This window comes from Thioalkalivibrio sp. ALE31, assembly GCF_000377405.1.
GTDB lineage: Bacteria > Pseudomonadota > Gammaproteobacteria > Ectothiorhodospirales > Ectothiorhodospiraceae > Thioalkalivibrio.
Window position 1 is genome coordinate 1 of record NZ_KB905030.1, and the last position, 56,865, is coordinate 56,865.

The following is a 56,865-nucleotide window of genomic DNA, read 5'->3' on the forward strand; positions in this document are numbered from 1 at the left end:
ATTTGGCGTCCCAGGTGTCCGCAAAGCGGGTGAGCGCGGCCTCGGCCTCGGCGCGGGTGGCGGCGCCGTAGATGGCGCGCAGATCCCGGGCCACGGCCTTGCGCTCCTTCCAGGGCACGTACTTGAGGCTGCCGCGGACCTTGTGAACGATGCACAGTTGCACCTGGGTGTTCGGGAACACGCTCTCGATCGCCTCGGGCAGGCCCTTGAGGCCGTCCACGCAGGCGATGAAACAGTCCTGGACGCCGCGACTGTTGAGCTCGGTGAACACCGCGTGCCAGAACGAGGCACCCTCGGCCTGACCGACCCAGAGTCCCAGCAGCTCCTTCTCGCCTTCCAGGTTGATGCCCAGGGCCAGATAGACGGCCTGGTTCTTGACCGGCCCGTGCTCGCGCGACTTCACGTGCAGGGCGTCGAAGTAGAGGATGGGGTAGACCGCCGCCAGGGGCCGCTCCTGCCAGGCTTGCAGCTCTTCACGCACCGCCTCGGTGACGTTGGAGATCAGGGTCGGCGAGACCTCCACGCCGTAGAGCTCTTCCAGTTGCGCCTGGATCTCGCGGGTGGACTGGCCCCGCGCATAGAGCGCGATGACCTTGTCGTCAAAGCCTTCCAGGCGGCGCTGCCGCTTGGCAATCAGCTGCGGCTCGAAGCTGCTGTCGCGATCCCGCGGAACTTCGATCTCGAACGCGCCGGCTTCGCCCTGCACGCGCTTGCGCGTCTTGCCGTTGCGACTGTTGCCACTGCCGCGGCCCTCCAGGGCATGCGGCGGATAGCCCAGGTGGGTGGTCATCTCCGCCTCGAGCGCCCGCTCCGCCAGGCGCTGCGTCAGCTGCTGGAGCAGCCCACCCTGACCCAGCAGATCCTTCGGGTGCTGATAGTCCTTCAGCAGCTCATCCAGCAAAGCATCGGGAATCGTCTTCGAATCGGTCATCGCATACTCCTTGCTCAGGTCTGCTAAATGACCACTTACACAGTTCCTTGTACACCCTCCCCGGATCAGCCGTATCTTGCCTATCTTCCGATCTTCTCGCCTTCCTGTCCGCTCCAAGCCCTTGACCTTCTTCGTGCCTTCGTGCGCTTCGTGGTGGATACAGAAGCTCAGGCGTGGGCGCGGGTCCCGGCGGGCGGGTTGAAGTAGGCGGCCTTCCAGCTTTCGTAGTCGGCGACGAGTTGCTCGACGTCGGCGGCATCGAACGGGCGCAGGCCGCTCAGCACCAGGTGCTTGCTGCCGTCGGCGACTACGGACTGATCGATCACCAGCTCGTAGTCCAGGCGGATCTCGCCGCGCTTGCCGTTGACGGTCATCACCGCATCCTTCAGGCGCGGCTCCGGCACCCCGGCGCTGGCGGCCAGCGGCTCGGGCAGGCGGAAGCCCATGCGCTCGTACATCACCAGCGGGCGCTTCGGGTTCACCATCACGCCGTGCTCCTCCATCAGCGGCACCAGCACATGCGGGAAGTTCTGCCCGGAGAAGCTCACATAACTGCGGATCAGGGATTCAATCGCGTTGGGCTCGTCGATCACCGTGCCGGAGCGCTCGACCTCGATCACGCTCTTGCCATTGTCGTCGGTAATCGCAAAGGCCTCGCCCGGGGCCTCCGGGAAGATCAGCGGCACGTTGCCCCCCACCATTCCGGTAAAGCGGAAGTGCATGTTCGCGCTGGCGCCGTAGGTATCCAGCACCAGCGCGAACAGCAAATCGCCCGGCACGCAGAAGCGCCGGTTGTCGGCATCGTGGATCGGATTGAAATCGCCGGCGAGCGTCTTGGCAAAGTCACTGCCCTGCTCCGGGGTCACGACCAGTTGACCGTCGCGATGGCGGTAGAAATCCTCAAGGAAGCTTTTGTCGGTCACGCGGTCTCCCCGAAATCGTATTGCGGCGTGGTTTTTCGCACCACTATAGCCCGAAATGCCCCTCGATGGCCTTGATGAAGGCATCGCCATAGCGCTCCAGCTTGTGCTGGCCGACCCCGGAGATCCCGGCCATCTCGTCACGGCTGCACGGGGCGGCCGCAACCATCTCCAGCAGCGTGGCATCACTGAAGATCACGTAGGGCGGCACCCCCTGATCGCGCGCAAGGTCGGTGCGCAATGCGCGCAGGGCCTCCCACAGCGCGCGGTCCTCGCTGTCCATCGCCGCCACACTGCGGGCGGTGTCGCGGCGGGCCGGGCGGGCGGCGCGCGCCTCGCGTTCCGGGCGCGCCACCTCCTCGCGCAGGTGGATCGACTCCTCGCCGCGCAGCACCGGGCGACAGGCCGGGTCCAGCTTCAGCCCGCCGTAGCCCTCCTCGTCCAGACGCAGCAGACCGCGGGCGAGCAGCTGACGCACCACGCCGCGCCACTGCGCCTTGTCCAGTTCCTTGCCGATCCCGAAGGTGCTCAGGCGGTCGTGACCGAGGCGGCTCAGGCGTTCGCTCGCGGAGCCGCGCAGCACGTCGATCACGTGCCCCGCGCCGAAGCGCTCGCCGGTGCGGTAGATGCAGGACAGGAGCTTCTGCACCGGGACACTGGCATCCCAGGTGGCCGGCGGCTGCATGCAGTTGTCGCAGGTCCCGCAGGGCTCGGGCATGCGCTCGTCGAAGTAGGCAAGCAGGGCCTGGCGCCGGCAACTGGTGATCTCGCAGAACCCGAGCATCGCCTCCAGCTTTTGCTGCTCGATGCGCTGGCGCTCGGCGCCGGCCTGCGAGCCCTCCAGCATCTGGCGCAGGGTGACCACATCCTGCAGGCCATAGACCATCCAGGCATTCGCGGGCAGGCCGTCGCGCCCGGCGCGGCCGGTCTCCTGGTAGTAGCCCTCCAGGCTCTTGGGCAGGTTCAGGTGAGCCACGAAGCGCACGTTCGGCTTGTCGATACCCATACCGAAGGCGATGGTCGCCACCATCACCACGCCCTCCTCGCGCAGGAATCGGGTCTGGTTAGCCGCGCGGGTCGCCGCCGGCAGACCCGCGTGATAGGGCAGCGCGGTAATGCCCTGCTCCACCAGCCACTCGGCCTCGGCCTCGACCTTCTTGCGCGACAGGCAGTAGACGATACCGGCCTCGCCCGCGTGTTCCTCGCGGATGAAGCGCAGCAGCCGGTCGCGTGCGGAACCGCCGCGCCCCCCGTCGGCCTGGGCGATGCGGTAGCGGATATTGGGGCGATCGAAGGAGCTGACAAAGGCACGGGCCTGCTCCAGGCGCAGCCGCTCGCGGATCTCCTGGCGAGTGGGCCCGTCCGCCGTCGCCGTCAGGGCCAGACGCGGCACCTGCGGGAAGCGTTCGGCCAGCACCGCCAGCTGGCTGTACTCCGGGCGGAAGTCATGCCCCCATTGCGAGACGCAGTGGGCCTCGTCGATGGCGAACAGCGCCAGCTCGATACCCTCCAGGCGCTCCAGCATGCCCGCGGCGAACAGGCGCTCCGGCGACATGTACAGCAGATCCAGTTCGCCCGCATGCAGCGCGGCCAGCACGGAGCGGGCCTCGTCCGCCTTCTGGCCGGAATCCAGACTGGCGGCCGCCACGCCGTTCTGGCGCAGGGCCGCCACCTGATCCTGCATCAGCGCGATCAGCGGCGAGATCACGATGCCGCACCCGGGCCGCGCCAGCGCGGGGATCTGGTAGCACAGCGACTTGCCACCGCCGGTGGGCATCAGCACCACGGCGTCGCCACCCGCGGTCACATGCTCGACGATGGCCTGTTGCTGACCGCGAAATTCCGTGTAGCCGAAGGTCTCGCGCAGGATCTCCAGTGGCGCCGCCGCCGGAGCGCTTCCCTGCGCTTCTCCAGCTGCAAGACCCGAGGGTTCCAATGGACGTACTCCAGACGGGAAGACAAGCCACGAAGACTGCCGAATGCCCGCCACTGCTGCAAGCCACCAGCGCCACAACCGCCCCGCGCCGGCCGCAATCCCTCCCGGTGCGCAGTCGCCCGCCGTGACCCGCCGCGATAAACTCCCCGCCTGAATACCAAAATCCAGGACGCCCGATGCCGACAACCGCCCGCCTCCTGCCCGCCGCCTTGCTGGCCCTGTTCGCGTTGACCGCCTGTTCCGACGCCCCGGAACCGGACACCGCCGCCGAGCCGCCCGCGCAGGCATCCGGCGAAGACTCGAGCGCGGCCTCCGGCTCCACCGCGCAGCTCGACTACAGCCTGCCGCCAGAGGACTTCGCCGCCGACCCCGAGGCCGGGCGCTCGCTGTTCCGCGCCAACTGCATGCAGTGCCACGGCGAGGACGCCCGCGGCACCGACCAGGGCCCGCCGCTGATCCACCGCATCTACGAGCCTTCGCACCACCCGGACATCACCTTCCATCGCGCCGTGGCCCTGGGCGTGCACGCGCACCACTGGGACTTTGGCGACATGCCGCCGGTGGCCGGCGTCACCGGCGAGGGGACCGCCCATATCATCGCCTGGATCCGCCAGGAGCAGCGCGCCGTCGGCATCGACTGAACTCAACCCGTACATGACAGATCCACGCACGGAGGCGATCCGCGGCACGGTCCACGCCTACCTGGACGCCTGGCTGCGCCAGCGCGACCTCGCGGCCCTGCTGCGCCTTCACACCCCCGCGGTCAGCGGCTTTGGCACTGGTGCCGACGAGGCCGCCTTCACCCCGGAAGAGGTCGGGCGCATCGTCGGGCGCGACATCGAACAGGTACCGGAACCCTTCGATTACACCATTCATCGCGAGGACGTCCGACTGCTGACCGATGACGTGGCCTTGGTCATGCTGATCTTCGACATGATGCTGGACACCCGCGGGCAGCGGGTCCGACTGAACGGCCTGCGTGCCAGTCTGGTGCTGCACGCGACCGCCGACGGCTGGCGCCTGGAGCACCTGCATGGCTCCTTCCCCGCGAGCGTCCATGGAGACGACGAACCCTACCCGGTGAAGGAGCTGGAGGAGCGCGCACAGGTGCTCGAACGCCTGGTACGGGAACGCACGCACTCCCTGGAGGCCGCCCAGCAACACCTGGAACACCTCGCCACCACCGACCCGCTGACCGGATTGAACAACCGCATGAAGGCCAGTGAGGCCCTGGCCGAAGAGATCCTGAGGGCCGAGCGTCACGCGAGCCCGCTCAGCGTGATCCTGCTGGACCTTGATCACTTCAAGCCGATTAACGACACCCTGGGACATGGTCGCGGCGACGCGGTACTGACCGCGGTCGGGCGGCTGATCACGGGCCGTATCCGCGCCACCGATCGGGCCGCGCGCTGGGGTGGCGAGGAGTTCCTCATTCTCTGCCCGCAAGATGACATCGCCGCCACAGCCCGGCTGGCCGAGGACCTGCGCCACTGCCTGGAGATCCACGACTTCCAGACCGGACAGCCACTGACCGCCAGCTTCGGCGTCGCCCAGCTGGAGCCCGGCGAGAGCGCGGAATCCCTGGTGGACCGGGCCGACCGCGCCCTGTACGCGGCCAAGCACGCCGGGCGCAACCGGGTCCAGGGCGCGTGAAATCAATCCGGCCCTTGGGGCGTCCCGCCCGGTAACCGCAGGAACGCATTCACCCCGATCGGCAAAAGGAGCCTTGCCATGTGCACGAAGAGACTGACCCTCGCCACCCTTCTGGGCCTTCTGGCCCTGCCCGCTCAGGCAAACCCGGTCGACATCCTGGAGGCCCAGCTGCATGCCAGCGGCCCGAACCAGTGGCGGGTCGCCGTCACCGTGGAGCATCCCGATACCGGCTGGGATCACTATGCCGATGCCTGGCGTGTGCTGGACGCCGATGGGAACGTCCTCGGTGAACGCATCCTGCACCACCCGCATGTCAACGAGCAGCCGTTTACCCGCAGCCTGCGCCGGCTGTCGATCCCCGATGACACGCGCTTCCTGCAGATCGAGGCCCGCTGCTCGCAGGACGGCTGGAGTCACCAGCGCCTGCGGATCGACCTGGAACAGGACCGGGGCGAGGGCTTCCGCATCCACCGGTGAGATGCGCGGCCGGGCCGCACCGGGCCGGGGAGCCGCCACGGAACGCGCGCCCATGTGCGTACCCGGCAGGGACCTCCTAAAGTAGGCAGCCTACCCAGCCCCGGATTCCCTCATGCGCGGTCACTCCAGCGTGCACGATGCGCCCGACGACGCGATCAACTGGCGCATCGTTCGCTCCCTGTTTCCCTATCTCGCGGAGTTCCGCGGACGGCTGTTCCTCGCCCTCGGGCTGATGGGCCTGGCCAAGCTGGCGACCGTGCTGGTCCCGCTGGCACTGAAATACATCGTCGACCACTTCGAGGACGGCGGCACCGAGGCGCTGGTCGCGGTCCCGGTGGCACTGGTGATCGCCTACGGCCTGCTGCGCTTTGGCAGCACCCTGTTCGGCGAGCTGCGCGACGCGGTCTTCGTACGGGTGGCCGAGCGGGCCATGCGGCGCGCGGCCCTGCGCGTGTTCGAACATCTGCATCGGCTCGAACTGAGCTTCCATCTGGCGCGCGAGACCGGCGGCCTGGCCCGGGACATCGAGCGCGGCACCAGCGGCATCAGCTTCCTGCTGCGCTTCATGGTGTTCAACATCCTGCCGACGATCATCGAGATCGCGATGGTCGCGGTCATCCTGCTGGTGGCGGTGGGCCCGGTATTCACCCTGACGGTGATCATCGCGGTGGCGGCCTACATCGTCTGGTCGGTGTGGATTACCGAGTGGCGCACCCGCTTCGTGCGCGAGGCCAATCAGCGCGACAACGAGTCCAACACCCGCGCGATCGACTCGCTGCTGAACTACGAAACGGTGAAGTACTTCGGCAACGAGGGCTTCGAGGCCCGGCGCTACGACGAGGGCCTGGCCACCTGGGAACAGGCGCGCACCAAGAACGTACTGTCGCTGGTGCTGCTGAACTCCGGCCAGGCCCTGATCATCGCCGCCGCGATCACCGTGATGATGCTGCTGGCCGCCAGCCGGGTGGCCTCGGGGCAGATGTCGCTGGGCGATCTGGTGATGGTCAATGCCTACATGATCCAGCTGTTCATGCCGCTGAACTTCCTCGGCTTCGTCTACCGCGAGATCCGCCAGTCGCTGGCGAACATCGAGCGCCTGTTTGGCCTGCTGGAAAAACCGGTACAGGTCGAGGACCGGCCAGGCGCGCCGGATCTCGACGTCGCGGACGGGCATGTGCGCTTCGAGCAGGTCGCCTTCCACTACCAGCCGGAACGCCCGATCCTCGAGGACGTATCACTGGAAATCCCGGCCGGGCACAAGCTCGCGGTGGTCGGGCCCAGCGGGGCCGGCAAATCCACGCTCGCCCGACTGCTGTTCCGTTTCTTCGACGTAACCGACGGGCGCATCACCATCGATGGCCAGGACATCCGCGAGGTAACCCAGCAAAGCCTGCGCCGCGCGATCGGCGTGGTCCCGCAGGACACCGTGCTGTTCAACGCCAGCATTCGCTACAACATCGCCTACGGCGACCCGGAAGCGTCCGAAGAAACCATCCGGCGCGCGGTCCACCTGGCGCACCTGGACGATTTCATCCAGCGCCTGCCCGACGGCCTGGATACGGTCGTCGGCGAACGCGGCCTCAAGGTCTCCGGCGGCGAGAAGCAACGCATCGCCATCGCCCGCATGCTGCTGAAGGACCCGCCGATCCTGGTCTTCGACGAGGCTACCTCGTCGCTGGACTCGGGCTCGGAGAAGGCGATCCTGCAGGCGCTGAACGAGGTCTCGGCGCGGCGCACCACGCTGGTCATCGCGCATCGCCTGTCGACCGTGAAGGACGCCGAACAGATCGTCGTCCTCGACCAGGGACGCGTGGTCGAACGCGGCACCCACCGCGAACTCCTCGCGGCGGGCGGCGCCTACGCCCGCCTGTGGCAACACCAGCAGGAACACGAACCCGCGCCCGTCGATCCGAGCCCGAACGCCGGGGCCTGAACCCTTTTATTCACCACGAAGCACACGAAGGCACGAAGGAATTCAAGGGCGGTTAACAGGAAGGTACGAAGACGGGAAGATGAATAGGTGCGTCTCCCAGAGCCCCTGATGCCCGGGCGCGCGGATGTGGCCAGCCGGTGCCCGGCGCCCCAACCAGAAATCCTTCCGACCTTCCCGTCTTCCTGTCCGCTTTTATGCCATTGACCTGACCCTTCTTCGTGCCTTCGTGTGCTTCGTGGTGAACAAAAAGCTCTTGGCAGTTAGTCGGGGGCGACGCGGCCGCGCAGGGCCTTCTTGCGGCCGCGGTGGGTCTTGCCCTCCAGGCGGCGCAGCTTGGAGGCGCGCGTGGGGCGCGTCGGCTTGCGCGCCTTGATCGGGCGACCCACCTCGCGCAGCAGCTCCGCCAGGCGCTCCAGCGCATCCTCGCGGTTGGCCTCCTGGGTGCGGTACTGCTGCGCCTTGAGCACGATCACGCCATCCTTGGTGATGCGCTGGTCCCGGCGGCGCAGCAGGCGTTCCTTGTAGACGTCGGGCAGGCTGGAGGCGCGGATATCGAAGCGCAGATGAATGGCCGAGGCCACCTTGTTCACGTTCTGCCCGCCGGCCCCCTGGGCACGGATCGCGGTCAGCTCGATCTCGTGCTCGGGGACGCTCACGCTGTTGGAAATGCGCAGCATCGGGGAATCAGCGGAAATCGCCGCCATGGATGCGGCCATCCGCGTCCAGTTCGGCGAAGAAGCGGCTGTTATCCGTGCGGTATTCCTGGGTCACGATGTCGCCGGGCAGCACCAGCATCACGTCGGGGTAGACGCGCTCGAACTCCCCGGGCGTCGGCCGACTCTCGAGGAAGTGCAGGAACGGGTTCATCTGCTCGACCGTACCCGGTCGCGGCTCGGGTCCATCGCCCCGGGTCTCGGTCTTGTGCACCGCACAGCCGCCAACCATCAGCGCCACGACCACGCCAATCACAGACAAGAATCGAAACGCCATATTCTCCTCCTGCACCACACAACTGCACCGTCATTGCGAGGCGTCGCAGACACCGTGGCAATCGCCTCAAGCTGGCATGAAGCCCGGGGCCGCTGATTTCGGATGGAGTTCGCCACGTCGCTTCGCTCCTCCCGATGGCGGTTCCAGTGCACCCCGGAGCGGCGATCTACTCCGTCGGCTGGCCGTGCTCGCGGGTCGCCTCGAAGCGGATCTCCGGCCATTTTTCCATCGCCATCTGCAGGTTCACCCGAGTCGGGGCGATATAGACCAGATCGCCACCGTGATCGATCGCCAGGTTCGCCGCGGCCTTCTCCCTGAACTCCTCGAGTTTCTTCGGGTCGTCGCATTCGACCCAGCGCGCGGTCTGGACGTTCACGTTCTCGAACTGCGCCTCGACCTTGTACTCGGTACGCAGGCGCTCGGCGACCACGTCGAACTGCAGCACGCCGACCGCGCCCAGGATCAGGTCGTTGTTGGTCAGCGGGCGGTAGAGCTGGGTCGCACCCTCCTCGCACAACTCCTGCAGGCCCTTGGCGAGCTGCTTCATCTTCAGCGGGTCCTTCAGCTGCGCGCGCCGGAACAGCTCCGGGGCGAAGTTGGGCACGCCGGTAAAGGTCAGGTCCTCGCCCTGGGTGAAGGTATCCCCGATGCGGATGGTGCCGTGGTTGTGAATGCCGATGATGTCGCCCGGATACGCGGTCTCGACATGTTCGCGGTCGGAGGCCAGGAAGGTCAGCGCATCCGGGATCTTCACGTCGCGCCCGATCCGCACGTGACGCAGCTTCGCGCCCTTGTCGAAGGTGCCGGAACAGATGCGCATGAAGGCGATGCGGTCACGGTGATTCGGATCCATGTTCGCCTGGATCTTGAACACGAAGCCGGTGAACTTCTCCTCGGTCGGCTCGACCTTGCGCGAGTGCGTCGGGCGAGGCAGCGGGCCCGGGGCGTACTCGACGAAATCGTCCAGCAACTCCTCGATGCCGAAGTTGTTGATCGCGGAGCCGAAGAACACCGGGGTCTGCTCGCCGCGCAGGTAGGCGTCCGCGTCGAACGCGTGCGAGGCCCCCTGCACCAGCTCGAGCTCCTCGCGCAGCTCCTGCGCCTGATCGCCCAGCACCTCGTCCAGGCGCGGATTGTCCAGGCCCTCGATGATCTCGCCGGTGGACTTCTTCCCGCCCTGCTCGGGATCGTACAGGTGCACCGCATCGCGACGGATATGGTAGACGCCACGGAAGCGCTTGCCGGAGCCGATCGGCCAGGTGACCGGGGCGCACTCGATCTTCAGTACCTCCTCGACCTCGTCGAGCAGCTCGATCGGGTCGCGGCCCTCGCGGTCCATCTTGTTGACGAAGGTCATGATCGGCGTGTCGCGCAGCCGGCAGACCTCCATCAGCTTGATGGTGCGTTCTTCCACGCCCTTGGCCGCGTCGATCACCATCAACGCGGAGTCCACCGCGGTCAGCGTGCGGTAGGTGTCCTCGGAGAAGTCCGCGTGCCCGGGGGTGTCCAGCAGATTCACCATGCGCCCCTTGTACGGGTACTGCATCACGGACGAGGTGACCGAGATCCCGCGCGACTTCTCCATCTCCATCCAGTCGGAGGTGGCATGGCGCGACGACTTGCGCCCCTTGACCGTACCGGCGAGCTGGATCGCGCCGCCGTACAGCAGGAGCTTTTCGGTCATGGTGGTCTTGCCGGCGTCCGGGTGCGAGATGATCGCGAAGGTCCGGCGTCGGCGGGTTTCCTCGATAAAGGACATGCATTCGGGCCGCTGGGAACAGCCCGCAAGTTTAACGCGAAATCGGGGGTCCGGTTCAGCCGGATGCCCCCGAAACGCAAACGGCCCCGGAAGCCGGGGCCGTTGTGCAACCCCACACTGGCCGCTGCGGGCTCAGCGTGCGGCGGCCGCCTGGATCGCCGCGTTCTGCTCCTCCAGACGCCCGCGCGCGGTCACCAGGTCGCGGTTGTTCATGCGGGCCTCGAGCGTAGCAATGCGCTCTTCGTCCTGGGCCAGGCTGTACCAGACATGCGCCTGCACCAGGTCACGCTCGACCCCGCGGCCGTTCTGGTGCAGCCGGCCCAGCCCGATCTGGGCATGCCGGTAGCCCTGTTCCGCCGCGGCGGTGTACCAGCGGGCGGCGGCGGCCGCATCGCGCGTGGTGCCCTGGCCGTTCTCGTGCAGCAACCCGACGTAGTACTGGGCGGCAGGCAGCCCCTGATCCGCGGCCCGGGTCAGCCATTCGAGACCGGCGGCCGGGTCCTGTTCGCCATTGGCCAGGTGGCTCCCCAGCCAGTACTGGGCATCGGCATGTCCCAGTTCGGCGGCGCGGGTGTAGTGCTCGCGGCTGCGCTCGGGGTCCGCCGGGGCGCCCTTGCCGGCCGCCAGGAGATAGCCCAGGTAGTAGTGGGCCCCGGCGTGGTCGGCATCCGCTGCGCGGGCGAACCAGCGCACGGCCTGGTCGTGGTCCACTGGCGTACCCCGCCCGGAGTAGTTGGCCATACCCACGTCGAACATCGCCGCGGTATTGCCCTTCTGCGCGTTGCTTTCGCGGATCTCGTACCAGACCTCCAGCAGTTCCTGCTGGCGCTCGGCCTCGTCATAACCAAAGGACTGCTGGGCCTGAACGGCCCCGGCGGACAGCGCCAGTGGCAGGGCCAGAGGGAGCGAAACGAACAGTGCGCGCAGGGATCGGGACATGGGTTACCTCATCCGGTGTCGGGGCGAATACCGGTTTTGATCATAGTCCGGGCCGCGGGCCGTCACAACGCGGGGGTGGCAGGACGAGAACCGATGACGGCAAAACGGGCGCACATCACGCAAAGGTCACCCGGGACTGTGACCGGTTTCACGCCGCCAGCGGAACCCGTCAGGCCCCGGCCGGGGCGTTGCAGCGACGTGTCAGAACCCAGGCATCCTCACGGCCGCTGGGTAGCGGGTAGTAGCGCGGGCGGGTGCCGACATGCTCGAAGCCCTCGGAACGGTAGAGCTGGACCGCGGCCACGTTCGACGGACGGACCTCCAGAAAGAGCGCCTCGGCCTCCTGCTCACAGGCATAGTCGAACAAGCGCCGCACCATGAACCGGCCCAGCCCGTTGCCCTGCCAGCGCGGGTCCACCGTCAGGTTCAGCAGGTGGGCCTCGCCCGCGGCCACGCTCAGCACGCTGTGGCCCACCTGGCGGCCATCCACCTCGAGCACCCAGCAGTCATAGCCCACACGGATGCAGTCCTCGAAGATGCGGGCGGTCCACGGGTAGTCATAGGCCTCGCGTTCCACGCGCATCACCCCCTCCACATCCGCCGTCTGCATACGGCGCAACTCGGGCTGGACGCGGGGTTCGGCACTCATGACGCAGCTTCCTCCTGAACGCGGTGAACGAAGGGGATACGGGGCGCTTCCGGCAGTTCCGAGCCCGGGAATGCTCCCCGGGTTCCCATCTCCACAACGGGAATCGGGTTACTCCAGGAAGGCCCGGGCGCGCTGCAGGTCCTGCCAGGCCTTGCCCTTGTCTCCCGGCTTTCGCAGCAGGTAGGCCGGGTGATAGGTCACCACCAGCGGCACGCCCTGATAGCGGTGCTGCGCCCCGCGCAGGCGTCCCAGGGGCTCCTCCGATGCCAGCAGGCTCTGGGCCGCGATCCGTCCCAAGGCGACAATGACCTCGGGCTGGATCAGGGCGATCTGGCGATCGAGGTAGGCGCGGCAGGCCGCCGATTCCTCCGGTTTCGGGTCGCGGTTTCCGGGGGGCCGGCACTTCAGCACGTTGGCAATGAAGACATCGTGGCCCCGCTCCAGCCCCAGCGCCCGCAGCATGTTGTCCAGCAGCTGTCCGGCACGGCCGACGAAGGGTTCCCCGCGCCGGTCCTCCTCCGCGCCGGGGGCCTCGCCAATGAACAGCCAGCGGGCGCGCGGATCGCCCACCCCGAACACGGTCTGCGTACGTTCGCGCGCCAGCTCGGCACAGGCCTGGCAGTCACGCACGCGTGTCTGGAGGGCCTCCCAGTCCAGGGTCGCGACGGCGGCGTCCTGCCCCCCGCCACCCGCATCCGCCGCCCCGGACGGCATCTCGGCGGCTGGGGCCAGCGGTTCGCCCGGCGGCGCTTCGATCGCCGGGGCGGCCGCGACCCGCGACCGCCACACCGGGATACCCATATCCGCGAGGATGCGGCGCTGGCGCACCGACAGCGACACGCGACTACTCCCCCGAGGGCGCCCGGCGACGATGCCGGCGCCAGCGCTCCAGGGTCAGCAGCGGACCGGACAGGGCATAGATCACGAAGCCCGCGAGGAGGACCTTGGGCGGATCCAGGGCCAGCAGCATCAGCGCGACCACCACGCCGACGATCGCCAGGAAGGGCACCCGGTGCTTGAAGTCCATGTCCTTGAAGCTGAAGTAGGTCAGGTTACTGACCATTGCCGCCCCGGACAGCACGGTAACCACCAGGATGCCGACCACGTACGGATCGGCCAGCTCGGCGGGGATGCCCCAATCCTCCAGCACCCAGACCATACCGACCAGGATCGCGGCACTGGCGGGGCTTGGCAGGCCCTGGAAGAAGCGCTTGTCGCTGACCGCGAGGCGGCTGTTGAAGCGCGCCAGGCGCAGCGCGGCGGCGGTGGTAAAGAAGAACGCCGCCACCCAGCCGAAGTTGCCCAGGTCATGCAGTTGCCACAGGTAGACGATCAGCGCCGGCGCAACACCGAACGAGACGAGATCCGACAGCGAATCGTACTGCGCGCCGAACTCGCTCTGGGTGTCGGTCATGCGCGCGACGCGGCCGTCCAGGGTATCCAGCACCATGGCCACGAAGACCGCGATGGCGGCGGTGATGTATTCACCGTTGATCGCCGAGACGATGGCGAAGAAGCCGGAGAAGAGCACCCCCGTGGTGAACAGGTTGGGCAGCAGGAACACGCCGCGCCGGCGCCGACGATGCGGGGGCTGGTCGTCGGCGATGGTGTCCTCGCCCTCGATGTAGTCGGGCTCCGCGCGGCGGTCGCCTTCGTCGCCTGTACTCATTGCAGCATCTCCACGGCGCCCTCGGCGTCCCCGGTCGATTCGGACTCCGGCAGTCCGCCCAGCAGGGCGGAACCGGCCAGCACCCGCTGCCCCGGCTCGACCATCACCTGCGACCCGGCCGGCAACCACACCTCGAAGGTACCACCAAAGCCGGCGAATCCCATGCGCTTGCCACGCCCCAGACGATTGCCCGGGACGTTGTTCTGCATGCGGATCATCCGCGGCCAGTGATCGACACTGAGGGCCAGGGTCAGCCGCGTGCCCTCGTCGGTCTCCAGCGCGTAGGCCAGGCGGCCCTCCAGCTGCGCATCCGGGGCTTCGTCGGTTTCCTTGCCCGGCCAGACCCGTTCGCGGATCTCGGCCTCCTGCGGAGCATGCACGTTGTACTCGCCCAGCCGCCGCTGGCGCAGGCGGATGCAGACCGCCGGCTTCTTCGTGAACGGGTCGCGGGCCTCGGCGACCGATTCGATGGTGCCATCAGCCGGGGCGATCACGCCCAGGGCCGGCGCCGGGGCCTTGCGCCGCAGGTCACGGAACACCGCCATCAGGAACACGGTGAGGATCACCATGAACAGGCCCAGCTCCGCCTCCCCGACCAGCAACGTGATAACCGCCATCCACGCGGCGATGATCACGAACAGGCGGCCTTCAGGGGCTAGCGGAAACAGCATCGGACGCTCGGCAGGAAAGAAGGACCGCGGCGGGCCGGAATGCCCGCCGCGGGGAGCCGCATCAGTTGCGGGACTTGTCGACCAGCTGGTTGGCCTTGATCCACGGCATCATCGCACGCAGGCGTTCGCCCACCTGCTCGATCTCGTGGGCGGCGTTCAGGCGGCGGTTGGCGGTCATCGACGGGTAGTTCATCGCGCCTTCCAGGATGAACTGCTTGGCGTACTCGCCGTTCTGGATGTTCTTCAGCGCCTCGCGCATGGCCCAGCGCGACTCCTCGTTGATCACCTGCGGGCCGGTCACGTACTCGCCGTACTCGGCATTGTTGGAGATCGAGTAGTTCATGTTGGCGATGCCGCCTTCGTACATCAGGTCGACGATCAGCTTCAGCTCGTGCAGGCACTCGAAGTAGGCCATCTCCGGGGCGTAACCCGCCTCGGTCAGGGTCTCGAAGCCGGCCTTGACCAGCTCCACCGCACCGCCGCACAGCACGGCCTGTTCGCCGAACAGGTCGGTCTCGGTCTCGTCCTTGAAGGTGGTCTCGATGATGCCGGTGCGACCGCCGCCGATCGCGGAGGCATAGGACATCGCGATGTCACGGGCCTTGCCGGAGGCGTCCTGCTGGATGGCGATCAGGTCGGGGATACCGCCGCCACGCACGAACTCGGAGCGCACGGTGTGACCCGGGGCCTTGGGCGCGATCATGATCACGTCCAGGTCCTTGCGCGGCTCGATCTGGTTGTAGTGGATCGCGAAGCCGTGGGCGAAGGCCAGGGTCGCGCCCTGCTTCAGGTTCGGTTCCAGCACGTCGCGATACAGAGCAGCCTGGTACTCGTCCGGGGCCAGCACCATGATCAGGTCGGCGCCGGCGGTCGCGGCGTCGACGTCGGCGACCTTCAGGCCGGCCTCTTCGGCCTTGGCGCGGGAACCGGAGCCCTCGCGCAGGCCCACGGTCACGTCCACGCCGGAGTCCTTCAGGTTGTTCGCATGGGCGTGGCCCTGCGAACCGTAGCCGATGATGGCCACCTTCATGCCCTGGATGATGGAGAGATCGGCGTCTTTGTCGTAGTAGAGATTCATCACAATTTCCTTGATATCAACCCCGTACGGGGCCCATGGCAAACAAACGGGTCCGGCCCCGCCAGTGGGGGCCGGACCCGGGGATTCAGATCTGCAGGCTGACGTCGCCGCGTGCGATGCCCATGACGCCGGAACGCACGACCTCCAGCACCGGGAACGGCTGGAGCGCCTCGAGGAAAGCATCCAGCTTGGAGCCCTCGCCGGTGATCTCGACGACATAAGTGTCGTGGGTCACGTCGATGATGCGGCCGCGGAAGATATCCGCCAGGCGCTTCGCCTCCTCGCGATCGGCGGCCTCCGGCACGCGGACCTTGACCAGCGCCATCTCGCGCTCGATGTGCGGATAGGCGGTCATGTCCAGCAGCTTGATCACGTCGATCAGCTTGTTCAGCTGCTTGGTGATCTGCTCGACGATCTCGTCGGAACCACTGGTGACGATGGTCATGCGCGACAGCGACGGGTCGTCGGTCGGCGCGACGGTCAGCGACTCGATGTTGTAGCCACGCGCGGAGAACAGCCCGGCCACCCGCGAGAGGGCACCGGCTTCGTTTTCCAGCAGGACACTGATGATATGACGCATACGGCTCTTCCCTGTACCCGGCTCAGACCAGGATCATCTCGTTCTGGCCGGCACCGGCCGGGATCATTGGATACACGTTCTCGGACTGGTCGGTGATGAAGTCCAGGAACACCAGGCGCTCCTTCTGCGCCAGGGCCTCCTTGATCGCACCCTCGACGTCCCCGGGCTGGGTGACCTGGATGCCGACATGGCCATAGGCCTCGGCCAGCTTCACGAAGTCCGGCAGGGCATCCATGTAGGACATCGCGTAGCGGCCCTGGTAGAAGAACTCCTGCCACTGCCGGACCATGCCCAGGTAGCGGTTGTTCAGGTTCAGGATCTTCAGCGGCAGCTGGTACTGGAAGCAGGTGGAGAGCTCCTGGATGCACATCTGGATGCTGGCCTCGCCGGTGATGCAGCCCACCGTCGCGTCCGGGTGCGCGAACTGCACGCCCATTGCGAACGGCAGGCCCACGCCCATCGTGCCCAGGCCGCCGGAGTTGATCCAGCGGTTCGGCTTGTCGAAGCGGTAGAACTGCGCGGCCCACATCTGGTGCTGGCCGACATCCGAGGTCACGAAGGCCTCGCCCTGGGTGAGCTCCCAGAACTTCTGCACCACGTACTGCGGCTTGATCAGCTCGGAATTCTGGTCGTACTTCAGGCAGTCCTGCGCCTGCCATTCCTCGATCTGCTTCCACCAGGTGGCCAGAGCCTCGGCATCCGGCTTGCCGCCGTTCTCGTCCAGCCCCTTGATCAGCTCGCGCAGCACCGGCTCCACCTCGCCCACGATCGGCACGTCCACCTTCACGTTCTTGGAGATGGAGGACGGGTCGACATCGACGTGCACGATCTTCGCATGCGGGCAGAACTTCTCGATGTTGCCGGTCACACGGTCGTCGAAGCGCGCACCGATCGCGATCAGCACGTCCGCGTGATGCATGGCCATGTTGGCCTCGTAGGTCCCGTGCATGCCGAGCATGCCGAGGTACTGCTTGTCCGACGCCGGGTAGCCGCCCAGCCCCATCAGGGTGTTGGTGATCGGATAGCCCAGCTTGCGGGTGAACTCCGTCAGCGCCTCGGAACCCTTGCCCAGGATCACGCCACCGCCGGTGTAGATCATCGGCTGTTTCGCCGACAGAATCAGTTCGACCGCCTTGCGGATCTGCCCGGTGTGCCCCTTCGAGACCGGGTTGTAGGAGCGCATGTGGATGCTCTCCGGATACTCGAACTCGCAGCTGTCGGCGGTTACGTCCTTCGGGATATCCACCACCACCGGGCCCGGACGACCGGTGGTCGCCACGTAAAAGGCCTTCTTGATGGTGGTGGCCAGGTCCTTCACGTCCTTGACCAGGAAGTTGTGCTTCACGCAGGGACGCGTGATCCCCACGGTGTCGACCTCCTGAAAGGCATCATTGCCGATCAGGCTGGTCGGCACCTGGCCGGTGAACACCACCAGCGGCACAGAATCCATGTACGCATCGGCGATCCCGGTGATCGCGTTGGTCGCGCCGGGGCCGGAGGTGACCAGCGCCACGCCGGGCTTGTCGGAGGACTTGGCATAGCCCTCGGCCGCATGTACCGCGCCCTGCTCGTGGCGCACCAGTACGTGGGAGACCTTGTCCTGCCGGTACAGCGCATCGTAGATGTGCAGTACCGCGCCACCGGGATAGCCGAATACGACCTCGACGCCCTCGGCCTGCAGGCTGCGGCAGAAGATTTCGGCGCCGGTGATGGCGGTGGAGGAACTTGCGGTCTCGGACATGATGGTCGACTTCCTTACCGGGGGCTTGTGCACGATCGTCGAGCGATCATGCACCACAAATCAAAATAGCCCACCATCCTAATATGAAATCGCCCCCATTTCACGCCATGACGCGCGGAATCGGTGCAATTCATGCAACGCCGAGGAGCCTGCCGCAACCCGCGTTGGGGTTGTGCCCAGAGATGGCCACGGCCCCGGCGGGGCCTCGCCATGACCGGCACAAAAAATAATCGTCATCGCGACGCGCGCAGCGCCGCGGCGATCTCCAGGGAGCACCTCGGATCAAGGCTCAGCTGTGCTCGGCCCCAGCCTGCGCGGTGGGCAGCTCGGCGAAGTGCTCGCGGGCGCGGGCCACCAGCTGCGGCGGCAGGCCGTTCTTCTCCGCGATGGTCAGACCGAAGGAGACGCCGGGCTCGCCAATCAGCAACCGGTAGGTGGGCGACAGGGTCTCCGCGTCGAACTGCATCGAGGCGTTGACGATGCCCGCATGCTGTGCGGCGTAGTCCTTCAGCGGCGCCAGGTGGGTGTTCACGATCCCGCGCGTGCCCCGCGCGCGCAGTTCGTCCAGCATCGCCATCGCCAGGGCCGCGCCCTCGTCCGGGTCGGTGCCCGTGCCCAGCTCGTCCAGCAGGATCAGGCTCTCGGGGCCGGCGTTTTCGAGGATGCGTTTCAGGACCTCCACATGCCCGGCGAAGGTCGACAGGTGGTGGAACAGGCTCTGGTTGTCACCAACATCCACCATCACCTGATCGAAACGCCCGATGCGGCAGTCCTGTTCGGCCGGGATATGCAGCCCGCACCACGCCATGGTGACCAGCAGGCCCAAGGTCTTCAGCGCGACCGTCTTGCCACCGGTGTTCGGCCCGGTGATCAGCAACAGCGGCTGCTCGCCATCCAGCCGGATCGACAGCGGCACCGGCTGCGGGCCGTTGCCCTCGGCAAACTGCAACAGCAGCAGCGGATGGTAGGCCTCGACCAGCTCCACGCCCGCCTCGGCCTCCAGCCGCGGGGCGTGGGCATTCATCTGGGCCGAGAGCTGCGCCGCGGCCGAGGCGAGATCGATCCAGGTCAGCGCGGTCAGCATCAGCTCCAGCGGCTCGCCGTACTGGCGCACCACATCGGTCAGCTCGCGTAGCAGGCGCTGCTGCTCGGTGTTGATCTGACCGTTGACCGTATCCAGCTGGTTGTTCAGCGGCACCGCCTCGATCGGCTCCACGATCTGGTCGCGCCCGCCCATGGCCGTGCCTCGGCGCACGCCCTTTACCGCGCTGGCGGCATCCCCGCGCAGCACCATCACGGCGCGCTCCTGGTGCCACTGAACCTTCAGCGCGTCCTCGCCCTTCTGCGCGACATCGGAGGCTGCCAGACGCTTCTTTACCACCGCCTCGACCTCGCCGCGCAGGCGGTTGCGCTCGCCAAAGGCCTCGACCAGTGATGCACTGGCGTCCTCGCGCAGCGAACCCCCAGGATTCAGGCACGCGGACAGACGCTCTTCCAGTGCCTCGGGCGGATACAGTTTGTTCAGGTCGGCCGGGTAGATCTCCGGCGTATCGGCGAGCTGGTCCGCCAGCTCGCGGGCATGACGCATGATGGTCTGCAGGTTGTGCAGCGCCTGCACCGGTAGGGCCGCGCCGGGATTGGCCGCCTGGCGCAGCGCCGCGCGCACGTCGGGAAGCTGGCCCAGCCGCGGCAGGGTGCCGGCGTCCAGGCGCTGGCGCGCGACGGTTACCGCCTTTTGCAGGGCCCGGGCGGCATCCAGGTTCGGCGCCGGCTCCAGGCCGCGCGCGGCATCGGCACCGTAGGGGGTGGCAGTCAGGCGCTCCAGCAGGCGCTGGATCGCGGGAAATTCGAGGGCCTTCAGATCAACCTGCATGGCATACCCTTGTGCATGAATTCGCGATTGCAGCCGGGGCCCGGGACCCTGTGGGAGCGTGCTTGCACGCGAAGCCCCTGCCAAAGCCGGATGCAGGCAGGGGCTTCGCCGGCAAGCCGGCTCCCACCAGGGAAAGACCCGGCTCCGGCTTACTCCTCGGCCTTCTTGAACATGCCAAGGTAGGCCTTCTTGTCCATCATCGGCTCGCGCATCACCGCCAGCATGTCGTCCAGGTGCGCCGGCGTACTCATGCCGACCAGCGAGGTGCCCAGCCCCGGCGTGGAACGGTTGAACTGCATCGCGCGCTGGGCCGGATTAGGCAGGCTGGCCAGCTGCTGCTCGACCACCTCCACCGACTGCTGCGCCAGATGGCCCTTGAGCATGGAGTGCGAGGCAATCATGTACACCTCGAGCTGGTGGGCGGCCTGCAGCGGGCTCGCCACGTTGCCCTGCCCGGTGGCGGTGTTGAAGCGGGTGAACCCCTCCAGCATCACCTGGTTGAAGGGGAGCATCGCGATCTTGAAGTGATGCCGGGCATGGTCGTCGCCGGTGACGGTCTGCGCGGCGCGCTCGGCCAGCCCCTGCATCGAGGTCAGCGACTGGAACACCGCGGCATCGGTCTCCTCGCGGAAGCCCTCGAAGGTGGAGATGCCGTAGGCGCGGATCTTCTTCTCGCGCGCGGCCCGCTCCAGCACCTCGAACACCGGCTCCAGCTTGCGGTTGGTCGCTTCCTTGCCGATCTCGTGGATGTGCACCTCGGGCTGGTCGATGATGAAGGCATCCAGCGTCTCCACCCCCATCAGCGAGCGCGACAGCTCCATCTGGTAGTGGATGTATTCCGGCGTCAGCAGGTGCGCGCCCTTGGCCAGGTCGTCCTTCGTCCCCATGCCCTGGGACTCGATCTCGCGCTGGAACCAGGCCTCCATGTCCTCCGGCGGCCCGCCGCGCAGCGTCAGGAAGCCGCCCTTGGAGATCAGGAACATCGCCTCGCGCGGGACGCCCGCCTCCAGCGCGGTGCGCACACCCGCCCCGACGGCCGCCAGCGAACGCCCGTACCGGTAGTGCGCGCCGGTATCCACCACGTTGACGCCCTCGGTCAGCCCGCGCGCGACGATCGCGGAGATCTGCGCGTCCACCTCGGCGGTGGCCGCGCCGCCGAAGGTGCCGATGCCGAGGCTCGACAGGCGCATCTTCGCGCGCGAGAACTCGCTGTAATGCCCCTCGGCGGCCTTGCCCTCGGCCACGAACTGCTCCGCGTAGCGGCGCGTTGCCTTGGCGTTGGCGTATCCGGGTATCAGTTTCTGCTCGGACTCCATGCGTCTCCTCGCTCGATCAGACGTCGTACCGACCGGGTGCCCCCAGCCTGCAAGCTGTGGAATCCTACGTCAGCCGACGGGATTTGCGAAAACCCGCAGGTGGGCCGGGCTACTCCCACCCCGCCTCACTCCGCCGCAGTCAGCCTTGCGCGAACAAAGGATGCGTGGCTAAAAGGTGCTCCAGGCGGGCGTTGAGTTCAGGACGGACCGGGCCCGAGCGGTCGGCGTCGAGGCGGGAGACGAACAGGTTCTCGTACCAGTCCTCCTCCTCGTCCATGTCCCAGTCGACCTCGCGCAGCAGGTTCTGGCCGGCCTCCGGGATCGCGGCGGGGAGCTCGCGGCCAGTCAGCAGGGCCCAGACCCCGGTCCAGCAGCGCGCCAGCGCCAGCGGGTGATAACCGCCGCCTCCGAGCACCAGGAGCCTCGGCGTGCCGTCGGCGTGGCGCGGGCTGGTCTCGATTACGTCGTCGATGCACTGGAGAAAGCACTGGGTGGAGATGCCGAACTTGCCGAGCGGGTCCGGCAGCAGCGCATCGGTCCCGGCCTGGACCACGACCGCATCCGGCTGCCAGCGGGTGCGCACGGCCTCCCAGACGGCCGTGAAGGCGGCGCGGAACTCCGTGTCGTTGGTCTCCTTGGGCAGCGGCAGGTTCACGGCGTTGCCCAGCGGTCCGGTGTCCTCGATGCGCCCGCCCTCGAAGGGGTAGCCGTATTCGGTGTCCATGTGCAGGGAGACGGTGAGCACGTCCGGGTCGTCGGTGAACGCGGCCTCGACCCCGTCGCCGTGGTGGGCGTCGATATCCAGATACAGCACGCGCTGCCCGGCCTGGCGCAGGCGCAGGATGGCCAGCGCCGGGTCGTTGAAGTAGCAAAAGCCGCGCGCCTGGTCGGGGGCGGCGTGATGCATGCCACCGGCCGGGTTGAAGGCCATGCGCCCGCCCAGCACCACCTCGGCCCCCTGGATGGAGCCCCAGGTGGCAGTCGCCGGAGTAGCGAAGAAACCGGCGAAGAACGGGTTCTCGAAGTTGCCGATGTTGTGGCGGTCGCGGTAGCGCTGGAAGACCTTGCCCAGCGCCTCGGCGCGCTGCATCGCGGCGACGTACTCGCGGGTGTGAAACCATTCGAGCTCGGCCGGCTGTGCCTTGCGCGATACGGCCATCTCCTGCGGCGTGATCGCGTCATAGGCCTCGATCAGGTCGATGGTCAGCGAGACGCGCGGGATCCCGAGCGGGTGGTTGTCGCCGTAGCTGTGCCCGCGATAGCGCGGGGCATGCAGCAACGTGGCATGACGACGGGCCGGCTCCGAGTGCCGGGCCGCGGCCCCGGTGGATGCATCGATGGATTCGGGGGTGGCACTCACTGGCGCAGCCTCAGGTAGATCTCGGGCAGACGGCGCGGCAGCTCGTCCACGTGGTCGATGATGGTGTAGTGGCCGGGACCGAAGATCGCCGGCAGGTATTCCGAACCGGACGGGTCCAGGGTGATGCAGAAGGGGTGGACGCCGGCGTCCACCGCCTCCTTCATCGCCATGCGCGTGTCCTCGTGCAGGTAGCGCTGATCGCCGCCGTCGTCGTAGTCGGCCGGGCGGCCGTCGGACAGGATCAGCAGCAGTCGGCGCTGGGCCGAGCTGCGCCGGAATGCCTCCAGCGAGTGCCGAATGCCCGCGCCCATACGCGAGGCCAGACGCCCGGAAACCCCGGCGATGCGGGCGCGGACGGTGTCGTTCAGGTCCTCGTTGAAGTCCTTCAGCCAGTAGTAGTTGACCTGGTCGCGCTGCTTGGAGGCGAAGCCGGAAATCGCGTAGGGGTCGCCGACCTTCTCGATCGCCTCGGCGAACAGCATCATCCCCTCGCGCACGCGGTCGACGATCTTGCCCTGCCCGCCCGGGTGGCGCGCCATGATCGAGGTGGACATGTCCGCCAGCATCAGCACGGCGGTATCGCGGTGCTGCACCGCACGGCGGCGGTAGATGAAGGCCTTGGGCGACAGCCCCGCCTTCTTGTCGGCGATGTAGTCGATCACCGCCTCGGTATCCAGTTCGTCACCGTCGAGCTGTTTCCTCAGCGGCGCCAGGCGCATCGGGCGCTGCATCTCCAGGCCGCGGGTCAGGCGCTTCAGGGTATCGGCGTTCTCCGACAGGATCGTGGCCGCCCGCTCCGGGTCCTCGTCGTCCAGAACCCGCTCGTAGAGGTTCACCCAGTCGGAGATGTAGCGCTGCTCGCGGTAGTCCCACTCCGGATACGGGATGCCGTCCTTCTTCGGGGTGTAGGGCGCGGCGCGCTTGGCCACCTGCGCCGGCTGCGGGATGCCCGTGCCGATGCGCCCGCCGGTGCCGGAAGTCTCCTGCTGCGGGGTCTGGATGTCGGCGTCCGGGTCCTTCTGCGCCTGCTCCGGGGCCTGCTGCGGCTGCTCTTCCTGTTTCTGGTGCTCGAACTTGTGCTCGTCGTGCGCCTCGTGGTCGCGGAAGTCGGCCAGGCTGCCGTCGCGTTTGCGCTGCGGATACACCGGCAGCGACTGGTTCAGCGACAGCCCGGGCAGATAGGCCTCGGCGCGATCCTCGATGGTGATCTCGGGGAAGGCCTCGTCGGCGAACAGCTCCTCGCCGACCGCCCAGGCGGTTACGACGTCCGCGTCCGGCTCCAGCACACGCGCCAGACGCGGGTCCTGCGGCTCGTCGCGCAGCAGGGCCTGGTGGGCCTTCAGTGCGAAGTCGAAATAGACGCCGGCCACGCCCTCCGGGCGACCGTGGACCTCGGCCAGCGCCACCAGGCGTGGCAGGAAGTTCGGTATGCGCGGGGCCAGGCGCGCGTTTACGCGCAGGTCTTCGGCCAGGTCGAACAGCACTTGGAAGCGGAACATGCGCGCCTCGAAGGGCGCGAACAGCGGGCGCCAGGTGATGCGCGACTTGTCGTCCAGCGGTGGATGCTCGGCACCCGCGCGTGCGAACAGCCGCTCCACCTCGCTGTGCGCATAGGTATCGAAGGCGAGATGCGCGGCCGCATGCTGGGTGGCGACGATCGCCTCCTCGCGCGAGTCCATTACCGCCGGCATGAACAGGCGCCGGCCATCGGTCTCGAGCATCGGACGGCCCTCGCCCGGCTTCCAGCTGGAATCGGCCAGCGGGATGTCGGCGTCCAGCCAGGCCATCAGCACCAGGCGCAGGAAGCGCCCGTGCATGCGCGGGCGAAAGCCCGGCAACGCCTCCAGCAGCAGCTTCAGGCTCTCGTCGCTCTCCAGGCGAAAGTACGCCTCGCCGCGCGAGCGCCCGGCCTTCAGCAGGTCCGCGCCGCGTCGCGCCCAGGACAGCAGGCCCTGGTCGCCGACCAGGTTGCGGGCGATCGGCGCACCCTCGAGGTAGGCATCCAGGGTCAGGCCGCGCTCGTCGAACAGGGTCTCGGCCGGCTCGATCAGGGCGCGCAGGCCGTCGATGCCACGCCCGCCGGCGAGCTTCTCGAAGTCGGTCTCGAAATAGGCCCGGGCATCCGGGAGACTGCGCGCGCACCAGCGCAGGCCGATCTCGGCCCACTCGCGCTCGCCGGCCTCGCCCCAGGCGTCATACACGCGATCGGCCTGGGCCATGAAGCCTTCCAGGGCATAGTTCGAGTTGACCCACTCCTTGAAGCGGGCCGCCTGCTCCAGCCACAGCTCCACCGTCTGCATGTGCTCGGCGAGTCGCGCCGAGTGGCGCATGAAGCTCTTGCCCGACTCCCGGTCATGGAAGAACAGGTCGCGGGCCGTCTCGATCCAGCGCCGCGCACTGGTGGCGCCGAACGGGCGGATAGCCGGCAGGGCTTCCTTCGTGTCGCGGTGGGCGACGAAGCTGATGTCCTCCAGGTGCTGGAGGATTTCCTCGATCTCGACGAGTTCTTCCGCCTCCGGTTTCGCGCCGCCGTTGGTCGCGATATCGCTCACGCGGCTTCGGACTCGGGGAAGTGGGCGTCGAAGATCTCTTCCAGCGCCTGGATCAGCTCGGGGTCGTCGGTGATCGGGGCGATCATCGCGGCACGGCAGGCCACACGCGGGCTCAGACCGGCCTGCATCAGTTCGCCGGCATAGGCGAGTGCTCGGGTGGAGGTCGCCTCTTCCAGCCCATGGTCCTTCAGGGCCCGGGCCTTGCGCCCGGCCGCCACGAGTTTTTCCACGCGGTCGGCATCCAGGCCGCCGGATTCCTTGGCCACGATCTCGCGCTCGACATCCTCGGCCGGGTAGTCAAAGTGGATGCCGACAAAGCGCTGCTTGGTCGAGGGCTTCAGATCCTTCAGCACGGTCTGATATCCCGGGTTGTAGGAGATCACCAGCATGAAGTCCTCGTGCGCGTCGATGATCTGGGACTTCTTGTCCAGCGGGAGCTGGCGGCGGTGGTCGGTCAGCGGGTGAATGACCACGGTGGTGTCGGTACGTGCCTCGACGATCTCGTCGAGGTAGCAGATCGCGCCCTCCTTGACCGAACGGGTCAGCGGGCCGTCCTGCCAGACGGTCTCCTCGCCTTCCAGCAGGAAGCGGCCGACCAGATCGGAGCTGGTCAGGTCCTCGTGGCAGGAGACGGTCACCAGCGGCTGGCCGAGGGTGTGCGCCACGTGCTCCAGAAAGCGGGTCTTGCCGCAGCCGGTCGGGCCCTTGAGCATCACCGGCAGGCGCTTCGAGTACGCCGCCTGAAAGATCTCGATCTCGTCACCCTGGGGCTTGTAGAAGGGGGCACCGCCCGCGTCCCCCGGCTTCTCGATGACATCGCGTTCCACACCGCGGATGCGGTTGATCAGGTTCTTCATGGGATCTCCGGCAGGGACTGGTGTATGCGCGTGCGCAGCGTTACCCTCCAGCGCGCTGGGCGGGCGGCCAATCGTGTTCGCGCAGGCTTTGTTGTATCATTTGCTGTTTATATTCTATCGAACCTGCGCACTTGCATGAACCAAACGCCCCACGGCTGCGGGGTTGGGCGTGCAAAGGCGCCCGTCACTCGGATTCAGCGCTTCAACAGAGGACCCGGTATGAAACTTGTCAAACTCGTCAAGCTGAACAACCTGCAGTACAACCCGAACCGCGACCCGAACGTGTACCGCCGTCCGATCAACGAGGAATTCCGGGTCCAGGCCATGCTGAACGGCTCCGGCAGCGCCAGCTGCAAGTTCTCGGTGGAAGGCGAAACCCTGTGCGAGGGCAGCGTGTCCCTGCCGGGTACCTTCGATTGCAAGTTCAGCTTTGATACCGCCGGCACCCGCATTGGCGACCTGGTGATCGAGGGCAATGGCGAGACCTTCCACGAGAAGATCCGCATCGACGTGCTGGAGCACGCCTGGATCGGCTGATCCCGGATCGCCCCACCCCGCGGCTCGTCCCGGGGCGCGTCACTCAAAGGCCCCGCGGCGACCCGCCCGGGGCCTTTCGCGTTTCTGGACCAGCCACAGTAGCGGCCCGCTCAAAGCACCCGCCCCCGCCATCCCGGACGCCCGCCAATCTTCATCGTGACCGGAGAATGCCGACAACGTGTTCCATTCGCCCCGTCGTCCGCCCCTGAACCGAACTTCTCCGTGCTGTTCGTGCCCTCCGCCCCCTCCGTGCTGCAATAGCCCTTGCCCTTCTTCGTGCCTTCGTGCGCTTCGTGGTGAAACAAAATGCAGTGGCCTGAACGAAGAAAGCCCCACCGGGGCGGGGCTTTCGGGTGCTGCGGGTAGTCCGTGCTGATCAGTCGATCACGCCGGTCACCCAGTACTGCACGTACTCCGGGTGGTCCTCGATGAAGCGGTCCACGGCCTCAGCGTAGGAGTTCTCCTGGGCGTAGAACATCGCCTCTTCCAGCACGTCCAGGTTCAGGTGCATGCGCGAGATCATCATCGCGACATCGTGATACTCCTCGGCGAAGCCCTCGCGGGCCAGGGCATGGATACGCTCGAAGCCGCCCAGGGCCTCATCCGGGTCTTCCAGGTAGCGCAGGTCGTAGGCGCCGAACTTCCAGTGCGGGCTCCAGCCAGTGACGACGATCCATTCATCACGACGGATCGCCCGGTCCAGCGCGGAGGTCATGCCCGCCCCGGAGGAGATCTGCAGGCTGTAGCCGTCCAGGCCGTAGGTCTCGAGGGCCTCTTCCGAGAGCCGGGTCAGGCCCGCGCCGGGGTCGATCCCGGTAATGCGGCCGTCCAGGCGATCGCGGACCGAGTCCTTCTTCAGATCCTCGATAGAGCCGAGTTCATCCTCGGGCACGTAGTCCGGCACCACCCAGCCCAGGCGGGCATTGCCGTACAACGGGCCGAGGTTCACCACGTCCTGCCCGACGCGCTCCATGTAGTCGGCATGGGTACCCGGCAGCCAGGCCATCAGCATCATGTCGATATCGCCGGAGGCCAGGCCCTGATACTGCGGGGCGATGTCGGTCTGAATCAGCTCGACCGAATAGCCCATTTCGTCCTCGATGACCCGCTCGGCCAGCTTGGTCACGAACTCGGCATCGGACCACGCAGTCCAGCCAATCTGGATATCGTCGGCCTGCGCGGTGGACAGGCCCATGGAGGCGGCCAGCACGCCGCCCAGCAGGGTTGAAGTCAGTGTCTTGTTCATCTTGCTACTCCTTCCTTCGAGTGAAACGGATGGCGCCGCGCACGAGCCCGAATCAGCCGCTCGCCTTGCGCCGCAGCCCTACGCTCTGGGTGATCCGGTCGAGCAGGATGGCGAGGATCACGACGCCCAGGCCGCCCTCGAACCCCAGCCCGACATCGAGCCGCTGGATACCGGTCAGCACGGTATTGCCGAGCCCGCCGGCACCGATCATCGACGCGATCACCACCATGGAGAGTGCCAGCATGATGGTCTGGTTGATGCCGGCCATGATGGACGGCATCGCCAGAGGTAACTGAATCTTGGTCAGAAGCTGGCGCCGATTGCAACCAAACGCCAGCCCCGCCTCGATCTGCTCGCGGTTGACCTGGCGAATACCAAGGTTGGTCAGGCGCACCACCGGCGGCATGCAGAACACCACCGTGGCGATCGCACCCGGCACGGTGCCCAGCCCGAAGAAGATCGCCGCCGGGATCAGATAGACGAACGGCGGCATGGTCTGCATCAGGTCCAGCACCGGACGGATCGACGCCTCGACCCAGTCGCTGCGCGCCATCGCCACACCCACCGGCATGCCGATCGCCAGCGCGACGGCGGTCGCCGCGAGCACCAGCGACAGCGTCTTGATCGTGGGCTCCCACAGGTCCATCCCCAGGATCAGCCCCAGCGCCACGATGGCGAAGATGCCGAAGCGCCAGCTAACCCGCCACCAGCTGAGCCCGACCAGGATCAGCACCAGCAGCCACGCCGGGATCGCCAGCAGCGCCCCCTCGAAGGAGTTGGTCAGCAGCCCCAGGAACCAGGCGATGCCGTCCAGCGCGGGCTCCAGATTGTCGAGGATCCAGTCGACCGCGGTCTCGATCCAGTCCCCCACGGGGATGTTGATGCGTCCTTCCATGTCAGTGATCTCCGTTCGCGGCGGCCGCGTTCCGACTGCGATCGAGGGCCTCGACCAGGCGCTGCAGGGTCACCAGCCCCCGGAACTGTCCTTCCGCATCCACTACCGGGATGGACACTGGCGCCTGCGCCGCCCGGCCCGGGAGATTCGCGAGAGGCGTGTCCTCGCCCACCGGCTCGACCTCCACGGCCACCTCGCTCGCGGGGCGGTCCACGGTCAGCTCGCCCAGGCGCTTGGCCTGAACCACGGACTGGAAACGCCCCGCGGCATCGACGATCACGGCCTCGTTGCCGGGCACGCGCGCAATGCGGCTACGGGCCTCGCCGGCCGTGGTATCCGCCGCGAGGACGGGGATGGTCTCGCTGTCCATGATGTCGCGCGCCTGGAACACCTGGGTGATGTCCACCCCGTGAAAGAACGAACGCACGTATTCGTTGGCTGGATCGAGGATGATCTCCTTGGGCGTGCCAACCTGCACCACCTCGCCGCCCTGCATGATGGCGATGCGATCGCCGATGCGGATGGCCTCGTCCAGGTCGTGGGAGATGAACACCACGGTACGCCGGTGCTCGCGCTGCAGATCCAGCAGCCGGTCCTGCATCTCGGTACGGATGAGGGGGTCCAGCGCGGAGAAGGCCTCGTCCATCAGCATGATGGAGGGGTCGGTCGCCAGCGCCCGCGCCAGTCCCACGCGCTGCTGCATGCCGCCGGAGAGTTCGTCGGGATAACTGCGGGCATGGGCCTTCAGACCAACCTGGTCGAGCGCCTCCAGCGCGCGCTCGCGGCGCCGGGCGCGGCCCACGCCGGCGATCTCCAGCCCCAGCGCAGCGTTGTCGATCACGGTCTTGTGCGGCATCAGCGCGAAGGACTGGAACACCATCGCCAGATCCTCGCTGCGCAGCCGGATCAGCTCGCGCTGACTCATGCGCGTGACATCGCGCCCGCGGACCTCGACCGTTCCCGCGGTCGGCTCGATCAGGCGGTTCAGCAGCCGCACCAGGGTGGACTTGCCGGACCCGGACAGCCCCATCACCACGAAGATCTCGCCTTCGGCGATATCCAGGTTGCAGTCCTTCACGCCCACCGTGTTGCCGGTACGCTCAAAGATGGTGTCCTTGTCGAGCCCGTCCTCGATCAGCCGCAGACCCTCCTGCGGGTTCGGGCCAAAGACCTTGTACAACTCGCGCACCCGGATGATGGGGTCCATTCGACGATCTCCCTGCAACAAACCTCGCGGCGCCAGGCCCCGCGCGGGCCGATGGCTACCAGTCGTACTGGCGGACGAATTCGGGCAACTTGTCGATCATCTCATCGCGCCCGAAGAAGCGATCGGCGCGGGCCAGGCGCATTTCATCCTGGATGTCCTGATCGCCACCAAAGCAGAATACCGGAAGGTTGATCTGGTATTCCATGCGCAGCATCCGGATCACGTCGAGCGGATCAAAGGCCTCGATCTCGTCCAGGTCCAGCAGCAGGAATCGGTACAGCAGGATCTCGTTCCAAGGCCCGAGCTCATCCAGGTCGGTGACCTGGTGCAACTGCCACTCCGGCGGCAGCTGGGCCTGCAGGCGCTCGGCCATCGCGCCGTCCTGGGTCATCAGGATCAGGCGTTTCTCCAGGCGGCGTTCGATCGTCGGTTCGGACATGCGGCTTCTCCGGCGTTCGTGGGGAGGGGGCTCGGGACCGGGGCCTGTCAGGCCGCTGCGATTCCGCGATAAAGCCCGTCGATGCGGGCACTGATCTCGTCCACCATGCGGGCATCAAGCTGGCCGTTCAGACGCGAGCGTACGCGCAGGCGTTCCGGCGATTCACCGACCAGACACTCCTCCAGGATGGCGGTGGTGGCCGCATCCTCGCACCAGATCCGCGCGATATGCGACCCCTCGACGTGCAGGCGCAGGCGCCCGCAGGCCCCGCGGGTCTCGAACACGTGATTGTCGCGGTTCACGCGGATGCCATCGCGCACCGACGGCGATCCCTGCCCGTCGGCGAGGTCCGTCAGCTCCTCGCGCCCCAGCGCCAGCCACTGCTCGAGGGTCGCCCGGTCCGGCTCGATCCGGCGTGCCGGAATGCCGAAACGGCGTTCCAGGACACCCTGGAGGGCCGCCTCGACCTGCGCGGGCGCGGGGACCTGCGGACACTGGCGGGCGCAGTCGGTCATGCCCGTCTCCAGCGCCGGGCGCAACCAGTCACGGTAGCCCTCGCTGGGGGCATACACGCAGGCGAGGAAGCGCTCGACCGGGAAATGTCGCAGGAAACTGGCGCCGAACACACAGCCCTCATCGAGCGTTGCGGCCCCGGTCCCCATGATCTTGCGCCCCTGGACCCAGACATCCTGGCCCCGGGCCTCCACACCCTCCAGACCGAGCGCGCGCAGCACATCCATGGCGATGCCCAGTCCCACGGCGAAGAGGTGGCGATGCCCACGGGCCAGCACCTGGCGCGGCTGGATCAGGAAGAAACAGGCCTGGTCGGCGTCCACCCAGACCGAGCCACCGCCCAGTGGACGCCGCACGACCGGCACACCCTGTTCGGCGCAGGCAGCCAGGTCCAGGTCGGATTCCGCGTCCTGGCTGGCCCCGATCGAGATATGCGGCTCGTGCGCGTGCACCCACAGGATACGCGGGGGCGCATCCGGAGCGGTGGAGGCCGCAAGACCGGTATACAGCGCGTGGAGTTCTTCGGCGGATCGGGCCCCGGCGTCGATCCACTCCGGGGTTACCGTGGATGCGACCAAGTGTCAGCCCTCGGGCTTGTCCTGTCCGGCACTGGAGTCGTCTGCCTTGTCCTCCTGGCCGGGCTGGTAGAAATAGCGGAAATAGAAGTCACTGCGGGAGAGATCCTCGTACAGCTTGGCGCGCTCCTCGACCCCGCTGCGCATGATCTCGACCATGGCCATCGCCTGCTCGCCATCGATGATGTGGATGCCGCCGGTCAGTTCCTGGTCGGTATCGAGGAAATGTGCGGCCAGCTCTTCCGGCTCCTGGATATATACCAGGAAGGACTTGCAGTCCGGGTCTTCCAGATCGAGCGGCTGCATCACGATCTTGCCCAGCCAGGCCAGGCGCGCCACCTGGTTGAACTGGTGGATATCGAGCTTCTTGCCCTTCTTGTACTTGTTGAGTTCGTTGCGGATCTCGCCAATGTTGGCGATCTTCATCGATTTCATGGATGTGCGTCCTGCCGCGAATGTTGCGGGAGCATAAAACAAGTGCATGTCCGGATCGTAAAAAAACCCCGGCGGACCGGGGTTCTTGAGTGGGCTACGCGGGAATTCCGCGCACCCTTGCGCCGTTCCATGGCGCAGGCGGTCTCCAGCGGTCTTACCACTCGAAGCCGGTATCCTCTTCTTCGTAACCCGCGACTTCCTTCAGGGTCTCTTCCAGCGCACCGGGCGAGCTGCGCAGCCGCATGAAGCTGTTGTCACCCAGCATGCGCAGATCCGGGAAGTGCAGGGCCTTGCGGAAACGCATGTGCAGGGCCTCGACCTCGCCGCCGCGGACCAGGATCTCGATCGGCACCGTCGCGGTATGGCGGAACTCGCCCACGTCCACGATGCCAAGCTGGTGCAGATCGGCCGAGTCCTGGGCCGCCCCGTCGGACTCGCGCACGGCCACACCGATCACGGTCACGTCCTGGCCCGGGATATCCACCCGGTAGATCTCGCTGACCCCCGCGACCCGGTTGCCCAGGTTGCTGTCCAGCTCGCTCAACGCACTCCTCCGGTTGCCATGGCTGGCCAGCTCGTAGGGCGCATCGAAGCGCTCCATGCCGAAGGTGTAGCGATAGCGATTCAGGTCGCGCTCGCTCATGCCGTCCTCGGACCCGAAGTCGCGCTCCGCTCCGAGGGTACTGGCCAGCCGGTCGCTGACGCCGGATACCGGCGCATCCAGACGGTAGGCATGACGGAAATACTCCAGGTTGTTGTAACTCACTTGCAGTTCGCCATCGACGGCCGTCACGGACACACGGATCGGGGCGATGTAGCCACCGCGTGCCTCGGAGCCGGCCACCGACAGCAGATCATCGTGGGTCACCACGACCACATGCCGGTCGTCACTGACCGGATATTCGCCCAGGAACCGGAAGTCGGCCCCCTCCAGGCGTTCCCGCACACTGGCGGCCTCGGCGGAGACATCCGTCCCCGATTCGGTGTAGGCCAGCACGAACGGACGGTAGTTGTCCGCCGCCACGGTCTGGCTCGCCGCGAACAGCGCAACCGCCGCGACCATGCCGACGGCGCGGACACTCCCGCGCAAGGCGTGGATTGCTCGCATGGCATCCTCCTTTGAATTCTCAGGTAAATCCGAGCGGAATGCTCGACAGAAAGAAGGGCCCGGGACGCACCCCCAGTGCGTCACGGACCTCGGCATCACCCGCCTGCCCTGGCGGACCCGGCCTTCCCCTCAAGACCGGTGCGCCCTCCCGGGCACACGACACCGAAGTCCGCGGCGGTCAGGCGACCGCCCCGGACCTCCCGATCAGAACCGGTACGCGTACCCGATCTCGAGCTCGTACTGACGCATCTCGATCTTGATATCCTGACCGTCCAACGGGTTGGTACCACTCACACTCTTCCTTGGCGCGTACATCGCAGCGAAGTTGAGTTCGTGGTTGTCACCAAAGCCCTTGGTAAAGCCTGCCGTGAAATGATCTTCCATCACGGCCGGTGCGAGGATATTAATCAAAACATCATCCGAGCGAACCGGGTTCTGGCCACGGTTGTAGCCAACTCGCCACGTCCAGTCATTGCCAGCTTCAAATTGGGCACCGATTTTAAAGACGTTGATGTCTCGCCATCCGAACCCGGGACCATTCTGCCCTCCAAGTCGAGCTTCCGGGTCTCCGGTTGCGGGATCGCCACCCATCATGCCAATGGCTTCGGGGCTATTGAAGAGGTTAGAGAAGGGGTTGGAAACTGCATCCACATCCGAGTAGTTGATTCGCTGATAGTCAGCAGCGATCGTGATGCTAGGCGTTACATCGAACGAGATGCCCGCACCCCAAGTCGACGGAATATCGAAACTTCCACCTTCCGCGAACAGACCACTGTAGTCGTCGAAATCACCGTTACGAATCTTGGATCGATAATTCGCACCCACCACTACGCCATCAGCCACTTCAGCCTGGAAGCCAATCTGACCGCCGTAGCCCCAGGCCGAATCGGTACCGTTGTCGCTAAGGTTGCCCGGATCTGAACTAAAATCCCCAAACCCTTGGAGTCCCGTTGCCTTGAATCGCGAATAGCTCACGATCGGGCTAACGCCGACACTGACCCGTCCGTCGGCAAATTTCTGTGCATACGTCGGGATAATGGCCAGCTGCTCGAGATTCACCCCTGCTGGCCCACCGCCAAACGTGCCGGTGGGCGCGCCCGGGCCATTATTGACATTAGGGTAATCCGTATTTAGCCCGCCATTGCCCAGTAGCGCTATACCCCAAGACCGCGTGTCATCGATTTGCTGAACATACCCCAGAGACGGAATGAAGAAATTCTTGCTCCCACTTTCCACCTCACCAGGTGCAAGCGGGAAAGGTCCCTGCCCTTGCGGCTGTCCAGCCGTGTAGGACCGCTCGGGGCGGAAGTAGGCGAGGGAGCCGTCGATGCGGGTTTCCATGCCGGCGATGCCGGCGGGGTTGATGCCCGGGGCATAGGCGTCCTGGGAGATCGCCATCCCGACGCCCCCCATGCCCTTGGCCTTGGTGCCGTAGCCGTGGGCGAAGTAGCCGTTGGTGGCGTGCGCGACGCCGGCGGAGCCCATGGCCAGGCCGACCGCGATCGTCACCAGGCTGCGGCGAATGATGCGTGCTTCCATTTTGTATCTCCTTTGGTGGTCTTCTTGTTGTGTTGTGCGAACACCCCGGTTACGCGCGGCCCCCTTGTAATGCCGCCGGTCCGGTCTTGGTGGTGTCCCCACGGCCCGCGCCACGGTGACCGACCGTGTCGCGAGTTTTTCGGCAGGTCTGTTCAAGGGCACTCTTCGGAATGGCCTTGATAACCCTGCTCGAAACCTGAATATTCAAAAAGTCTTATTGATCCCCTGACGTGCGAAAGCCCCGGGGATGCCGGGGCTTTCGCTGGATACTACCACTATCGTTTTCAGGCTGTCTTCTCGTCTTCCGCCTCGTCGGCGTCGAAGTCGAAGGTGCCGACGTCTTCCCCGGCCATCTGCCGCTTGACGAACCCGACGTCGCTGCTGTTCAGCGCGAACGGGAACGACAGGATGTCCGTCGGGCTGGAATCGCCGTAAGGGCGATTGCAGGCCGAGACCTCTTCGTCCGACTTGCCGGGGCAGCCGGAGGTCTGGAACGGCTTGCCGGAGGCGATCAGTTCCTCGACCTCGGACTGCGGCAGACCGAAGTCCACCACCTGGCCGTCGGCGTTGAACTTCATGTCGTCGATGCGGCCACCGGCGTAGTCGATGACGAAGCGGCCCAGCTGCACGCGGCGCCACTGGTCACGCGGGACCGGGTTCCAGTCTTCCATCAGCGAGCCCTCTTCCGGGAAGAAGGCAAACATGTGGTTATGACCGCCCAGGTCGCGGATGCGCTGGCAGACCTGCAGGATCTCTTCCTCGGTCTCGCCCATGCCGCAGATCAGGTGCGCGCCGAACTTCTCCGGGCCGAAGATCTCGGCGGCCCACTCGATGGACTGCCAGTACTTGTCCCAGGTATGCGGGCTCTCCACCGACTTGCCACGGGTGCGCTCGAAGATCTCCGGGGTCACCGCGTCCAGCGCGACGGTGAAGATGTCCGCGCCCTTGTCGCGCAGGAGCTGGAGGTCTTCATAGCTCATGGTGGTCGGGTTCGACAGGATCGACACCGGGATATGGTTGACCTCGGCGACCCAGCGCTCCAGCAGCTCGACGGTGTCGGCATCGGAGTTCGGATGCGTGATCATGGAGATGCACATGCGCTCGAACTGACCGGCGTCGGCATGATTCTTCACGCGCTCGATCACCTCGTCGTACTTGGCGGTCGGCCAGTCGACGCGGATGAAGTTGCGATCGGCGTAGTCCCGCGATTCCTCGCGGTGGCGGGCCAGGCCGCAGTAGGAGCAGTTGGCGCGGCAGCCTTCCGGATAGGTCACCAGGAGGTTCAGGCAGTGCGTGCAGGACGTGCGATGCATGGTGCCCGGCACCAGGCCCAGCGTGATCGCGGCCGCGGTGGACATCTGCACGTACTCCGGCGAACGCATGTCCGGGGTCTTGATGTGATAGTCGGGCCGGTAAAAGTTGATCGGCGCGACCATCTCCTCTGCACTTGCACTCATGGGGTTCCTCCAGCGTTGTCTCGGGGATGCCAGGCATCCGTCGACCGGGTCCGATTACGCGGCCCGGTCACCATCGTTGAAATACTCGGAAAATGCAATCCATCCGCGGCGCTGGGTGGCGTCTTCCTGCGCCCGCGGGGTTCGCCAGTGTTCGTTGAGGAAGGCACGCCGTTCGCAGGCCCGCTCCAGCGCCGGCCCGTACTGGTCGCGCATCTCCTCGTCGTAGTCGGCAAAGGCCTCGGCATCGCCTTCCAGGTGGCCGATCGCGGCCTCGCCGGCGGCCTCGCCCGACACCACGGCGGCGGCGATGCCGGCGCCGGTGATGGGGTGGGTCAGCCCGGCGGCATCGCCGACGAACAGGACATCCCCCGCCACCAGCGACTCCCGCAGGCCGCCGACCGGGATCGCCCCGCCGGTGCGATAGCGGATCTCTTCGCCCAGCAGGCCCTGCTCCACAAGCTGGGCGTGCAGGGACTCCAGCGGGGCCTTAAGGTCACCGGCGATCCGCTTGTCGGCGCCCAGACCAAGGTTGGCCCATTCCCCCTTGGGGAACAGCCACGCGTAGCCACCCGGATAATCGTCGGAGAGCCAGACATCGGTTGCGGTATAGGCCTTTTTCAGCGGCACGGTGTACTGGCGCGTCTGCACCGTGGGCAGAGACTCCAGGCCGAGCGATTCGGCGACCGGAGAATGCGGACCGTCGGCGGCAATCAGTACGCGATAGCCGACCTCCTGCTCCGCGCCCTGATGTTTCACCCGGGCGACGTGACGCTCGGCATCCACCGCCATCAGCGGCGTGGAGGTGACCAGCTGCGCCCCATTCGCCTCGGCCGCTCGGATGATGGCGCGGTCGAACTCGCCGCGATCCACCATCAGGCCGGGGAAGTCGGAATGCTCGACGGTGCCGGAGGGCAGGAAGCTCTGCATGGAATCGATGCGCTGCAGCAGAACGCCCTCGGGCTTTGCATAAGCGCCCATCGGGTTGGGGATAAACTCGGCGCACTGCACCGGCTCGCCAAACGCCTTGTTGCGCTCGACCGCCAGCACCGACAGCCCCGCCGCGGCACATACGCGCGCGGCGGAGGCCCCGCCGGGCCCCAGCCCCACCACCAGGACATCGACCCTGGACGGCAGCATCAGCGAAGGCTCCCGGCGCGGCTCACTGCGCGGCCGCCGAGTCGACCTCGGCCTGCGCCAGGGCCGACTGGATGGCGGCGATGAAGTCGTCGGCCGTCAGCTGCAGCATCTCCACGTCGCGTTCCGCGAAGAATGCGCGCACGCGATCCTCCATCTCGGCCTGCGGCGTATCGCGCAGGGCGGCTTCCAGATCCGCGATGGTCCGCGCCGGCTTGACGAAGATATCGCCGGTAATCCAGAGCTGCTTGAGGCGCTTGCGCTCGGGATCGAGCGCCGCACCCACGCGCATCAGGCCACCGTCGGACTTGAAGATGCTCTCGAACATCGGGGCGTCGGTCGCCGGGCGGTTGCGCTGGTACACCCACTCCTCGGTATCGATCTCGGCCAGGGCCGCGTCGAAGGCGCGACGCTCTTCCGGCAGCAGATCGGCGGCCTCGGTGCGCACGCCGAACTCCTCGGCGAAGGCACGCGCGATGGCGTCCTTCACCACATCCAGGGCCGGCATCTCCTCCAGCAGCGTCGCCAGGTTCACGACCCGGTCCCGGGCGGACTCGATCGCCTTGTTCGAGAGCTTCTCGGCCGGAATGCGCAGGATGCGCAGCATGTCCTCTACATCGAATTCGATCAGCAGCGTGCCCTGATACATGATCGACTCGCCATCGAAGGCGCCGCCGGTACCGGAGATCTTGCGGCCATCGACCTCGATGTCGTTACGCGGGCGGAACTGCGCGTCCACGCCCAGCGAGCGCATGCCCGCGGCCGCCGCGTTGCAGATGCGGGCGGCGATCTGGCCCATGTCCGCCGTGCCGAGGAAGCGCTTGTCCAGGTACAGCTCCCAGCCGAGCTGCGTGGCATCGAAATAGATCGCACCGCCGCCGGTAATGCGCCGCTGGATCGCGATCCCGTGCTCCTTGCAGTACTCGGTGTTGATCTCCTGGTCGACGTTCTGGTGAAAGCCCACCAGCGCGCAGGGCTCGAACTGCAGGAAGCGCAGGGTATGCGGGGAAACGCCTTCCTGGTGACACTCCAGCAGCGAGCGGTTGAAGGCCATGTTTTCGGCCGCCGGGCGCAGCCCGGTGTCCAGGACGCGCAGGGTCGTCTGATCGCGTTCAGGCATGACAGCCACCCCCGGACGCCACTTCGCCGCCTTCGGTCACGATGCGGATACCGCCCAGGCCCTGGCGGGCCTTGCGCTCCTGCTCCCGACGGCGGGTCTCCTCCGCCACGATGGTGTCGAGATCCAGCTCGACGCCGCTGCCGACGCCGGCGTCCTCGGCCATGACCTCGTCGCCGACCGCGATGGAACAGCAGGCCGGCGTGACCCGGACCTTCTTGCCCAGGCGCGCGGCGAGCTCGACCACGCCCTCGGCCGGGTGCGCGATGCCGGACAGTCCCGCCATCACCGCGTAGCTGTCGATCTGGCTCTTGGCCTCGCCCGGCGGCCGCGCGCAACCCAGCAGCAGCGACGTATCGCCCAGGCGCTCGCGCGCATCATGGAAGAAGCGACCGACCGCGTGCACGTCCGGGGTCTCGAACGGACGGCTGGCCGGGGCGTAGAACGGCATGACCACCACCAGCACCACCGCGTCGGGCAGATGGCGCGCCAGCATCTCCAGCGCGTTCCACTCGCCCAGCAGCTTGCCGTAGTGCAGGCCGATCACAATATGCGGGACCACCTTCATGTTGGTGTTCACCAGGCTCTCGAGGGTCTGCTCGAAATCATCCACGCTGCGCCGCAGGTGGTAGACCTGCGTGATCGTGTCCTGGGCCCCGATCACGTCCATCATGGCCGCGTCGATGCCGGCCTGCTCCATGGACAACGCGATGTCGTCATCCACCAGCGCCGTGTGCATGGCAATACGGAACTCGGGGAACTCGTCCTTGATCCGGCGGATGGTGGAGTAGTACGGGTCGTACTCCACCTCGTTGCGATGGTTGGAGCCTCCGGTCAGCAGCATGCCCTGGGCACCAGACTCGATCACACCATTCACCTGGCGCCAGAGATCCTCCGGGGTGCGGACGGGGATCATCGGCTCCAGTATCTTCGCCTTGCAGTGATCGCAGGCCAGCTTGCAGTCACCGCCGGTGATGGACATGGCCGGCCAGGCACTCTTGCCGCAATCGGCCAGTTCCGTCGACTGATAGGACTTGAACGTCGGGGTGTAGAAGTGCACCGAACCCGGGTCACCGCTGTGTCGCAGGCTGTGCTGGAGGTCATCAACCAGCGACGGATCGACAGGGACGTCCTCGAGGGGCTCGACCCGCTGGATTACATCGTTCCAGCTCGTCATGGGCGTTCTCCGGGTTCGGCGAATTTCTTGAAGGTTTTACTCGGGTATTACCGAAAAAAAGGGGCCGCCGACCTCGAGGGAACGGCGGCCCGGACCGGAAACGGGATCAGCAGCCGCCGAAACCGTCCGCTTCCATCTTGGCTTCGAAGGCCGCCAGGGCATCGGAGCCGGTCTTCAGATCGCCGACTTCGCCGTCCCAGTCTTCCGGCTTCAGCTTGATCAGCCAGCCTTCGCCGTAGGGGTCTTCGTTGATCAGCCCCGGATTGGCAGCAACCTTGTCATTGGTCTCGGTGACTTCACCGGTGACCGGGGTCTTCGCCGGACCCACCCACTTGCCGGATTCGACGGTGGTGCAGGACTTGTCCTTCTTGACCGTCTTGCCAACCTTCTTCGGGGTGTAGGACACGATCGTGCCCGCCAGCGAACAGGCGTAGGAAGTCAGGCCGACCGTCGCGGTACCGTCGCTTTCCTTGCGCACCCAAACGTTGTTTTCAACGTTGTACATCAGATCTTCCGGAATATCACAACCCCGAACTGCACCCATGTCTTCCTCCAGGAATATTCAAATAAAGCGGGAAAATTAAAACGTTATCGTTTTATCACTGCGTAGTATCAGGTCGGCTAGTTCGCTCGCCCGATTCACTTCATCGACTTCGTCGATGAGATCCGAAGACGCGTCGATTCTATACCCCGGCAGCGCGGGCTGGCAAACGTGCAGCCGCACTCCGGCGCGCTTCGCGTCCTGAATAAAATCCTTGATCAATTTGCCGTCTTCCATGGCCCGGAGGTCGTCCGCGACCCCCTTCTCCATCAGGCGCACGCCTTCCATAGTGAAGAAGATATAGACATCCACGTCCATGGACGCCATCACGGAACCGAGATAGAACGGGGTGGCACAGCGCCCCGGCGTCGACGGGCCCGAGGTCATGATGATCACGACCGTCTGCTCGTCGTTGTCCAGGTAGTAGTCGTCGTCGAGATTCGCCATGGTTTCGCTCACCGCAGCTTGCGCTGGCACTGGATGTCATCATCCTTGGCCCGCTTGCAATAGCCTTCCTCGGCCTTGTCCCCGGTCAGGAATTCCTCCAGCGCCGCCTCGACCCCGTTGGTCGGCTCGACCCGGGCGATCCAGGCATTGTACGGGTCCGAGTTCAGCAGCACCGGATTCTCCAGCACCTCGTCATTCCCCTCGACGATCTTGCAGTCGATGAAGTTCGGGATCGGGCCTGCCCACTTGCCACTCTCGATGGTCGCCACCGGCTTGCCCGGGGGGCGTCGCGTACCGGGGCGCCGGACGCGCACGTGGATGATCTTCCCCGCGATCGTCTGCGACAGGTCGGTCATCCCCACCGTCAGGGTGTCGTCGTCCTCGCGGCGCAGCCAGATCTGGAACTCGTCGTCGTAGAACAGTTCAGGGTGAAACTCGCAGCCGTTGCAATCCATGTTTCGCCTCGTTCCCGGGACCGAGCGGACCCGTGCCTCCACAAAAAACGGGCGCCAGGCGCCCGTCTTCTGAACTCGTCAATGGGCCATGCTGGGCATGGATCGGGGGATCAGATGACCCCCTTCTCCTTCAGCAGACCAATCGAGTCACTCACGTTTTCGTGAATGCCCAGCTTGCGCGGGGACAGGCCCATGGCCAGACCCAGCAGCTGGGTGAAGTACAGCACCTTCACGTCGGTCTTGATCCCGAACTCGGTCTCGGCGCGCACCTGATGCATCTCCAGACCAGAGTGGCAGGTCGGGCACTCGGTCGCGATCACTTCCGCGCCGGAGTCCTCAGCTGACTGCAGCAGGTTCAGCACCAGCTGGGTCGAGGTGTCGGAATCCGACAGCGTATGCGCCCCGCCGCAGCAGGACGTCTTCAGCGGGTACTCGACGTTCACCGCGCCGGCGGCACCCAGCAGGTCGTCCATGAAGTGCGGCTGATAGCTGGAGTCGGAACCCGGGCCATTGTCCTTCTCGGGGAAGATCTGGCGCGGGCGGGTATACATGCAGCCGTAGTAGTTGGCGACTTTGATGCCGTTCAGGCTCTTGGTCATCTTCTGCTTGATCCCCTCGGGACCCAGCTCTTCCATCAGCCACTCGAGCAGGTGCAGCGTGCGCACGTCGCCGCTGTAGACCGGGTCGTCCGACTTGCGCGCCAGATCCTGGACGGTATTCATCGCGTCCTCGGAGGTGGCGGTCTCGTACTCGGCCTTCTTCAGGTTGTGGTAGCAGCCGTTGCACGGCGCCATCACGGTGTCCATGCCCATCTGCTCGGAGGCGATCGCCATGTTCCGCGCGGACAGGTAGGTCTGCAGCATGGGATGGACGTTCTTCACCTCCATCGCACCACAGCAGTTCCAGTCCCGCAGGTTCTCCATCTCGAGACCCAGCGCCTTGACCAGCACGCGGGTGGAGCGGTCGTACGGCCCACCGGAGCCCTCGAGCGCGCAACCCGGATAGTAAGCAACCTTAGCCATGAGCGGCCTCCTTCTGTTCGCGCACGTAATTCTTCAGCACGTCCCCGGTCTTGCCCCAGGACTTCGTGCGCGGCGTATGAATCGTGTTGAAGCCCATCGCCATCAGATGCTTCACCGGCAGGTGCTTCATCATGCGGAAGATGAACACCTTCAGCCATTCCTGCACCAGCGGCTGGCCGGTCTTCTTGAAGAAGTTCTGCATGACCTTGCCGTCTTCGATGCGGCCGGTCTTGTAGATCTGGTCGGCGAACTCTTCGTCGAAGTGCGTGGACGGGGCCTTCTCGGTGATCCCTTCCTCTTCCATCCAGTGCGCCAGGGCCTTCATGACCCCTTCCGGCTTCACGTCCTTCGGGCAGATGTTCGTGCACTTGTTGCACGAGACGCACTGCCAGATGATGTCCTTGTCCTTGACCAGCTCTTCCTTCATGCCCAGACGGGTCAGGTAGATCCAGTAGCGCGGATTGAACTGCACGTTCTGCGCGTACATCGTGCAGGAGTTCGTGCACGACCCGCACTGCCAGCAGCGGTGGACGTTTTCGCCACCCGCGAAGCTCTGGATCTTCGATTCGAAATCGTCGTCGTAATCGCGCACCGTGCGCGGGGCGATCATGGTGTTCCAGTGGCCGGACACATCCACCCCGTCGACCACCAGCTCATCGTGCTGCTGGAGGCGCTCGTCCTCGATCAGTGCCTTTTCATGTATTGCCATGACGTCTCTCCGAAAACCTGTGTAGCCAGGCTCAAGTTCGTTCCGTTATTCAATGCAGCGACGCATCGGTTCCTTTCAGACGACCTTCCGGGGAGTCGATCCCCAGCATCTTGACAGCCAGTTCCAGCGGGTCCTGCTTGGTACCGAACTGGTTGTCGATCATCCCCAGACTCATTGACAGCGACCGGGCATAGTCCGAATAGGCCTGCACCCAGACCAGGTCCGTCACGAACGGCAGGTCCCGATAGAAGCCTTCCTCGGCCAGCGCATCGAAAAACCAGCGCCGCGCCCCCTCGATCGCCCCGACCGAATCCCCGATGGGGATCGACCGGAGAGTGTCATTGCCGCGGATAAACTCCCGCAGCGCACCCGTCGTGGTCGACGTATCCCAGACCCAGCGACACGCCAGCGGCATGGCCTCGGGGTCCGCGAAGTGCAGGATCTCGGCACCGAAGTCCCAGATCGCTCGCCGCAGCTTCTTGTCGTCGGCCGCCAGGTCCGCGAACCCGGCAAGGCGCTCGTTGACCTCGACATCCGGCCGGACCAGCGCCCGAACCCCGTCGACCAGCGCACCCTGTCGTTCGGCCATCAACGAGCGCAGCTTGCGCCGGACCGAGAACACCAGACCGCCAAGGGTCCGGACATCCTCGGCATCGATCTCGTCGCCCTTGGCCACGATCGCGGCAAACACCTCGTGCTTCGACCGCAGGGCCTCGATGAAGGTCTCCAGTCCGTCGACCCCGCCGGCCTCGGCGATGGCCTCGTTCAGACTGTTCAGCTTCGTCGAAAGGATCTCCTTGTCGAAGCTGACCTCCAGCGGCTCCGGGGAGAGCCCCGAAGCCGCCGCGTCGCTAACGACCTCAGCCGGCTTTCTGAACCAGCGCATGCAGATCCGCAACCGCGCGACCACCAGCGGCGGCACCCTGGGCGATCGAGTCATCGATCGTCTCGGGACCGTAGGCCGCACCGCAGGAATAGACGCCCTTGCGGGTGGTGCCACAGGTGTTGGTGTACTGCTCGGCGCGCTCCAGGAAGCCGTGCTTCTCGAGCCCGACACCGAAGACCTGCGAGATCTCGGGATTGTCGGCGTTCGGGTCCATGCCGATCGCGTGCACCACGATGTCGAACGGGATGACGATAGGACGCTTGACCAGGGTGTCTTCGCCCTTGACCAGCAGGCGGCCATCACCAGAGGCCGTCACTTCGGCGATACGCGCCTTGACGAACTTGGTTTTGAACTCTTCCTGGGACTTCCAGTAGAACTTGTCTTCGTACAGGCCGAAGGTCCGGATGTCCATGTAGTAGATGAACACGTCGGTTTCCGGCGAGATCTCCTTGATCTCCATCGCCAGGTTGGCGGACACGGTGCAGCAGATCTTGGAGCACCACTCGCGGCCGATCTGGCGGTCACGGGAACCCACGCACAGCAGGATGCAGACCCGCTCGGGCACACGGCCGTCGGACGGGCAGGCGATCTTGCCGCTGGCGACCATCTGCTCCATCTGGGTGGTGGTCAGGACGTCTTCGTACGTCCCGAAACCCCACTCCGGCTTGTTGATGGAGTCGAAATGGGTAAAGCCGGTGGCGAGCACCACGGCGCCGGCCTGGACCGATTCGCCATTGGTCAGGGTCGCGGTGAAGTTGCCGGCTTCGCCGTCCAGCTTCTCGACCTTGGCACCCTTGTGCACGGTGGCGTTCGAGTCATCCTCGACACGCTTGACCATGCGGCCGATGGCGTCCTTCGCCCACTCGCCGGAGGGCACCAGCTTGGCGTAGCCCGAGAGGATCGGGGCGCCCCCCAGGACGTCTTCCTTCTCGACCATCACGGCCTTGAAGCCAGCCGAGGTGACATTCGCGGCGGCGGCCAGACCGGCCGGGCCACCACCCACTACTAGAACGGTATCTTGCTGCATCAGACCTTGCCCCCGTAAGCGAGTTCAGGATTGTAGAGGTATTCGATATTGCCGGCCTCGACCTCCTTCAGGTACTCCTGGAAGGTCTTCTTGGCCTCGGACCAGGACATGCCCATCTTCTCGACCAGGTCCTCGCAGGGCGACGCATGCCACTGCAGCTGGACGATCTTGAACGGATCCGCACCGCAGGCCAGGGCCGCGAACTGGACTTCCGCCATGATCGGGATCTGGAAGTTCTGGTTGTGGGCCTTACCGATCCACTGGTTCTTGTCCATGGTGGTGACGCAGCCGGTGTCGTTGGCCAGCATCACGTCGGCGTTGGCTTCCTCGCGGGCCACGCGGATCTTGCGATCCATCGTGAACGAGCGGGTGAACTCGCGCTCGGAGATGATGTGGCGGAAGCCGAAGCCGCAGCAGTCGTACCAGGTCGAGTAGTCGATCACCTGCGCACCCAGGGCCTGGGCGGTGGAGGTGATGATCGCGGTACGGTTGCCACCCAGCACGGACGGATCGTACACCGCGTCCTCGTGCACCATCTTGTAGTAATGGCAGGCCACGTGGGCGGTCGTGCGGATATTGGAGACGTCGATGGTCTGCAGCTCGGAGGCAATGCGGTTGCGCATCACGTGCACCCACTCGGAGTAGTGGATGATCTCTTCCGGGATGACCAGCTTGCCGTCGACCAGGCGCCCCAGCTTGCCAAGGATCTTGGTGACCTTTTCGCGCAGCTCGGCGGACTCCACCAGATACTTGCGGATCTCCTTGTAGTTACCAAAGGAGGTGCCGCAATGGACCAGCGGGTAGAAGTGACCCAGCTCATGGCCGTGCTGCTTGCCGGAGACGTAGGCCTGGTGGAAGTTGCGCAGGAACACCGCCGCCAGCGACTCGACGTTCCCGATACCGGAACCGTGGTAGTTCCACGCGGTGCAGGAGGTCTGGTCGGTCTCGTCGAGGTAGTCCTTGCCCGGCTCGAAGCCGAACTTGTTCATGAACCACAGCAGCGAGGTCGGGTAGCCCGGGATGTTGCCGCACTGGCCGCAGGACTTGTGGTGCCACAGCTGCTTGGTCGGGACCTTCTTCTCCCAGCCGAACAGGGTGTTCACCGACATCGGCTCGTGCTGATCCTCGATGCGATGGATGATGATCTGGCCGTCCTTCTCGAGCTCGTACATATGCTCGCGGACGTCATCCATGCGATCACCAAGATCGATGGTGCGGCGGTCGACGTGCTTGCGCACCCAGTCGGTGGCCTTGACCGCGTCTTCCTTCGACAGATCGGTCGACTGGAAGAACGAACCGTGACCGGCGATGCCCTGGCCGTCGGTGTTGTGGTAGCCCGGCTTCATGGTGCCGGCGCCAGCGCCTTCACCATTCTGGTTGTGATTGCCTGGGGTCTGTTCACTCATAACGCTTCTCCTGATGTCTTGGATGCGGGATTCGGCGAGCGACTTATTCGTCGTCTTCCTCTTCCTGCTCCTCGAGCCAGTCTTCGTAGTCCTCGCGCTTCTCGTCGATGAAGTCTTCGATCACGTCGAAGAGGTTCTCGTCCATCAGTTCGAGGGACTTCAGGACCCCGGTCATTTCCCAGATGGTGTACATCTCGACCGAGGTCTTCAGGGACACTTCCCAGGCGGTCTCGACCGTCTGCAGCGTCTTCACCGGAATCGCCTTGCGCAGGATGCGCAGATCGCCTTCCACCTTCTGGATGTTGGGGCCCCAGTCAGGGAAGTGATCGGGCTGGATCATATCGGGGGACAGCTGGTTACCCGTGGTGATCAGCTTGAGCATGACGCGGCCGAACGGACGGAGTACGTCCTTCGCGGACTGCATCTCGTGCTTGATGGCCACTTCGCGCATGATCGCGACCAGGCCACCGGGAGAGTTCTTGAACGGGCAGCGCGCCGCACAGGTCATGCACTGGGCGCAGGCCCAGATCTTCTCCTGCATCGCGTCGTAGATCTGCTCGACGTTCTCGGTCCAGAGCAGCTGGACGATCTCGCGTGGCGAGTAATCGTAGAACTGAGCGGACGGGCACGTGGCCGTGCAGATCCCACAGTTCAGGCAGCCGTTGAGCTCGTGGTCGTAGCGAAAATCCCCGCGGATATCGTCGAAGATTTGCTGCATCTCAGCGTATGTCGCCATATCTCACACCTCTTCGCTTTAGGCGATGCAGGTTTCTTTGTGAACCTTGCGCAGCCAGCCTAGACCTCGTCCAGGCACCAATCCAGTTACCGCATGGCAACCGTCGTTATTCAGGATTCGGGGCGGTCAACCCTTGCGGATTGCCGCCCCGAATCAAGCGTTTGAAACGCTTCAGGCCTTCTTTACGAGGAAGTAGAACTTGCCGCCTTCTTCCTTGTGTTCCATCAGCTCGTTGCCGGTCTGCTTGGCGAAGGCCTGGAAGTCCTTCACGGCGCCCGGATCGGTGGCGATGATATGCAGAACCTGGCCGGCGTCCATCGCGGCGAGCGCCTTCTTGGCGCGCAGAATGGGCAGCGGGCAGTTCAGGCCGGAAGCATCGAGTTCTTGGTCAAAGTTGGCCATCGTTTCTCTCCTTTGAGTGCGTTTTATCAGTCGGGTACTGCAGTCCGAATCGGGCCCTGAACGCGACAGCCACGACCGAACGGTTACCTACCGAATTCCCCCTTATAGGCGAAACGGCATCGGAATACAACCGAATTCTAATCCGGGCTTACCACCGGCTTGCCCGTCTGTGCCCAGCCGACGATGCCGCCCCGCAGGCTGCTGGCGCAGTCGACACCCTGCTGGGCGAGAAAGGCACAGGCCTGCGCGGATCGGGCGCCACTCTGGCAGTAGATCACCAGCGGCGTGTCGTCGCCGGTGAACTCGTCCTTGCGCATTGGCAGGGTTGCCAGCGGGATCAGCTCGGCGCCCGGAATGACCCCACGCCCGGTCTCGCCCGGCGAGCGCACGTCGAGCAGGCGAAAGGTCTTGCCTTCGCTGCGCCACTGCTCCAGTTCGTCCGGGGTGATCTCGCTGAATCCGTACACGCTGTGCTCCGGGTCGTCTCGTCGTGGAATGCGAACTCTCGCGACTCCCGCCGGCATGCCTTTGGCGCTGACAGCGCAAGAGTGGGCGCGGAGCATAGCGAAACCGGCCGCAAATGCAAACAAGTCCGACGGCGGGCAGGTGGATGGTCGCCCGTCGCGAAAAGTTCTGCTATGGTCGCTCCCGCTTCAGGAAACGCTGATGCATACTGATCAGCTTCATTGCTTCGCGGAGGATATCCCGGTGGACAAGAGCGAATTCCAGGTGGACGGCCATTACGCCGTCACGCTGAAAGACGAAAACGGCAAGCTGCGCCCCGCCAACATCTATGTGCACGACATGCAGGACGACTACATGATCGCGCGCCGCACCTCCGGTGGCGACGTCGGCCTGCTGTTCAAGATGGGCTACGACGACATCGTTAAGAAGGTCCGGACTCACAAGGTACTGGATCGCAAGAAGTTCATGGTGCCCGAGGCGATGCTCAAGCCGAAGCTGTGGGAAACCCGTGACAGCATGCGCACCTATTCGTCGGCCCCGGGGCTTGGCAAGTAACTACGCCTCCCGGCATTGCCGCAATGCAGGGCCGGCGCCCGCCGGCCCTCGCGGCCTGCTGTTTATTGCTCATTTCCTGCTCGCCGCGCTGCTGGCGCTGGCACTACTGGCGGCCCCGCCCGCCCACTCCGGCGGGGTCTCCCTCCCTGATCTCGGCGAGGCCTCCGGCGGCGTCCTGACCCCCGCCGAAGAACGCGAGCTCGGTCGCTCGCTGCTGCGCGAGATCCGCCGCACCGCCCCGCTGGTCACCGACCCCGAGGTCGTGTTCTACGTGGACTCGCTCGGGCGCCAGCTCCTGGCTAACGCCCCCAGTGCAGACGGCCCCTTCTACTTCCTGACCGTAGACAACGGCCAGGTCAACGCCTTTGCGATGCCCGGGGGCATCATCGGCATTCACGCCGGACTGATCCTCGAGGTACGCGATGAAGCCGAACTGGCGGCGGTCATGGCACACGAGATCGCCCATGTGACCCAGCGTCACCTGGCGCGCATGTTCGCGCGCGGGCGCGACATCAACTTCACCACCGGCCTGGCGATCCTGGCGGGCATCCTCGCCTCCGCGGTCGACCCGACGCTGGGCTCGGCGGTCATCACCGGCGGCGTGGCCGGCGGCATCCAGCAGCAGATCAACTTCACCCGCGCGAACGAGGCCGAGGCCGACCGCGCCGGCATGCAGATCCTGCAGGGCACCGGGTTCGACCCGCACGCGATGGCGGATTTCTTCGAGCGGTTGCAGGAGCTCTCGCGCGGGGTCGGCGACCAGGTACCGGAATACCTGCGCACCCACCCGGTGACCCTCGACCGCATCACCGATGCCCGCAACCGGGCCAGCCAGATGGCCGCGACCGAAACCCGCGCCCGCGGGCCCGAATTCGAATGGATGCAGGCCCGCGTGCAGGCCCTGAAAGACCCGCGCCGCACCCTGGAGCGCTTTCGCGCGACGGACTCCCCATCCCCCGCGCGGCGCTATGGCGCAGCCGTCGCCTATCTCGAGCGCGGAGAGGCCACCCGCGCGCGCGAACAACTGGAACGGCTCGATGCCGCCGACGCCCCCGGGCTGACCCTCGAGCTGGCGTTCACCGCCCTGCTGCGCGAGGAGGGCGAACATGAACAGGCCCTCGAGCGGCTCCAGGACCTGGACGCGGTGTACCCCGGCCACCCGGTGATCCGGGAACGCCTCGCCCGCGTACACCGGGATCTTGGCCAGCCCGATCGCGCGATCCGCATCCTGTCGGACATGATCCGCCAGGAGGCCGCCCCCAACCCGGAGCTGCTGCGCCTGCAGGCCGAAATCGCGGACGGCGCGGGCTATGTTGCAATCAGCCGCGAAGCCATGGCCGAATACTTCTTCCACCGCGCTCAGTATGAAGAAGCGGTCCGCCAGTTCGAGGCCGCCATGGACGCCTCGGATGCCAGCGAACGGGACCGCCAGCGTATCGAGGACAAGCGTGACTCCGCCCGCGAGACCGCGCGCGAGGCGCGCGAGGGGCGGCGCTAGGGAATGCACGCCGGCAACGGATCGTCTACCTCGCGTCGCAAAATGTCTTTACTGCCATTCACCACCAACCCGGAATAGAGAGGTAGGACTCCTCATGCACATCTCACGCCGAGAATTCATGCAGTTGCTGGCCGCCGCCAGCGCCGCCGGTTTCCCCCTGGGCACCGCTGCCTGCAGCAACAACAAGGGCGGCACCGCGGGTGATCCCTACGATGCGCTGGATCGCTTCGGCAACGTGCACCTGCTGCACTACACCGACTGCCACGCCCAGCTGAAGCCGATCTACTTCCGCGAACCGAACATGAACCTCGGCGTGGCCGACATGCGCAATCGCCCGCCGCATATCGTGGGCGAGCACTTCCTCAAGCACTACGACATCGAGCGCGACAGCATCTACGCGCACGCCTACACCAATCTCGACTTCATGGAAGCGGCCGAGAAATACGGTCGTGTGGGCGGCTTCGCGCACCTCAAGACCCTGGTCGACAAGCTGCGTGACTCCCGCCCGAACGCCCTCCTGCTGGATGGCGGCGATACCTGGGGCGGCGGCTCCGGCTCCGCGCTGTGGACCAACGCGCAGGACATGGTGGATGCACAGAAGCTGCTGGGCATCGACATCATGACCGGCCACTGGGAATTCACCTACGGCGCCGACCGCGTCGAAGAGGTCGTGAACGGCGACTTCGCCGACGCAGGCATCGACTTCGTGGCCCAGAACGTGCGCGACGTGGACTGGGGTGATCGGATCTTCAAGCCCTACGTGATCCGCGAGATGAATGGCGTGAACGTGGCGGTCGTAGGTCAGGCCTTCCCCTACACCCCCATCGCCAACCCGCGCTGGATGGTGGAGCAGTGGTCCTTCGGCATCCGCCCGGACGACATGCAGGAACAGGTCAACGCGGCCCGCGCGGAGGGCGCCGAGATCGTCGTCGCCCTGTCGCACAACGGCATGGACGTGGACATCAAGATGGCCGGTATGGTCGAGGGACTGGACGCCATCATGGGTGGCCACACCCACGACGCCGTGCCGCAGCCGCTGCCGGTGGAGCGCCCCGATGGCGGCACCTGCCTGGTCACCAACGCCGGCTCCAACGCCAAGTTTGTCGGCGTGCTGGACTTCGACTTCCGCGACGGCGCGATCCAGGACTGGGAATACCGCCTGGTGCCGGTGTTCGCCGAGATGCTGCCGGAACACCCGGGCATGGCCTCGTTCATCCACAACATGCGCAACAGCGAGGTCACCTGGAAGGGCGAAACCTTCAACATGGAGGAAAAGCTGTCCGAAGAACTGGCGGTCACCGACGACCTGCTTTACCGCCGCGGCAATTTCAACGGCACCTTCGACCAGCTGATCTGCGACGGCCTGATCGAATACAACGACGCCCAGATCTCCTTCTCCCCGGGCTTCCGCTGGGGCACCACGGTGCTGCCGGGCATGCCCATCACCTTCGAGCACGTGATGGATCAGACCGGCCTGACCTATCCGGAGATGACCCGCAACACCTTCACCGGGGCCCAGATCAAGGACATCCTGGAAGACGTCGCGGACAACCTCTATAACGCTGACCCCTTCTACCAGCAGGGCGGCGACATGGTGCGCGTCGGCGGCCTGAAGTACGCCATCGATCCGACCGCCGAGATCGGCAACCGGATCTCCGAGATGGAACTGGACGGCCGCAAGCTGGATGCCGACAAGGAATACGTCGTCGCCGGCTGGGCCAGCGTGCAGCAGAATGTTCCGGGCGGTGTCGGGGTCGACATCTGGGATGGTGTCGCCGAATACCTGCGCAGCCTGGACGGCAACGTACGCATCAGCGACCTCAACGAACCCAAGGTCAAGGGTATCGGCGAGGACAACCTCGGTTTCGTTCCGACCACCGAGGACATGTACCGCCGCTCCTGATCAGTTGCCGGCACCCGTCCGGGCCCGACCCGGAACGAGAAAGCCCCGCTCATGCGGGGCTTTTTTGTGGCTGCGCGGCTCTCGACAGCCGTGCTTGACCGGTTACCACCGGAACCCAAGACCGAGCGATCACGCCTGAACGTCAGACGTTCACCCAGCGCCCGCTGGCATCGCGGCAGGCCGTGCCCGTGATGGTCTCCGGATATCCGTCCATCGTCGCCTGCACCTGATACTCGCGGCAGTCCTGCCCCGAGGAACGGTAGGTGCGGGTGGGCGTGGCCTGATACTGATGCCCGGTGTTCGGATTGCGCCAGGTCGAGCTCTGCCGGTCCGGGACCGTCTCCAGCGTGCGCGACACCCGCATCCGGTCGACATCGTCCATGCTGCGCCCCACCGAACCGCCGATCGCCGCACCCGCCAGGGTGCCGGCAATAATCGCGGCGGTACGCCCGCGCCCGCCACCGATCTGACTGCCGATCGCGCCCCCGGCGGCCCCGCCGATCAGGGCCCCGGTCTGCTGCTTGCTGATCGTCTGACATCCGGTCAGAAAGGCCACCGAACCAACCAATGCCATAATCAAAATCAATCGCCCTGCCATTTTCCACCTCCCGCCGTTTCCAACCGCCTTGATCGGACATCACGCGGTTAGCTTACGCCCGCGCATCTGAACGACAGGTGAAGGAATGGCGGACAGGAGGTGTACCCAGCAAGACACAGAAAGACGCCCGCAGCAGCCGCCAGGCACCCTGTAGGGAATAACGAAAAGGAAATGGTGGGCCGTGTAGGAATCGAACCTACAACCAATGGATTAAGAGTCCACTGCTCTACCAATTGAGCTAACGGCCCCCGGAACAAAAGGGGATGGGGTGACCGATGGGACTCGAACCCACGACAACCGGAGTCACAATCCGGGACTCTACCAACTGAGCTACGGTCACCACCGTGTCACTGTACAGCTACTTGCGCGAGGGGCGGCCCTGGCGCGCCCGGCAGGACTCGAACCTGCAACCGTCGGCTTAGAAGGCCGATGCTCTATCCGGTTGAGCTACGAGCGCGTTACCGCCGAGCATTGGGGCCATGGCGCCTGATTCGAACCTGCCTGCAAGCCTTGGCCGGGAGCCATGGTCGGGGTAGAGGGATTCGAACCCCCGACATCCTGCTCCCAAAGCAGGCGCGCTACCAGACTGCGCTATACCCCGTCGAGCCGTCCCCGCAAAAAGGGCCTACACAGCGAGCGCAGGATGTTAGCCTTGGAAGAGGGATCCGGTCAAGGAAAAACGCGAAATTTCGGCCGCGCTCGCACCCGGCTACCGCCTGTCGTGGTAACGTCGACTCTACAACGTTCGCAAGGCTGCGACGCAGGGAGAAACGGATGCTCGACTGGGTAGCCAGTACGGCCATTGTGCTGGGGGCGGCAGGCCTTCTGTACGCCCAGTGGAAGCTCGCCCAGCTCCTGCGCCAACTGCCGCAAAGCCGCGTGCGTACGGGCTGGAAGATGATGGCCTTCCTGGTCCCGGTGTTCACCCTGGGCTATTTCGGCTACATCCCGTTGAACTGGGGCCTGTACCAGGGCCTTCCGGACCTGCTGGTCCCGGCGATCTTCCTGCTGGGCGGCTGTTTCGTCTGCACCGTGGTCGGCCTGACCCACAGTTCGTTGGAGAAGATTCGCCATATCACCCGCCTGGAACACGAATCCATTACCGACCCATTAACCGGGCTTTTCAACCGCCGCCATATGGACCGCCGACTGGATGAGGAGGTATCCCGGGCGCATCGCTACGAGCAGCCGCTATCGGCAGTAATGCTGGACATCGACGCATTTAAGCCGATCAATGATCGCCTCGGTCATCTCGTGGGCGACTACATACTGACCACGATCGCTCAACGCGTGCAGCAAGTCCTGCGGCGTTCGGATCTCGCGGCGCGTTTCGGAGGGGAAGAATTTGTCGTGATCGCCCCGCATACCAATCTCGACGCAGCCCTGGCCCTAGGGGAAAAGCTGCGCGATGCCATCTCCAGCACCCCCATCTCGCTCGTGGGTCACCAGGCCGCCCCGCCGTGCGCCCCGGACGAACTGACCGTCACTGTCAGTGTCGGTATCGCCACACTGGACGCGCACCCACAGTCATCCGACACCGGCGAAACCCTGATTGGCCGCGCCGACGACGCGCTCTATCGCGCCAAGCAGGACGGCCGCAACCGTTGCGAGGCCAGCCCCGCCACAACCAGCCTCTCCGCGGCGCTGTAACGGATTCTTCCTGCGTCCGCCGACAACACGGATTCCCGCCCGCGTCGGCTTGAGCGCCCGCCCCCGCCATGGGAAGATCGCGGGCATTCCTTCCAAGGCGAGACCCCATGACGGCCCAGCTCATCGACGGACGCGCGATCGGACAAAGTCACCGCGCACGGATCGCGACCGAGATCGAATCCATGACCGCCCGCGACCTGCGTCCGCCGGGTCTCGCCGTGGTCCTGGTCGGGACCAACCCGGCCTCCGAGGTGTACGTGCGCAACAAGCGCAAGGCCTGCGAACAGGTCGGCGTCGTCTCGCACTCCTACGACCTGCCGGCCGGCACCCCGCAGACCGACCTGCTGGCGCTGATCGACCAGCTCAACGCCGACCGCACCATCGACGGCATCCTGGTCCAGCTGCCCCTGCCCGACCACATCGACCCGGAAACGGTGATCGAGCGCATCTCTCCGGCCAAGGACGTGGACGGCTTCCACCCCTACAACGTCGGCCGCCTGGTGGCGCGCGTGCCGCGCCTGCGCCCGTGTACGCCCTGGGGCGTCATCCAGTTGCTGCGCCACATCGAGGAGCCGTTCAAGGGCCGCACCGCCTGCGTGATCGGCGCCTCCAACATCGTCGGGCGCCCGATGGCCCTGGAGCTGCTGCTGGCCGGCGCCACCCCGACCATCTGCCACCGCTTCACGCCGGACACCGCCGCCATCGCCCGCCAGTCCGACATCGTCGTCGCGGCCGTGGGCAAACCCGGCCTGGTCAAGGGCGACTGGATCAAGCCGGGGGCCACGGTCATCGATATCGGCATCAACCGCCGCGACGACGGGACGCTGACCGGGGACGTGGAGTTCGACGCCGCCGCCGAGAAGGCCGCCTGGATCACGCCCGTGCCGGGCGGCGTCGGCCCGATGACCGTGGCCATGCTGCTGGACAACACCCTGCGCGCCCGCGCCTTCGGGACCCACGAAGCGGGCTGACGACGCGCCCCGGGCCCGCCCAGGACCCCGCTCAACCGGCCGCGGCAATCTCCTGCGCGGCCCGCAGCCGCGCCCGCACCCGCTCGCGCCCCAGATACTCCCAGATCCGCGGCAGCTCCGGGCCAAAGGTCTGCCCGGAGAGGGCCGCGCGCAGCGGCATGAACAGCTTGCGCCCCTTGGCACCGGTCGCGGCCCCCACGGCCTTGGCCAGCGCCGGAAAGTCCTCGGCGTCATCCAGCGCCGCCAGCGCCGCGCCATAGAACGCAGCCTCGGCCCCCGCCAGCTCCTGGCGGGCGCTGTCGCTGTAGGGCATCGGGTCAGCCGCGAACGCCGCCACCCACACCGGCGCCTCGGCCGCCCGGCTGATGTTGTCCCGCAGCAGGCGCGCCAGGGCCGGCCGCTCGTCGGCGGCGACCCCCTCGAGCACGCCGGCCGCTTCCAGATAGGCCTGCAGTGACTCGTCCGACAGCCCGCGCAGGGCCTCCGACTGCCAGTGCTCCAGCTGCTGCGGATCATGCCGGGCCGCGCTGTGCCCGATCCGCTCGCGGCTGAAGCCGGCCGCCAGCGCCTCGGCCGAGAGCAACTCGTCCGACTCGAAGCGATGCCCGAGCCGCGCCAGGTGGTTCAGGATCGCCAGCGGCAGATAGCCATCGGCGCGCAGCTCCTCGACGCTGGCGGAGCCGTTGCGCTTGGACAACGGCGCCCCGTCCTGCCCCATCACCAGCGGCAGGTGGTGATAGGCCGGCGCCACCAGCCCCAGCGCCTCCAGCAGCAGCATCTGGCGCGGGGTGTTGGCGATATGGTCCTCGCCGCGCACCACGTCGGTCACGCCCATCAGGGCATCGTCGATCGCATTGGAGAAGAAGAAGGCGGGCGTGCCGTCGGAGCGCCGGATCACGAAGTCGCCGATCTCGTCGGTCCGAAAGCTCACCGGCCCGCGTACCCCGTCCTCGAAACGGACCGTCCGGCCCAGCGGCACGCGAAAGCGCAGGGTCGGCTTCTGCCCCTCGGCCGCGCGCCGCTCGGCCTCCTCCGCGCTCAGGTGGGCGCAGGTCCCGGGATAGCGCGGCGGCTTGCCCTGGGCGCGCATGCGCTTGCGCCCGCGGTCCAGCTCGGCGGCCGAGCAGAAGCACGGATAGGCCAGCCCCTGATCGATCAACTGCCGGTAATAACCCGCGTAGAGTTCGCCGCGCTCGGATTGCGCGTAGGGACCGGCGTCACCCCCTGCGCCGAAGCCCTCGTCCCAGTCCAGGCCCAGCCAGCGGAGATCACGCTGCAGGGCCTCGACAAACTCCGGCCGCGAGCGCTCGGCATCGGTGTCCTCGATCCGCAGCAGGAAACGGCCGCCGCGCGACCGCGCCAGCAGCGCGCTGAACAGCGCGGTGCGGACGTTGCCCAGATGCAGCAGGCCGGTGGGACTGGGGGCGAAACGGGTTCGGGTCATGGTGTTCGTCATCGCGCGCATGGTAGCGGAGCGCCCGCGGCCTCACCAGCGCCGCGTCCACACATCCAACCGGCGTGCTGGCAGGCCCCGCCGGTGGCGGGTACCATGCCCCCCTCGAATTCCCCGGAGGTCAGAACCATGCAGCGCATCCGCACCCGGCTTGCCATTGTGCTGGCCACCGCCCTTCTTGCCCTACTGCTTTCAGGAGCCCCCATGGCCGATACCAATCCGCAGGTCGCGATCGAAACCAACCATGGCCGCATCGTGCTGGAACTCAACGCCGAAGCCGCCCCGGAGACGGTCGCCAACTTCATGTCCTACGTGGATGACGGCTTCTACGACGGTACGATCTTTCACCGCGTGATCCCGGGATTCATGGTCCAGGGCGGCGGCTTCGACAAGAACATGAGCCAGAAGTCCGCTGGCGAGCCGATCCGCAACGAGGCGGACAACGGCCTGAAGAACGAGGTGGGCGCGATCTCCATGGCCCGTACCCAGGATCCGCACTCGGCCACCGCGCAGTTCTTCATCAACGTGAACGACAACGACTTCCTCAACCACACGGCCCCGAATGCGCAGGGCTGGGGTTATGCGGTCTTCGGCAAGGTGACCGAGGGCATGGACGTCGTGCGTCAGATCGAGTCCGTGCCCACCGGGCGTTCCGGCATGCACCAGGATGTGCCGCAGGAGCCGGTCGTGATGGAAAGCGTGAAACGCGTCGAGGACTGAGCCACCCCGTGGCTTCGAGCGCGCCGGCCCTGGTCATCTCCGACCTGCACCTGGATCGCGAGCCCGGCCCCCTGCTGGAGGCCGTACTTGCCTTCCTGAAGGGGCCGGCGCGCAGCGCCTCGGCGCTGTACATCCTCGGCGACCTGTTCGAATACTGG

56 protein-coding genes and 4 tRNA genes (1 of these 60 only partly in view) are annotated in these 56,865 nt (G+C 66.0%); 12 read left to right on the top strand and 48 right to left on the bottom strand.

What is annotated here, in order from left to right; genetic code table 11:
- The 3 genes from D103_RS0112505 to recQ all read right to left on the bottom strand — a co-directional run.
- On the bottom strand, positions 1-931 hold a 931-nt coding region (locus D103_RS0112505; protein ID WP_018876910.1), incomplete at its 3' end, for an IS256 family transposase.
- A 167-nt stretch (positions 932-1,098) separates the two neighbouring features.
- On the bottom strand, positions 1,099-1,854 hold the full coding sequence (locus tag D103_RS0112510; protein ID WP_018877035.1) for a DUF3581 family protein: 756 nt from the start codon (positions 1,852-1,854) through the stop codon (positions 1,099-1,101).
- A gap of 43 nt (positions 1,855-1,897) precedes the next feature.
- On the bottom strand, positions 1,898-3,787 hold the full coding sequence (gene recQ / locus D103_RS0112515) for a DNA helicase RecQ (RefSeq protein ID WP_018877036.1): 1,890 nt from the start codon (positions 3,785-3,787) through the stop codon (positions 1,898-1,900).
- A gap of 176 nt (positions 3,788-3,963) precedes the next feature.
- On the opposite strand from recQ, the gene D103_RS0112520 reads away from it, so the two are divergent.
- The 4 genes from D103_RS0112520 to D103_RS0112535 all read left to right on the top strand — a co-directional run bounded on the left by D103_RS0112520 (position 3,964) and on the right by D103_RS0112535 (position 7,850).
- Positions 3,964-4,428 (top strand): c-type cytochrome, encoded by a 465-nt coding sequence (locus D103_RS0112520; protein WP_018877037.1) that lies wholly within the window; start codon positions 3,964-3,966, stop codon positions 4,426-4,428.
- A 13-nt stretch (positions 4,429-4,441) separates the two neighbouring features.
- Positions 4,442-5,440 (top strand): diguanylate cyclase, encoded by a 999-nt coding sequence (locus D103_RS0112525; protein WP_018877038.1) that lies wholly within the window; start codon positions 4,442-4,444, stop codon positions 5,438-5,440.
- 78 nt (positions 5,441-5,518) lie between these two features.
- On the top strand, positions 5,519-5,917 hold the full coding sequence (locus D103_RS0112530; protein ID WP_018877039.1) for a hypothetical protein: 399 nt from the start codon (positions 5,519-5,521) through the stop codon (positions 5,915-5,917).
- A gap of 112 nt (positions 5,918-6,029) precedes the next feature.
- Entirely contained in the window at positions 6,030-7,850 is a 1,821-nt protein-coding gene (locus D103_RS0112535) for an ABC transporter ATP-binding protein/permease (RefSeq protein WP_018877040.1), read from the top strand.
- A 260-nt stretch (positions 7,851-8,110) separates the two neighbouring features.
- Here the strand turns inward: D103_RS0112535 and arfB are convergent, their stop codons facing one another.
- From arfB to D103_RS0112615, 16 genes are all read right to left on the bottom strand, one after another.
- Positions 8,111-8,527, bottom strand: coding sequence for an alternative ribosome rescue aminoacyl-tRNA hydrolase ArfB (gene arfB, locus D103_RS0112540; protein WP_018877041.1), 417 nt, complete (start codon positions 8,525-8,527; stop codon positions 8,111-8,113).
- 7 nt (positions 8,528-8,534) lie between these two features.
- On the bottom strand, positions 8,535-8,840 hold the full coding sequence (locus tag D103_RS0112545) for a hypothetical protein (RefSeq protein WP_018877042.1): 306 nt from the start codon (positions 8,838-8,840) through the stop codon (positions 8,535-8,537).
- A gap of 166 nt (positions 8,841-9,006) precedes the next feature.
- On the bottom strand, positions 9,007-10,599 hold the full coding sequence (locus D103_RS0112550) for a peptide chain release factor 3 (RefSeq protein WP_018867520.1): 1,593 nt from the start codon (positions 10,597-10,599) through the stop codon (positions 9,007-9,009).
- A 132-nt stretch (positions 10,600-10,731) separates the two neighbouring features.
- Positions 10,732-11,538, bottom strand: coding sequence for a tetratricopeptide repeat protein (locus D103_RS0112555; protein ID WP_018867521.1), 807 nt, complete (start codon positions 11,536-11,538; stop codon positions 10,732-10,734).
- 169 nt (positions 11,539-11,707) lie between these two features.
- Positions 11,708-12,187: a ribosomal protein S18-alanine N-acetyltransferase gene (rimI, locus tag D103_RS0112560; RefSeq protein WP_018877043.1), complete on the bottom strand. Its 480-nt coding sequence runs from the start codon at positions 12,185-12,187 to the stop codon at positions 11,708-11,710.
- A gap of 108 nt (positions 12,188-12,295) precedes the next feature.
- On the bottom strand, positions 12,296-13,027 hold the full coding sequence (locus D103_RS0112565; RefSeq protein ID WP_018877044.1) for a uracil-DNA glycosylase family protein: 732 nt from the start codon (positions 13,025-13,027) through the stop codon (positions 12,296-12,298).
- A 4-nt stretch (positions 13,028-13,031) separates the two neighbouring features.
- Positions 13,032-13,856: a CDP-diacylglycerol--serine O-phosphatidyltransferase gene (pssA, locus tag D103_RS0112570; protein WP_018867524.1), complete on the bottom strand. Its 825-nt coding sequence runs from the start codon at positions 13,854-13,856 to the stop codon at positions 13,032-13,034.
- Positions 13,853-14,527, bottom strand: a complete 675-nt coding sequence (locus tag D103_RS0112575) for a phosphatidylserine decarboxylase (RefSeq protein ID WP_018867525.1) — start codon at positions 14,525-14,527, stop codon at positions 13,853-13,855. Before D103_RS0112575 ends, pssA begins: the two co-directional genes overlap by 4 nt.
- A gap of 61 nt (positions 14,528-14,588) precedes the next feature.
- Entirely contained in the window at positions 14,589-15,605 is a 1,017-nt protein-coding gene (gene ilvC, locus D103_RS0112580) for a ketol-acid reductoisomerase (RefSeq protein WP_018862774.1), read from the bottom strand.
- Positions 15,606-15,690: 85 nt separating this feature from the next.
- A complete protein-coding gene (gene ilvN, locus D103_RS0112585) occupies positions 15,691-16,185 on the bottom strand; it encodes an acetolactate synthase small subunit (RefSeq protein WP_018867526.1) in 495 nt (164 codons plus the stop codon).
- 22 nt (positions 16,186-16,207) lie between these two features.
- Positions 16,208-17,926: a biosynthetic-type acetolactate synthase large subunit gene (gene ilvB, locus D103_RS0112590; RefSeq protein ID WP_018877045.1), complete on the bottom strand. Its 1,719-nt coding sequence runs from the start codon at positions 17,924-17,926 to the stop codon at positions 16,208-16,210.
- 289 nt (positions 17,927-18,215) lie between these two features.
- Positions 18,216-19,799, bottom strand: a complete 1,584-nt coding sequence (locus D103_RS0112595; protein WP_018877046.1) for a DNA mismatch repair protein MutS — start codon at positions 19,797-19,799, stop codon at positions 18,216-18,218.
- Between the two features lie 149 nt (positions 19,800-19,948).
- A complete protein-coding gene (locus D103_RS0112600; RefSeq protein WP_018867529.1) occupies positions 19,949-21,115 on the bottom strand; it encodes an aldo/keto reductase in 1,167 nt (388 codons plus the stop codon).
- Between the two features lie 139 nt (positions 21,116-21,254).
- On the bottom strand, positions 21,255-22,475 hold the full coding sequence (locus D103_RS0112605) for an acetoin utilization protein AcuC (RefSeq protein ID WP_018877047.1): 1,221 nt from the start codon (positions 22,473-22,475) through the stop codon (positions 21,255-21,257).
- Positions 22,472-25,027 (bottom strand): nitric oxide reductase activation protein NorD, encoded by a 2,556-nt coding sequence (locus D103_RS0112610; protein ID WP_018877048.1) that lies wholly within the window; start codon positions 25,025-25,027, stop codon positions 22,472-22,474. Before D103_RS0112610 ends, D103_RS0112605 begins: the two co-directional genes overlap by 4 nt.
- Complete coding sequence (locus D103_RS0112615; RefSeq protein WP_018867533.1) at positions 25,024-25,884, bottom strand: CbbQ/NirQ/NorQ/GpvN family protein; 861 nt, start codon at positions 25,882-25,884, stop codon at positions 25,024-25,026. Before D103_RS0112615 ends, D103_RS0112610 begins: the two co-directional genes overlap by 4 nt.
- Positions 25,885-26,103: 219 nt before the next feature.
- Here D103_RS0112615 and D103_RS0112620 point away from each other — a divergent pair, with 219 nt between their 5' ends.
- Positions 26,104-26,421, top strand: coding sequence for a hypothetical protein (locus tag D103_RS0112620; protein ID WP_018877049.1), 318 nt, complete (start codon positions 26,104-26,106; stop codon positions 26,419-26,421).
- A 376-nt stretch (positions 26,422-26,797) separates the two neighbouring features.
- On the opposite strand, the gene D103_RS0112625 is transcribed toward D103_RS0112620, so the two are convergent.
- From D103_RS0112625 to D103_RS0112735, 23 genes are all read right to left on the bottom strand, one after another.
- Complete coding sequence (locus D103_RS0112625; protein WP_018877050.1) at positions 26,798-27,667, bottom strand: glycine betaine ABC transporter substrate-binding protein; 870 nt, start codon at positions 27,665-27,667, stop codon at positions 26,798-26,800.
- Positions 27,668-27,719: 52 nt separating this feature from the next.
- Entirely contained in the window at positions 27,720-28,562 is an 843-nt protein-coding gene (locus D103_RS0112630; protein ID WP_018877051.1) for a proline/glycine betaine ABC transporter permease, read from the bottom strand.
- A gap of 1 nt (position 28,563) precedes the next feature.
- The gene (gene proV / locus D103_RS0112635; RefSeq protein WP_018867537.1) at positions 28,564-29,769 is read right to left on the bottom strand and encodes a glycine betaine/L-proline ABC transporter ATP-binding protein ProV; all 1,206 of its coding nucleotides are present in this window, start codon (positions 29,767-29,769) and stop codon (positions 28,564-28,566) included.
- Between the two features lie 55 nt (positions 29,770-29,824).
- Positions 29,825-30,208, bottom strand: coding sequence for a hypothetical protein (locus D103_RS0112640; protein WP_018877052.1), 384 nt, complete (start codon positions 30,206-30,208; stop codon positions 29,825-29,827).
- 47 nt (positions 30,209-30,255) lie between these two features.
- Positions 30,256-31,299 (bottom strand): lipoate--protein ligase family protein, encoded by a 1,044-nt coding sequence (locus D103_RS0112645; protein WP_018877053.1) that lies wholly within the window; start codon positions 31,297-31,299, stop codon positions 30,256-30,258.
- Positions 31,300-31,302: 3 nt separating this feature from the next.
- A complete protein-coding gene (locus D103_RS0112650) occupies positions 31,303-31,731 on the bottom strand; it encodes a hypothetical protein (RefSeq protein WP_018867540.1) in 429 nt (142 codons plus the stop codon).
- A 154-nt stretch (positions 31,732-31,885) separates the two neighbouring features.
- On the bottom strand, positions 31,886-32,839 hold the full coding sequence (locus tag D103_RS0112655) for a hypothetical protein (protein WP_018877054.1): 954 nt from the start codon (positions 32,837-32,839) through the stop codon (positions 31,886-31,888).
- Positions 32,840-33,043: 204 nt separating this feature from the next.
- Positions 33,044-34,378: an OmpP1/FadL family transporter gene (locus D103_RS0112660; protein WP_018877055.1), complete on the bottom strand. Its 1,335-nt coding sequence runs from the start codon at positions 34,376-34,378 to the stop codon at positions 33,044-33,046.
- A gap of 284 nt (positions 34,379-34,662) precedes the next feature.
- Positions 34,663-35,835, bottom strand: coding sequence for a radical SAM protein (locus D103_RS0112665; RefSeq protein ID WP_018867543.1), 1,173 nt, complete (start codon positions 35,833-35,835; stop codon positions 34,663-34,665).
- 54 nt (positions 35,836-35,889) lie between these two features.
- On the bottom strand, positions 35,890-36,972 hold the full coding sequence (locus tag D103_RS0112670) for an NAD(P)/FAD-dependent oxidoreductase (protein ID WP_018877056.1): 1,083 nt from the start codon (positions 36,970-36,972) through the stop codon (positions 35,890-35,892).
- A 22-nt stretch (positions 36,973-36,994) separates the two neighbouring features.
- Positions 36,995-38,089, bottom strand: coding sequence for a biotin/lipoate A/B protein ligase family protein (locus D103_RS0112675; protein WP_018877057.1), 1,095 nt, complete (start codon positions 38,087-38,089; stop codon positions 36,995-36,997).
- Positions 38,082-39,263: a radical SAM protein gene (locus tag D103_RS0112680; protein WP_018877058.1), complete on the bottom strand. Its 1,182-nt coding sequence runs from the start codon at positions 39,261-39,263 to the stop codon at positions 38,082-38,084. Before D103_RS0112680 ends, D103_RS0112675 begins: the two co-directional genes overlap by 8 nt.
- Before the next feature lie 106 nt (positions 39,264-39,369).
- Positions 39,370-39,807: a glycine cleavage system protein H gene (locus D103_RS0112685; protein WP_012982053.1), complete on the bottom strand. Its 438-nt coding sequence runs from the start codon at positions 39,805-39,807 to the stop codon at positions 39,370-39,372.
- A 36-nt stretch (positions 39,808-39,843) separates the two neighbouring features.
- A complete protein-coding gene (locus D103_RS0112690; protein WP_026279299.1) occupies positions 39,844-40,251 on the bottom strand; it encodes a DsrE family protein in 408 nt (135 codons plus the stop codon).
- A gap of 8 nt (positions 40,252-40,259) precedes the next feature.
- Entirely contained in the window at positions 40,260-40,706 is a 447-nt protein-coding gene (locus D103_RS0112695; RefSeq protein WP_018867548.1) for a glycine cleavage system protein H, read from the bottom strand.
- Between the two features lie 110 nt (positions 40,707-40,816).
- Complete coding sequence (locus D103_RS0112700) at positions 40,817-41,728, bottom strand: CoB--CoM heterodisulfide reductase iron-sulfur subunit B family protein (protein WP_018867549.1); 912 nt, start codon at positions 41,726-41,728, stop codon at positions 40,817-40,819.
- Entirely contained in the window at positions 41,721-42,437 is a 717-nt protein-coding gene (locus D103_RS0112705) for a 4Fe-4S dicluster domain-containing protein (RefSeq protein ID WP_018867550.1), read from the bottom strand. The genes D103_RS0112700 and D103_RS0112705 overlap by 8 nt, the downstream gene beginning before the upstream one ends.
- A 49-nt stretch (positions 42,438-42,486) precedes the next feature.
- Complete coding sequence (locus tag D103_RS0112710; RefSeq protein WP_018877059.1) at positions 42,487-43,359, bottom strand: hypothetical protein; 873 nt, start codon at positions 43,357-43,359, stop codon at positions 42,487-42,489.
- Positions 43,298-44,326, bottom strand: a complete 1,029-nt coding sequence (locus D103_RS0112715; protein WP_018877060.1) for an FAD-dependent oxidoreductase — start codon at positions 44,324-44,326, stop codon at positions 43,298-43,300. Before D103_RS0112715 ends, D103_RS0112710 begins: the two co-directional genes overlap by 62 nt.
- Before the next feature lie 23 nt (positions 44,327-44,349).
- Complete coding sequence (locus D103_RS0112720; protein WP_018867553.1) at positions 44,350-45,756, bottom strand: heterodisulfide reductase-related iron-sulfur binding cluster; 1,407 nt, start codon at positions 45,754-45,756, stop codon at positions 44,350-44,352.
- 43 nt (positions 45,757-45,799) lie between these two features.
- Positions 45,800-46,474, bottom strand: coding sequence for a 4Fe-4S dicluster domain-containing protein (locus tag D103_RS0112725; RefSeq protein WP_017941141.1), 675 nt, complete (start codon positions 46,472-46,474; stop codon positions 45,800-45,802).
- Positions 46,475-46,663: 189 nt separating this feature from the next.
- Entirely contained in the window at positions 46,664-46,894 is a 231-nt protein-coding gene (locus D103_RS0112730; protein ID WP_017941140.1) for a sulfurtransferase TusA family protein, read from the bottom strand.
- A gap of 137 nt (positions 46,895-47,031) precedes the next feature.
- On the bottom strand, positions 47,032-47,361 hold the full coding sequence (locus D103_RS0112735; protein WP_018867554.1) for a rhodanese-like domain-containing protein: 330 nt from the start codon (positions 47,359-47,361) through the stop codon (positions 47,032-47,034).
- Between the two features lie 199 nt (positions 47,362-47,560).
- Between D103_RS0112735 and D103_RS0112740 the strand changes: the two genes are divergently transcribed.
- From D103_RS0112740 to soxB, 3 genes are all read left to right on the top strand, one after another.
- Complete coding sequence (locus D103_RS0112740; protein ID WP_018867555.1) at positions 47,561-47,914, top strand: hypothetical protein; 354 nt, start codon at positions 47,561-47,563, stop codon at positions 47,912-47,914.
- A gap of 76 nt (positions 47,915-47,990) precedes the next feature.
- Positions 47,991-49,412 (top strand): M48 family metalloprotease, encoded by a 1,422-nt coding sequence (locus D103_RS0112745; RefSeq protein WP_026280367.1) that lies wholly within the window; start codon positions 47,991-47,993, stop codon positions 49,410-49,412.
- Between the two features lie 94 nt (positions 49,413-49,506).
- Positions 49,507-51,315: a thiosulfohydrolase SoxB gene (soxB, locus tag D103_RS0112750; RefSeq protein ID WP_018877062.1), complete on the top strand. Its 1,809-nt coding sequence runs from the start codon at positions 49,507-49,509 to the stop codon at positions 51,313-51,315.
- Between the two features lie 142 nt (positions 51,316-51,457).
- Here the strand turns inward: soxB and D103_RS0112755 are convergent, their stop codons facing one another.
- The 5 genes from D103_RS0112755 to D103_RS0112775 all read right to left on the bottom strand — a co-directional run bounded on the left by D103_RS0112755 (position 51,458) and on the right by D103_RS0112775 (position 52,514).
- Positions 51,458-51,889 carry an RT0821/Lpp0805 family surface protein gene (locus D103_RS0112755; RefSeq protein ID WP_018877063.1) on the bottom strand — a complete coding sequence of 144 codons (432 nt, stop codon included), beginning with the start codon at positions 51,887-51,889 and terminating at the stop codon, positions 51,458-51,460.
- Positions 51,890-52,085: 196 nt separating this feature from the next.
- Positions 52,086-52,161: transfer RNA gene (locus D103_RS0112760), tRNA-Lys, on the bottom strand.
- Between the two features lie 16 nt (positions 52,162-52,177).
- Positions 52,178-52,253 (bottom strand) — tRNA-His (locus D103_RS0112765).
- Between the two features lie 40 nt (positions 52,254-52,293).
- Positions 52,294-52,370 (bottom strand) — tRNA-Arg (locus D103_RS0112770).
- Positions 52,371-52,437: 67 nt separating this feature from the next.
- Positions 52,438-52,514 (bottom strand) — tRNA-Pro (locus D103_RS0112775).
- Positions 52,515-52,687: 173 nt separating this feature from the next.
- On the opposite strand from D103_RS0112775, the gene D103_RS0112780 reads away from it, so the two are divergent.
- Together D103_RS0112780 and folD are read left to right on the top strand one after the other, a co-directional pair.
- Positions 52,688-53,563: a GGDEF domain-containing protein gene (locus D103_RS0112780; protein ID WP_018877064.1), complete on the top strand. Its 876-nt coding sequence runs from the start codon at positions 52,688-52,690 to the stop codon at positions 53,561-53,563.
- A 107-nt stretch (positions 53,564-53,670) separates the two neighbouring features.
- On the top strand, positions 53,671-54,534 hold the full coding sequence (gene folD / locus D103_RS0112785) for a bifunctional methylenetetrahydrofolate dehydrogenase/methenyltetrahydrofolate cyclohydrolase FolD (RefSeq protein WP_018867251.1): 864 nt from the start codon (positions 53,671-53,673) through the stop codon (positions 54,532-54,534).
- 31 nt (positions 54,535-54,565) lie between these two features.
- On the opposite strand, the gene gltX is transcribed toward folD, so the two are convergent.
- Positions 54,566-55,999: a glutamate--tRNA ligase gene (gltX, locus tag D103_RS0112790; protein ID WP_018877065.1), complete on the bottom strand. Its 1,434-nt coding sequence runs from the start codon at positions 55,997-55,999 to the stop codon at positions 54,566-54,568.
- A 192-nt stretch (positions 56,000-56,191) separates the two neighbouring features.
- On the opposite strand from gltX, the gene D103_RS0112795 reads away from it, so the two are divergent.
- Positions 56,192-56,707, top strand: coding sequence for a peptidylprolyl isomerase (locus D103_RS0112795; protein WP_018137548.1), 516 nt, complete (start codon positions 56,192-56,194; stop codon positions 56,705-56,707).
- Between the two features lie 8 nt (positions 56,708-56,715).
- Positions 56,716-56,865 carry the start of a UDP-2,3-diacylglucosamine diphosphatase gene (locus D103_RS0112800; RefSeq protein ID WP_018877066.1) on the top strand. Its footprint extends 606 nt past the window's final position, so 150 of the gene's 756 nt are visible here — the first part of the coding sequence; its start codon is at positions 56,716-56,718; the stop codon falls past the right edge of the window.

Bases quoted from the DNA above. Each gene is read 5' to 3' on its own strand.
- D103_RS0112530 (WP_018877039.1), top strand. From the start codon at position 5,519: ATGTGCACGAAGAGACTGACCCTCGCCACCCTTCTGGGCCTTCTGGCC.
- D103_RS0112685 (WP_012982053.1), bottom strand. From the start codon at position 39,807: ATGGGTGCAGTTCGGGGTTGTGATATTCCGGAAGATCTGATGTACAAC.
- D103_RS0112720 (WP_018867553.1), bottom strand. From the start codon at position 45,756: ATGAGTGAACAGACCCCAGGCAATCACAACCAGAATGGTGAAGGCGCT.
- D103_RS0112660 (WP_018877055.1), bottom strand. From the start codon at position 34,378: ATGGAAGCACGCATCATTCGCCGCAGCCTGGTGACGATCGCGGTCGGC.
- D103_RS0112725 (WP_017941141.1), bottom strand. From the start codon at position 46,474: ATGCAGCAAATCTTCGACGATATCCGCGGGGATTTTCGCTACGACCAC.
- D103_RS0112670 (WP_018877056.1), bottom strand. From the start codon at position 36,972: ATGCTGCCGTCCAGGGTCGATGTCCTGGTGGTGGGGCTGGGGCCCGGC.
- soxB (WP_018877062.1), top strand. From the start codon at position 49,507: ATGCACATCTCACGCCGAGAATTCATGCAGTTGCTGGCCGCCGCCAGC.
- D103_RS0112695 (WP_018867548.1), bottom strand. From the start codon at position 40,706: ATGGATTGCAACGGCTGCGAGTTTCACCCTGAACTGTTCTACGACGAC.
- D103_RS0112755 (WP_018877063.1), bottom strand. From the start codon at position 51,889: ATGGCATTGGTTGGTTCGGTGGCCTTTCTGACCGGATGTCAGACGATC.
- D103_RS0112545 (WP_018877042.1), bottom strand. From the start codon at position 8,840: ATGGCGTTTCGATTCTTGTCTGTGATTGGCGTGGTCGTGGCGCTGATG.
- D103_RS0112740 (WP_018867555.1), top strand. From the start codon at position 47,561: ATGCATACTGATCAGCTTCATTGCTTCGCGGAGGATATCCCGGTGGAC.
- D103_RS0112795 (WP_018137548.1), top strand. From the start codon at position 56,192: ATGGCCGATACCAATCCGCAGGTCGCGATCGAAACCAACCATGGCCGC.
- D103_RS0112630 (WP_018877051.1), bottom strand. From the start codon at position 28,562: ATGGAAGGACGCATCAACATCCCCGTGGGGGACTGGATCGAGACCGCG.
- D103_RS0112780 (WP_018877064.1), top strand. From the start codon at position 52,688: ATGCTCGACTGGGTAGCCAGTACGGCCATTGTGCTGGGGGCGGCAGGC.
- D103_RS0112680 (WP_018877058.1), bottom strand. From the start codon at position 39,263: ATGACGAGCTGGAACGATGTAATCCAGCGGGTCGAGCCCCTCGAGGAC.
- gltX (WP_018877065.1), bottom strand. From the start codon at position 55,999: ATGCGCGCGATGACGAACACCATGACCCGAACCCGTTTCGCCCCCAGT.
- rimI (WP_018877043.1), bottom strand. From the start codon at position 12,187: ATGAGTGCCGAACCCCGCGTCCAGCCCGAGTTGCGCCGTATGCAGACG.
- D103_RS0112665 (WP_018867543.1), bottom strand. From the start codon at position 35,835: ATGAGTGCAAGTGCAGAGGAGATGGTCGCGCCGATCAACTTTTACCGG.
- D103_RS0112615 (WP_018867533.1), bottom strand. From the start codon at position 25,884: ATGAAGAACCTGATCAACCGCATCCGCGGTGTGGAACGCGATGTCATC.
- D103_RS0112730 (WP_017941140.1), bottom strand. From the start codon at position 46,894: ATGGCCAACTTTGACCAAGAACTCGATGCTTCCGGCCTGAACTGCCCG.
- D103_RS0112520 (WP_018877037.1), top strand. From the start codon at position 3,964: ATGCCGACAACCGCCCGCCTCCTGCCCGCCGCCTTGCTGGCCCTGTTC.
- ilvC (WP_018862774.1), bottom strand. From the start codon at position 15,605: ATGAATCTCTACTACGACAAAGACGCCGATCTCTCCATCATCCAGGGC.
- proV (WP_018867537.1), bottom strand. From the start codon at position 29,769: ATGGACCCCATCATCCGGGTGCGCGAGTTGTACAAGGTCTTTGGCCCG.
- D103_RS0112555 (WP_018867521.1), bottom strand. From the start codon at position 11,538: ATGTCCCGATCCCTGCGCGCACTGTTCGTTTCGCTCCCTCTGGCCCTG.
- D103_RS0112550 (WP_018867520.1), bottom strand. From the start codon at position 10,599: ATGTCCTTTATCGAGGAAACCCGCCGACGCCGGACCTTCGCGATCATC.
- D103_RS0112655 (WP_018877054.1), bottom strand. From the start codon at position 32,839: ATGCGAGCAATCCACGCCTTGCGCGGGAGTGTCCGCGCCGTCGGCATG.
- ilvN (WP_018867526.1), bottom strand. From the start codon at position 16,185: ATGCGTCATATCATCAGTGTCCTGCTGGAAAACGAAGCCGGTGCCCTC.
- D103_RS0112625 (WP_018877050.1), bottom strand. From the start codon at position 27,667: ATGAACAAGACACTGACTTCAACCCTGCTGGGCGGCGTGCTGGCCGCC.
- D103_RS0112700 (WP_018867549.1), bottom strand. From the start codon at position 41,728: ATGGCTAAGGTTGCTTACTATCCGGGTTGCGCGCTCGAGGGCTCCGGT.
- folD (WP_018867251.1), top strand. From the start codon at position 53,671: ATGACGGCCCAGCTCATCGACGGACGCGCGATCGGACAAAGTCACCGC.
- D103_RS0112675 (WP_018877057.1), bottom strand. From the start codon at position 38,089: ATGCCTGAACGCGATCAGACGACCCTGCGCGTCCTGGACACCGGGCTG.
- ilvB (WP_018877045.1), bottom strand. From the start codon at position 17,926: ATGTCCGAGACCGCAAGTTCCTCCACCGCCATCACCGGCGCCGAAATC.
- arfB (WP_018877041.1), bottom strand. From the start codon at position 8,527: ATGCTGCGCATTTCCAACAGCGTGAGCGTCCCCGAGCACGAGATCGAG.
- D103_RS0112620 (WP_018877049.1), top strand. From the start codon at position 26,104: ATGAAACTTGTCAAACTCGTCAAGCTGAACAACCTGCAGTACAACCCG.
- D103_RS0112600 (WP_018867529.1), bottom strand. From the start codon at position 21,115: ATGGAGTCCGAGCAGAAACTGATACCCGGATACGCCAACGCCAAGGCA.
- D103_RS0112595 (WP_018877046.1), bottom strand. From the start codon at position 19,799: ATGCAGGTTGATCTGAAGGCCCTCGAATTTCCCGCGATCCAGCGCCTG.
- pssA (WP_018867524.1), bottom strand. From the start codon at position 13,856: ATGAGTACAGGCGACGAAGGCGACCGCCGCGCGGAGCCCGACTACATC.
- D103_RS0112690 (WP_026279299.1), bottom strand. From the start codon at position 40,251: ATGGCGAATCTCGACGACGACTACTACCTGGACAACGACGAGCAGACG.
- D103_RS0112535 (WP_018877040.1), top strand. From the start codon at position 6,030: ATGCGCGGTCACTCCAGCGTGCACGATGCGCCCGACGACGCGATCAAC.
- D103_RS0112650 (WP_018867540.1), bottom strand. From the start codon at position 31,731: ATGAAATCGATGAAGATCGCCAACATTGGCGAGATCCGCAACGAACTC.
- D103_RS0112705 (WP_018867550.1), bottom strand. From the start codon at position 42,437: ATGGCAATACATGAAAAGGCACTGATCGAGGACGAGCGCCTCCAGCAG.
- D103_RS0112640 (WP_018877052.1), bottom strand. From the start codon at position 30,208: ATGTCCGAACCGACGATCGAACGCCGCCTGGAGAAACGCCTGATCCTG.
- D103_RS0112575 (WP_018867525.1), bottom strand. From the start codon at position 14,527: ATGCTGTTTCCGCTAGCCCCTGAAGGCCGCCTGTTCGTGATCATCGCC.
- D103_RS0112525 (WP_018877038.1), top strand. From the start codon at position 4,442: ATGACAGATCCACGCACGGAGGCGATCCGCGGCACGGTCCACGCCTAC.